Source organism: Roseibaca sp. Y0-43, from assembly GCF_020667835.1.
Taxonomy (GTDB): Bacteria; Pseudomonadota; Alphaproteobacteria; order Rhodobacterales; family Rhodobacteraceae; genus Roseinatronobacter.
Genome location: NZ_JAFMPR010000006.1, coordinates 56,425 through 110,248, shown reverse-complemented (window position 1 = coordinate 110,248; position 53,824 = coordinate 56,425). Strand labels below are relative to the sequence as shown.

61 protein-coding genes and 2 tRNA genes (2 of these 63 running past the window's edge) are annotated in these 53,824 nt (G+C 64.6%); 34 read left to right on the top strand and 29 right to left on the bottom strand.

The window, feature by feature from the left end; genetic code table 11:
- Positions 1-1,669, top strand: partial view of an efflux RND transporter permease subunit gene (locus J1C52_RS09440; protein ID WP_227427688.1) — the end only. It extends 1,769 nt beyond the left edge of the window; 1,669 of the gene's 3,438 nt are visible here — the last part of the coding sequence; the start codon falls outside the window, past its left edge; the stop codon is at positions 1,667-1,669.
- Here J1C52_RS09440 and J1C52_RS09435 read toward each other — a convergent pair.
- The gene (locus J1C52_RS09435; protein ID WP_227427687.1) at positions 1,645-2,466 is read right to left on the bottom strand and encodes a protein-disulfide reductase DsbD domain-containing protein; all 822 of its coding nucleotides are present in this window, start codon (positions 2,464-2,466) and stop codon (positions 1,645-1,647) included. The genes J1C52_RS09440 and J1C52_RS09435 overlap by 25 nt on opposite strands.
- A 136-nt stretch (positions 2,467-2,602) precedes the next feature.
- Here J1C52_RS09435 and J1C52_RS09430 point away from each other — a divergent pair, with 136 nt between their 5' ends.
- From J1C52_RS09430 to J1C52_RS09420, 3 genes are all read left to right on the top strand, one after another.
- Positions 2,603-3,196: a YqgE/AlgH family protein gene (locus J1C52_RS09430; protein WP_227427686.1), complete on the top strand. Its 594-nt coding sequence runs from the start codon at positions 2,603-2,605 to the stop codon at positions 3,194-3,196.
- Between the two features lie 60 nt (positions 3,197-3,256).
- The gene (locus tag J1C52_RS09425; RefSeq protein ID WP_227427685.1) at positions 3,257-3,796 is read left to right on the top strand and encodes an NYN domain-containing protein; all 540 of its coding nucleotides are present in this window, start codon (positions 3,257-3,259) and stop codon (positions 3,794-3,796) included.
- 180 nt (positions 3,797-3,976) lie between these two features.
- On the top strand, positions 3,977-4,129 hold the full coding sequence (locus J1C52_RS09420; protein WP_227427684.1) for a hypothetical protein: 153 nt from the start codon (positions 3,977-3,979) through the stop codon (positions 4,127-4,129).
- Here J1C52_RS09420 and J1C52_RS09415 read toward each other — a convergent pair.
- From J1C52_RS09415 to J1C52_RS09355, 13 genes are all read right to left on the bottom strand, one after another.
- Positions 4,119-4,928 (bottom strand): division plane positioning ATPase MipZ, encoded by an 810-nt coding sequence (locus tag J1C52_RS09415; RefSeq protein WP_227427683.1) that lies wholly within the window; start codon positions 4,926-4,928, stop codon positions 4,119-4,121. The genes J1C52_RS09420 and J1C52_RS09415 overlap by 11 nt on opposite strands.
- A gap of 136 nt (positions 4,929-5,064) precedes the next feature.
- Entirely contained in the window at positions 5,065-5,286 is a 222-nt protein-coding gene (gene rpmE, locus J1C52_RS09410; protein ID WP_227427682.1) for a 50S ribosomal protein L31, read from the bottom strand.
- An 11-nt stretch (positions 5,287-5,297) separates the two neighbouring features.
- The gene (gene rplS / locus J1C52_RS09405) at positions 5,298-5,678 is read right to left on the bottom strand and encodes a 50S ribosomal protein L19 (RefSeq protein WP_227427681.1); all 381 of its coding nucleotides are present in this window, start codon (positions 5,676-5,678) and stop codon (positions 5,298-5,300) included.
- Positions 5,679-5,919: 241 nt separating this feature from the next.
- Positions 5,920-6,351 (bottom strand): cupin domain-containing protein, encoded by a 432-nt coding sequence (locus J1C52_RS09400; protein ID WP_227427680.1) that lies wholly within the window; start codon positions 6,349-6,351, stop codon positions 5,920-5,922.
- A gap of 12 nt (positions 6,352-6,363) precedes the next feature.
- Positions 6,364-7,155, bottom strand: a complete 792-nt coding sequence (locus J1C52_RS09395; protein ID WP_227427679.1) for a sulfite exporter TauE/SafE family protein — start codon at positions 7,153-7,155, stop codon at positions 6,364-6,366.
- Positions 7,155-8,603, bottom strand: a complete 1,449-nt coding sequence (gene guaB / locus J1C52_RS09390; protein WP_227427678.1) for an IMP dehydrogenase — start codon at positions 8,601-8,603, stop codon at positions 7,155-7,157. Before guaB ends, J1C52_RS09395 begins: the two co-directional genes overlap by 1 nt.
- A gap of 70 nt (positions 8,604-8,673) precedes the next feature.
- Entirely contained in the window at positions 8,674-9,663 is a 990-nt protein-coding gene (locus J1C52_RS09385) for a tellurium resistance protein (protein WP_227427677.1), read from the bottom strand.
- The gene (gene gph / locus J1C52_RS09380; protein ID WP_227427676.1) at positions 9,660-10,322 is read right to left on the bottom strand and encodes a phosphoglycolate phosphatase; all 663 of its coding nucleotides are present in this window, start codon (positions 10,320-10,322) and stop codon (positions 9,660-9,662) included. The genes J1C52_RS09385 and gph overlap by 4 nt, the downstream gene beginning before the upstream one ends.
- Positions 10,319-10,876, bottom strand: a complete 558-nt coding sequence (locus J1C52_RS09375; RefSeq protein WP_227427675.1) for a thioredoxin family protein — start codon at positions 10,874-10,876, stop codon at positions 10,319-10,321. Before J1C52_RS09375 ends, gph begins: the two co-directional genes overlap by 4 nt.
- A gap of 10 nt (positions 10,877-10,886) precedes the next feature.
- Complete coding sequence (gene rpe / locus J1C52_RS09370; RefSeq protein WP_227427674.1) at positions 10,887-11,585, bottom strand: ribulose-phosphate 3-epimerase; 699 nt, start codon at positions 11,583-11,585, stop codon at positions 10,887-10,889.
- Between the two features lie 146 nt (positions 11,586-11,731).
- Entirely contained in the window at positions 11,732-12,679 is a 948-nt protein-coding gene (gene lipA, locus J1C52_RS09365) for a lipoyl synthase (protein ID WP_227427673.1), read from the bottom strand.
- Positions 12,680-12,780: 101 nt separating this feature from the next.
- The gene (locus J1C52_RS09360; protein WP_227427672.1) at positions 12,781-13,728 is read right to left on the bottom strand and encodes a hydrogen peroxide-inducible genes activator; all 948 of its coding nucleotides are present in this window, start codon (positions 13,726-13,728) and stop codon (positions 12,781-12,783) included.
- A gap of 46 nt (positions 13,729-13,774) precedes the next feature.
- Entirely contained in the window at positions 13,775-14,032 is a 258-nt protein-coding gene (locus J1C52_RS09355; protein ID WP_227427671.1) for a BolA family protein, read from the bottom strand.
- Between the two features lie 136 nt (positions 14,033-14,168).
- On the opposite strand from J1C52_RS09355, the gene J1C52_RS09350 reads away from it, so the two are divergent.
- A complete protein-coding gene (locus tag J1C52_RS09350) occupies positions 14,169-14,804 on the top strand; it encodes a J domain-containing protein (protein WP_227427670.1) in 636 nt (211 codons plus the stop codon).
- On the opposite strand, the gene J1C52_RS09345 is transcribed toward J1C52_RS09350, so the two are convergent.
- Positions 14,776-15,003 (bottom strand): hypothetical protein, encoded by a 228-nt coding sequence (locus tag J1C52_RS09345; protein WP_227427669.1) that lies wholly within the window; start codon positions 15,001-15,003, stop codon positions 14,776-14,778. The genes J1C52_RS09350 and J1C52_RS09345 overlap by 29 nt on opposite strands.
- Before the next feature lie 154 nt (positions 15,004-15,157).
- Here J1C52_RS09345 and J1C52_RS09340 point away from each other — a divergent pair.
- A tRNA-Gly gene (locus tag J1C52_RS09340) sits at positions 15,158-15,232 on the top strand.
- Positions 15,233-15,379: 147 nt separating this feature from the next.
- On the opposite strand, the gene J1C52_RS09335 is transcribed toward J1C52_RS09340, so the two are convergent.
- On the bottom strand, positions 15,380-17,548 hold the full coding sequence (locus J1C52_RS09335; RefSeq protein WP_227427668.1) for a DEAD/DEAH box helicase: 2,169 nt from the start codon (positions 17,546-17,548) through the stop codon (positions 15,380-15,382).
- A gap of 240 nt (positions 17,549-17,788) precedes the next feature.
- On the opposite strand from J1C52_RS09335, the gene J1C52_RS09330 reads away from it, so the two are divergent.
- Positions 17,789-18,793, top strand: coding sequence for an NADPH:quinone reductase (locus tag J1C52_RS09330; protein ID WP_227427667.1), 1,005 nt, complete (start codon positions 17,789-17,791; stop codon positions 18,791-18,793).
- Between the two features lie 4 nt (positions 18,794-18,797).
- Here J1C52_RS09330 and J1C52_RS09325 read toward each other — a convergent pair.
- Positions 18,798-18,882, bottom strand: a tRNA-Leu gene (locus J1C52_RS09325).
- A 113-nt stretch (positions 18,883-18,995) separates the two neighbouring features.
- On the opposite strand from J1C52_RS09325, the gene J1C52_RS09320 reads away from it, so the two are divergent.
- Positions 18,996-19,364 carry a VOC family protein gene (locus J1C52_RS09320; RefSeq protein ID WP_227427666.1) on the top strand — a complete coding sequence of 123 codons (369 nt, stop codon included), beginning with the start codon at positions 18,996-18,998 and terminating at the stop codon, positions 19,362-19,364.
- Positions 19,365-19,377: 13 nt separating this feature from the next.
- Here J1C52_RS09320 and J1C52_RS09315 read toward each other — a convergent pair whose 3' ends face one another.
- The gene (locus tag J1C52_RS09315; protein ID WP_227427665.1) at positions 19,378-20,781 is read right to left on the bottom strand and encodes a divergent polysaccharide deacetylase family protein; all 1,404 of its coding nucleotides are present in this window, start codon (positions 20,779-20,781) and stop codon (positions 19,378-19,380) included.
- 150 nt (positions 20,782-20,931) lie between these two features.
- Here J1C52_RS09315 and J1C52_RS09310 point away from each other — a divergent pair, with 150 nt between their 5' ends.
- The 6 genes from J1C52_RS09310 to lexA are packed head-to-tail and all read left to right on the top strand — an operon-like array spanning position 20,932 to position 25,753.
- Complete coding sequence (locus J1C52_RS09310) at positions 20,932-21,513, top strand: anthranilate synthase component II (RefSeq protein WP_227427664.1); 582 nt, start codon at positions 20,932-20,934, stop codon at positions 21,511-21,513.
- Complete coding sequence (gene trpD, locus J1C52_RS09305; protein ID WP_227427663.1) at positions 21,513-22,532, top strand: anthranilate phosphoribosyltransferase; 1,020 nt, start codon at positions 21,513-21,515, stop codon at positions 22,530-22,532. The genes J1C52_RS09310 and trpD overlap by 1 nt, the downstream gene beginning before the upstream one ends.
- 12 nt (positions 22,533-22,544) lie before the next feature.
- Entirely contained in the window at positions 22,545-23,351 is an 807-nt protein-coding gene (gene trpC / locus J1C52_RS09300; protein WP_227427662.1) for an indole-3-glycerol phosphate synthase TrpC, read from the top strand.
- 1 nt (position 23,352) lies between these two features.
- A complete protein-coding gene (moaC, locus tag J1C52_RS09295; protein ID WP_227427661.1) occupies positions 23,353-23,832 on the top strand; it encodes a cyclic pyranopterin monophosphate synthase MoaC in 480 nt (159 codons plus the stop codon).
- Positions 23,829-25,007 (top strand): gephyrin-like molybdotransferase Glp, encoded by a 1,179-nt coding sequence (glp, locus tag J1C52_RS09290; RefSeq protein ID WP_227427660.1) that lies wholly within the window; start codon positions 23,829-23,831, stop codon positions 25,005-25,007. The genes moaC and glp overlap by 4 nt, the downstream gene beginning before the upstream one ends.
- A 53-nt stretch (positions 25,008-25,060) precedes the next feature.
- Complete coding sequence (gene lexA, locus J1C52_RS09285) at positions 25,061-25,753, top strand: transcriptional repressor LexA (protein WP_227427659.1); 693 nt, start codon at positions 25,061-25,063, stop codon at positions 25,751-25,753.
- Positions 25,754-25,933: 180 nt separating this feature from the next.
- Here lexA and J1C52_RS09280 read toward each other — a convergent pair whose 3' ends face one another.
- Both J1C52_RS09280 and J1C52_RS09275 read right to left on the bottom strand, forming a co-directional pair.
- A complete protein-coding gene (locus tag J1C52_RS09280; RefSeq protein WP_227427658.1) occupies positions 25,934-27,541 on the bottom strand; it encodes a peptide chain release factor 3 in 1,608 nt (535 codons plus the stop codon).
- A gap of 36 nt (positions 27,542-27,577) precedes the next feature.
- Positions 27,578-27,895 carry a TraR/DksA family transcriptional regulator gene (locus tag J1C52_RS09275; protein ID WP_227427657.1) on the bottom strand — a complete coding sequence of 106 codons (318 nt, stop codon included), beginning with the start codon at positions 27,893-27,895 and terminating at the stop codon, positions 27,578-27,580.
- Between the two features lie 108 nt (positions 27,896-28,003).
- Between J1C52_RS09275 and hisF the strand changes: the two genes are divergently transcribed.
- The 3 genes from hisF (at position 28,004) to J1C52_RS09260 (ending at position 30,051) form a co-directional block, all read left to right on the top strand.
- Positions 28,004-28,765, top strand: coding sequence for an imidazole glycerol phosphate synthase subunit HisF (gene hisF / locus J1C52_RS09270; RefSeq protein ID WP_227427826.1), 762 nt, complete (start codon positions 28,004-28,006; stop codon positions 28,763-28,765).
- Positions 28,762-29,076, top strand: a complete 315-nt coding sequence (locus tag J1C52_RS09265; protein WP_227427656.1) for a phosphoribosyl-ATP diphosphatase — start codon at positions 28,762-28,764, stop codon at positions 29,074-29,076. The genes hisF and J1C52_RS09265 overlap by 4 nt, the downstream gene beginning before the upstream one ends.
- 66 nt (positions 29,077-29,142) lie before the next feature.
- A complete protein-coding gene (locus J1C52_RS09260) occupies positions 29,143-30,051 on the top strand; it encodes a DMT family transporter (protein WP_227427655.1) in 909 nt (302 codons plus the stop codon).
- On the opposite strand, the gene tldD is transcribed toward J1C52_RS09260, so the two are convergent.
- Positions 30,048-31,469, bottom strand: coding sequence for a metalloprotease TldD (gene tldD / locus J1C52_RS09255; protein WP_227427654.1), 1,422 nt, complete (start codon positions 31,467-31,469; stop codon positions 30,048-30,050). The two genes, J1C52_RS09260 and tldD, sit on opposite strands and share 4 nt — an antisense overlap.
- A gap of 234 nt (positions 31,470-31,703) precedes the next feature.
- On the opposite strand from tldD, the gene coxB reads away from it, so the two are divergent.
- From coxB to J1C52_RS09205, 10 genes are all read left to right on the top strand, one after another.
- Positions 31,704-32,585 carry a cytochrome c oxidase subunit II gene (gene coxB, locus J1C52_RS09250; RefSeq protein ID WP_227427653.1) on the top strand — a complete coding sequence of 294 codons (882 nt, stop codon included), beginning with the start codon at positions 31,704-31,706 and terminating at the stop codon, positions 32,583-32,585.
- 33 nt (positions 32,586-32,618) lie between these two features.
- On the top strand, positions 32,619-33,593 hold the full coding sequence (gene cyoE / locus J1C52_RS09245) for a heme o synthase (protein WP_227427652.1): 975 nt from the start codon (positions 32,619-32,621) through the stop codon (positions 33,591-33,593).
- Positions 33,593-33,793 carry a hypothetical protein gene (locus J1C52_RS09240; protein WP_227427651.1) on the top strand — a complete coding sequence of 67 codons (201 nt, stop codon included), beginning with the start codon at positions 33,593-33,595 and terminating at the stop codon, positions 33,791-33,793. Before cyoE ends, J1C52_RS09240 begins: the two co-directional genes overlap by 1 nt.
- 5 nt (positions 33,794-33,798) lie before the next feature.
- Positions 33,799-34,371 carry a cytochrome c oxidase assembly protein gene (locus tag J1C52_RS09235; RefSeq protein ID WP_227427650.1) on the top strand — a complete coding sequence of 191 codons (573 nt, stop codon included), beginning with the start codon at positions 33,799-33,801 and terminating at the stop codon, positions 34,369-34,371.
- Between the two features lie 45 nt (positions 34,372-34,416).
- Entirely contained in the window at positions 34,417-35,220 is an 804-nt protein-coding gene (locus J1C52_RS09230; RefSeq protein ID WP_227427649.1) for a cytochrome c oxidase subunit 3, read from the top strand.
- A 76-nt stretch (positions 35,221-35,296) separates the two neighbouring features.
- Positions 35,297-35,980 carry an SURF1 family protein gene (locus J1C52_RS09225; protein ID WP_227427648.1) on the top strand — a complete coding sequence of 228 codons (684 nt, stop codon included), beginning with the start codon at positions 35,297-35,299 and terminating at the stop codon, positions 35,978-35,980.
- Between the two features lie 14 nt (positions 35,981-35,994).
- The gene (thrC, locus tag J1C52_RS09220) at positions 35,995-37,383 is read left to right on the top strand and encodes a threonine synthase (RefSeq protein ID WP_227427647.1); all 1,389 of its coding nucleotides are present in this window, start codon (positions 35,995-35,997) and stop codon (positions 37,381-37,383) included.
- On the top strand, positions 37,380-38,642 hold the full coding sequence (locus tag J1C52_RS09215) for a M16 family metallopeptidase (RefSeq protein WP_227427646.1): 1,263 nt from the start codon (positions 37,380-37,382) through the stop codon (positions 38,640-38,642). Before thrC ends, J1C52_RS09215 begins: the two co-directional genes overlap by 4 nt.
- Entirely contained in the window at positions 38,642-39,226 is a 585-nt protein-coding gene (locus tag J1C52_RS09210) for a GNAT family N-acetyltransferase (RefSeq protein ID WP_227427645.1), read from the top strand. Before J1C52_RS09215 ends, J1C52_RS09210 begins: the two co-directional genes overlap by 1 nt.
- A gap of 101 nt (positions 39,227-39,327) precedes the next feature.
- Positions 39,328-40,764 (top strand): FAD-binding oxidoreductase, encoded by a 1,437-nt coding sequence (locus J1C52_RS09205; protein ID WP_227427825.1) that lies wholly within the window; start codon positions 39,328-39,330, stop codon positions 40,762-40,764.
- On the opposite strand, the gene J1C52_RS09200 is transcribed toward J1C52_RS09205, so the two are convergent.
- From J1C52_RS09200 to greA, 4 genes are all read right to left on the bottom strand, one after another.
- Positions 40,732-41,064 carry an AzlD domain-containing protein gene (locus J1C52_RS09200; RefSeq protein ID WP_227427644.1) on the bottom strand — a complete coding sequence of 111 codons (333 nt, stop codon included), beginning with the start codon at positions 41,062-41,064 and terminating at the stop codon, positions 40,732-40,734. The genes J1C52_RS09205 and J1C52_RS09200 overlap by 33 nt on opposite strands.
- A complete protein-coding gene (locus J1C52_RS09195) occupies positions 41,061-41,765 on the bottom strand; it encodes an AzlC family ABC transporter permease (RefSeq protein ID WP_227427643.1) in 705 nt (234 codons plus the stop codon). Before J1C52_RS09195 ends, J1C52_RS09200 begins: the two co-directional genes overlap by 4 nt.
- A 65-nt stretch (positions 41,766-41,830) precedes the next feature.
- Positions 41,831-42,805, bottom strand: a complete 975-nt coding sequence (locus J1C52_RS09190; protein WP_227427642.1) for a hypothetical protein — start codon at positions 42,803-42,805, stop codon at positions 41,831-41,833.
- 3 nt (positions 42,806-42,808) lie between these two features.
- A complete protein-coding gene (gene greA, locus J1C52_RS09185) occupies positions 42,809-43,279 on the bottom strand; it encodes a transcription elongation factor GreA (protein WP_227427641.1) in 471 nt (156 codons plus the stop codon).
- A 260-nt stretch (positions 43,280-43,539) separates the two neighbouring features.
- On the opposite strand from greA, the gene J1C52_RS09180 reads away from it, so the two are divergent.
- The 3 genes from J1C52_RS09180 to J1C52_RS09170 all read left to right on the top strand — a co-directional run bounded on the left by J1C52_RS09180 (position 43,540) and on the right by J1C52_RS09170 (position 47,810).
- Positions 43,540-45,189: an electron transfer flavoprotein-ubiquinone oxidoreductase gene (locus J1C52_RS09180; RefSeq protein WP_227427640.1), complete on the top strand. Its 1,650-nt coding sequence runs from the start codon at positions 43,540-43,542 to the stop codon at positions 45,187-45,189.
- 105 nt (positions 45,190-45,294) lie between these two features.
- Positions 45,295-46,989: a tetratricopeptide repeat protein gene (locus tag J1C52_RS09175; RefSeq protein ID WP_227427639.1), complete on the top strand. Its 1,695-nt coding sequence runs from the start codon at positions 45,295-45,297 to the stop codon at positions 46,987-46,989.
- A complete protein-coding gene (locus J1C52_RS09170) occupies positions 46,986-47,810 on the top strand; it encodes a 4-(cytidine 5'-diphospho)-2-C-methyl-D-erythritol kinase (protein ID WP_227427638.1) in 825 nt (274 codons plus the stop codon). Before J1C52_RS09175 ends, J1C52_RS09170 begins: the two co-directional genes overlap by 4 nt.
- Here the strand turns inward: J1C52_RS09170 and ruvB are convergent.
- From ruvB to ruvC, 3 genes are read right to left on the bottom strand one after another with little or no spacing between them, the layout of a single operon-like run.
- Positions 47,807-48,844: a Holliday junction branch migration DNA helicase RuvB gene (ruvB, locus tag J1C52_RS09165; RefSeq protein ID WP_227427637.1), complete on the bottom strand. Its 1,038-nt coding sequence runs from the start codon at positions 48,842-48,844 to the stop codon at positions 47,807-47,809. The genes J1C52_RS09170 and ruvB overlap by 4 nt on opposite strands.
- A 4-nt stretch (positions 48,845-48,848) precedes the next feature.
- Positions 48,849-49,514, bottom strand: coding sequence for a Holliday junction branch migration protein RuvA (gene ruvA / locus J1C52_RS09160; protein ID WP_227427636.1), 666 nt, complete (start codon positions 49,512-49,514; stop codon positions 48,849-48,851).
- Positions 49,511-50,008, bottom strand: a complete 498-nt coding sequence (ruvC, locus tag J1C52_RS09155; RefSeq protein WP_227427824.1) for a crossover junction endodeoxyribonuclease RuvC — start codon at positions 50,006-50,008, stop codon at positions 49,511-49,513. Before ruvC ends, ruvA begins: the two co-directional genes overlap by 4 nt.
- A 216-nt stretch (positions 50,009-50,224) precedes the next feature.
- On the opposite strand from ruvC, the gene J1C52_RS09150 reads away from it, so the two are divergent.
- Complete coding sequence (locus tag J1C52_RS09150) at positions 50,225-50,443, top strand: DUF1127 domain-containing protein (protein WP_227427635.1); 219 nt, start codon at positions 50,225-50,227, stop codon at positions 50,441-50,443.
- Positions 50,444-50,494: 51 nt separating this feature from the next.
- Here the strand turns inward: J1C52_RS09150 and J1C52_RS09145 are convergent, their stop codons facing one another.
- Positions 50,495-50,887: a DUF1178 family protein gene (locus J1C52_RS09145; protein ID WP_227427634.1), complete on the bottom strand. Its 393-nt coding sequence runs from the start codon at positions 50,885-50,887 to the stop codon at positions 50,495-50,497.
- A 111-nt stretch (positions 50,888-50,998) separates the two neighbouring features.
- Between J1C52_RS09145 and J1C52_RS09140 the strand changes: the two genes are divergently transcribed.
- The 3 genes in view from J1C52_RS09140 to J1C52_RS09130 are tightly spaced (at most 36 nt apart) and all read left to right on the top strand, a layout consistent with a single transcriptional unit that may run on beyond the window.
- On the top strand, positions 50,999-51,508 hold the full coding sequence (locus tag J1C52_RS09140; protein ID WP_227427633.1) for a glutathione peroxidase: 510 nt from the start codon (positions 50,999-51,001) through the stop codon (positions 51,506-51,508).
- Complete coding sequence (locus J1C52_RS09135) at positions 51,505-52,656, top strand: acetoin utilization protein AcuC (RefSeq protein WP_227427632.1); 1,152 nt, start codon at positions 51,505-51,507, stop codon at positions 52,654-52,656. Before J1C52_RS09140 ends, J1C52_RS09135 begins: the two co-directional genes overlap by 4 nt.
- Positions 52,657-52,692: 36 nt before the next feature.
- A protein-coding gene (locus tag J1C52_RS09130; protein WP_227427631.1) for an aspartate kinase crosses the window boundary here: on the top strand, positions 52,693-53,824 show its 5' portion. Its footprint extends 125 nt past the window's final position; 1,132 of the gene's 1,257 nt are visible here — the first part of the coding sequence; it begins with the start codon at positions 52,693-52,695; its stop codon lies beyond the right edge, outside the window.

The following is a 53,824-nucleotide window of genomic DNA, read 5'->3' as shown; positions in this document are numbered from 1 at the left end:
CGAGATGCTGCGCGAATTGCAGCGCGCGGCGGATGAGCTGTCATCGCAGATCGAGGCGGAAAGCGGGGTGAACCCGATCACCTTCGCCATGGTCGAAGTGGGCGGCAACGCGGGCCGCCCGCTGGCCAGTGCCGAGAACAAGGATCCCGACCTGTTGGGCGGTATCTCTATTGATCTGGTCGATGCCGATCTGCGCCCGATTTCCAGCTTTGCCTTTGCCTCGCAGCTGCAAGACATGGTCACGCGCCATCCGCAACTGGAAGAGTTCAGCTTCCGCTCTTGGGGGTCCGGCCCCGGCGGCGACGGAGTGTCGGTGGACCTGACCGGTGGGGATGCGGCCACGCTGAAAGCGGCGTCAGAAGCCCTGCGCGCGGCCCTTGCCCCCTATCCGGAAATTACCGGGCTGGACGACAACCTGCCCTATGACAAGCCCGAGCTGGTGCTGGAGCTGACGCCGCAGGGCCAGGCGTTGGGCTTTACCATCGACAGCCTTGCGCGCGATCTGCGCAATCGCCTGACAGGGATAGAGGCCGCGACCTTCCCCGATGGGCTGCGCACGGGCCGCGTGCGGGTGGAACTGCCGGAAAGCGAACGCGCCGCAGATTTTCTGGACAGTATGCAAATGCGCTCGCCCACCGGTGCCTATGTGCTGCTGGGTGACATCGTATCGGTCACAGAGCGTCAGGGTTTCAGCCGCGTGCTGCGCGAGAATGGCGCGCGCGTCGTCACCGTATCGGGCGATCTGTCCGAAGACGATCCCGCCCGCGCGCGCGAGGTGACGCTGGCGCTGCAAAACCAGATCCTGCCCGCGTTGGAGGCCGATTTCGGGATCACCACGCGCCTGTCGGGCCAAGCCGAACAGGAACGCGAATTCCTGACCGATGCGGGTATCGGGCTGGGGCTGTGCCTGATCCTGATCTACCTGACGCTGGCTTGGGTCTTTTCCAGCTGGATGCGGCCCTTGGTGGTGATGGCGGTCATCCCCTTCGGCCTGATCGGCGTGATCTATGGGCACATGTCATGGGACATGGCGATGTCGATGTTCTCTATCGTGGGGATCATGGGGATGGCCGGGATCATCATCAACGATTCCATCGTGCTGGTGACGACCGTGGACCAATACGCCCGCGATCGCGGGCTTATCCCGTCGATTGTCGATGCCGCCTGTGACCGTTTGCGCCCGGTGGTGCTTACCACGCTGACCACGGTTCTGGGTCTGATGCCCTTGTTGTTCGAGAAATCGACCCAAGCCGCCTTTCTGAAACCCACCGTCATCACGCTGGTCTATGGTCTGGGCTTCGGCATGGTGATCGTGCTGCTGCTGGTACCCGCGCTCTTGGGTATCGGGCATGACCTGCGGCGGTTGTTCACCTCGTTGTCCCGCGCCGTTGTGCAGCCGCAAAGCGGCATCGGCCAATTGCCGCGCGCGGCGCTTGTTCTGGTGGCGGGCTGGCTGGCCCTGACCTTGGGCTGGACGGTTTGGCAGGGCACGCTGCCCGCAGCCCTTGCCGGCATGGCCGCCGGGTTTGGGGCCGACCCGCTGCGCGCGGGGCTGATCCTGGCAGTTGGGGGCACGGCCGTGTTGCTGGCGCTGTTGTGGCTGGCAGGGGCGGTCACGGTCTGGCTGGGCCAGCGCCGCGCCGCTCAGCGGGTCAGCGAACAGCCCTGATGCTCATAGGTGCCGTTGGCGGTAATCAGCGTCATGCGGATCGCGCTGCGGTCGATGGCGGCGGTCTGCCCTTTGCGGGCGCGCAAAAGCGCTTGGCCCGTGACTTGCCCGCCCGCGCGCGTTGACGGCAGCGTTTGCACCCGCCAGACATTGCCCGGCATTTCCAGCAGCATGAATTCCTGACCAGAGCGTTGCGGCATGGTCCAATGCGCCGAGAGCTGCATTCCCTTGCGGGCGGGGGCCACATCGCAAGACACATCCGACAGCCCAGCCGCGCGCGCGGTTTGCGGGCGACTGTCCAGCGCGCGGGCAATGGTGCGGTCGAAACCGCCGCGCCCGTCCAGCGCCATGTCGAAAGTCATGTCCACCGGGATGCACACGTCGTCGCATACGCCAATGCTCAGCGCCGCGCGCAGGTCAATCGGCTGGCCTGCCCGCGCTGGTGTCAACTCCAGCGGCAGGACCAGCTCATCTGCATAGCCGATGCTCAGAAAGCCCGCCTTGGTAAACAGGCGCGGCGCGGGCCAATGCAGTCGCGCGCCTGCCAGATTGCCGGACCCTGACAGGTCCAGCCGGGGCGCGATGCCGCTCTCGCCCGGATGGCGCCAATAGGTGATCCAATCGCGCGCCAAGCGCAGATGGACGGCGGCCATGATGGTGCCCTGATCCGTGCGCCAGCCGGGGCGGATTTCGGCGGCGACAATATCGGCGGGGCGCGGGGCTTGCGCGTGGGCGGGCGAGGTCGCCCAGAGGGCCGCCCCCAATATCGCGCTGACTATGGATTTCCTGACTGACATGACATCTGTCATCCCCATTCTGATTGCAGAATGAAAGTCACATTCCGGCGAGAGACCCGTGTCGTGGCGCAAAGGCAGCACCAGACGCCGCGACAGGGGCTAGGCAAGCCCCCCGGCGCTGGGGCATTCTGATGCCATGACCGACGCCACCAGCCTGAGCGGAACCTTCCTGATCGCCATGCCCGGAATGCCGGACCCCCGGTTTTCGCATTCCGTGGTGTTCCTATGTGCGCATTCCGATGAAGGGGCGATGGGCTTGATCGTGAACAAACCCTTGCCCGATCTGGCCTTCGGGGCGCTGCTGCAATCGCTGGACGTGCCGCTGCACGGGGCGCATAGCGGCTTGGGCGATGCGCCGGTGCAGGCGGATGACCCGGTGTTTTTCGGCGGTCCGGTCGAGACCTCGCGCGGGTTCGTCTTGCACACGCCCGATGTGTTCGTCACCGATACCATCCTGAGCGTCACGGACTTCGCCGCGCTGAGCACGTCGATGGATATTCTGGCGCAGATCGCGCGCGGCCAAGGTCCGGCAGAGGTGCGGTTGGCACTGGGCTATTCCGGCTGGGGACCGGGGCAGTTGGAAGACGAGTTGCGCGCGGGCGGTTGGCTGACCTGCCCGGCCTGCCCGACCCTGCTTTACCACACCCCGCCCGACCGTATCTGGGCCGCGGCGCTGGACCGTATCGGGGTCGATCCGCGTTTGTTGTCCTCCACGCCCGGCCGGGCCTAATTCCGCCGCATTTCCGTCTTAGCAAAGGCGCAACTCAGGATTGCGACGGACCGATTTCCAATGACCATTACCCAGCTTGTTTCGAATCTGACCCCCTATTGGCCAGAGCTGGCATTCCTAGGGCTTCTTTGCCTTGTCGGCCTATGGCTTGTGCGGCGAAAGCGCCCGCGCGGCAGAGTGGGAGAGCGGTTCATCCTGGTCGATGGCTCTAACGTCATGCACTGGCGCGACAATACGCCCAGCATAGACCCCGTGCGCGCCGTGATCACTCGTTTGCAGGCACAGGGCTACACGCCCGGTGTCATCTTCGACGCCAATGCCGGCTACAAGCTGGAAGGGCGCTACCGCAACCATTACAAGCTGGCCAAACGCCTTGGCTTGCCGCATGAGCAGGTGATGGTCGTGCCCAAGGGCGAACCCGCCGACCCGATGATCCTGCGCGCCGCGCGCGAATTCGGGGGGCGGGTCGTGTCGCAGGACCGGTTTCGCGACTGGGAAGCCGAGTTTCCCGAGTTGCAACAGCCCGATTTCCGGGTGCGGGGCGGCTATGACGGCGGCAAACTGTGGCTGGATCTGCCCAAGGACAAGCGCGCGGCCTGACCGGCACCGCGCCCGGCCCCGCCGCTTGCGCGGTTTGGGCGCAACCGCGCCGCAAATCGGGCAGGTCTGTGATGCGGCCCTGAAAACACCCCGGACGCGACCGGAATTACCTTGCCCTCGCCCCATTCTGGCCCGCTGCGTTAGCGAAGGTTAACGCATAAACGCAACGAGGCAGAGACCATGAAATCGACCTTGCAGATCGCCCGGAATTCGCTGGCACTGGATACGTTCCTGTCCATTACCGGGCTGCCCCGCCGCCTGAGCGAGCGCTTTGACGCGCTCGAATCGGCCCGCGACGAGGCGCTCCCGCCGCGCGGGCATATCAGACACTGACCTCGACCTGTGGCAGGGCCAGCGCGCTTAGCAGATCGCGCAGCTCTTGGCGGGCGGCGATATGGGACATGTTCATCGTCTCGCCGCCGACATCCTTCAGGTCCAGCAGCGTCAGGCCTTTGGGAAACAGCTCTCGAAAGACGACCCGCTCGCTGAACCCCGGCGCTATGCGAAACCCGATGCGCTTGGACAACTGTTCCAAGGCGCGGCCCACGCGGCGCTTGTTGTGCATCGCGGTGGTGCCCAGACGGTTGCGCAGCACGATCCAGTCCATGGGCCGCAGCCCTGCCTCGGCGCGGGTCTGACGGGCTTTCCAGACCATCTCGGAATAGATCGAGGGCGACAGAACGCGGCCCGTGTCGGGGTCGGTGCGCGCCAAGAGGTCGAAGTCGATGAAGCTGTCGTTGATGGGCGTAATCAGCGTATCGGCCACCGAATGCGCGAACTGGCTGTAGCGGGTATGCGAGCCGGGGCAGTCGATCAGCAGGAAATCGGCCCAGCCCTGCACCTGCTCCAGCACCGCGCTCATCCGCAGATCGGCCAGTTGCGCGCCGTCTGGCACGCTGGCAGGGTCCAGATCGGGCAGGGCCATGAAATGCGGGCTGGGCAGGTCGGCCCCGGTCTTGGCGATGAAATTGCGCCGGTTCTCGATATAGCGGCCAAAGCTGAGCTGGCGCAGGTCCAGATCCATCGCCGCCACGCGCCACCCCATCCGGGCCAGCGCCACCGACACATGCATCGACATGGTCGATTTGCCAGAGCCGCCCTTTTCATTGCCGATGGTGATGATATGCGTCACGTTTGTTCCCCGCCTGTTCGCTGCACATCTATGACGGGGCGCGCGCGGGTGCAAGCGGGCACCAAGCCGTTGATGCCAAAGAAAAAGGGCGCAAAGGCAGATGCCCTTGCGCCCTTCGATACGGGATGGACAAGGCTTAGAAGCCCAGACCTGCGTATTTGTTCTTGAACTTCGACACGCGGCCGCCGGCATCCATCAGGCGGGTGCTGCCGCCGGTCCAGGCCGGGTGCACGGTCGGGTCGATGTCCAGCGCAAGGGTGTCACCCTCTGCGCCCCAGGTCGATTTCATCTGGACGACCGTGCCATCGGTCATCTTGACGTTGATCAGGTGGTAATCGGGATGCGTATCAGCTTTCATGGTCGCGCTCCTCAGGCTTTGTCGGTCAACGGACGATAGTTGGTCTTCTCGACGATACGCGCCGACTTGCCGCGACGATCGCGCAGGAAGTACAGTTTCGCGCGGCGCACGCGGCCACGGCGGACCACTTCGATGCTGTCGATATTGGTGGAATAGAGCGGGAAGATACGTTCCACGCCTTCACCGAAAGAGATTTTGCGCACGGTGAACGAGGCAGCAATGCCAGTGCCATGACGGCGGCTGATGCAGACGCCTTCAAAGGCCTGCACGCGCGAGCGGGTGCCTTCGGTCACTTTGTAGCCAACGCGGATGGTGTCGCCGGCCTTGAAATCGGGGATGGTCTTGCCCAGAGCAGCGATCTGCTCGGCTTCCAGCTGTGCGATCAGGTTCATCGCATGTCCTTTCATGTCTCGTGGTTTGCCCACGTCTTGATGAGGCTGGCCAGAGCTCTGGTCTTCGACCGGGTCCGCATGTCGCGCCCGCCAGAGAATGCCCAAACGTATTGGTCCGTGCCGCTGGCCCGCCTGTCCCCAACCGAAGCTGTGGGGTGTCACGCGCCAACAGGCCATGACCCGAATCCGGGTATGACAGCGCGGCGTATAGGCGCTGTCTTGCGCGCCGTCAAGCGCGGCGTCACATGCTGCGCGGGATGTCGAACCCCTTGGGCGCAAGGGTGAAGCCGTCGAAGCGGAACGCGGGCGAGACGGTGCACCCCACCAGCGACCAATCCCCCAGGCTACGCGCCGCTTGCCAGTGATCGGGCGGCACGATGGCCTGGGGCGCATGGCCCTCGGCCGCATTGCCCAAGACCGTGCGGGTGGCCGGCCCCGCATCGGTCGCGGCCATGTCCAGCGCCAAGGGCGCGCCTGCGTGGAAATGCCAGATCTCGGCCGCGTCGACCTTGTGCCAATGGCTGCTTTCGCCTGCTTGCAGCAAGAACAGGATGGCCGTGCCCGCCGGGCGCGCGCCCGGTGCGGCCTCTGCGATCCATGTCTGGCGATACCAGCCGCCTTCGGGGTGCGGCGTCAGCCCGAAGCGGGCAATCAGGTCGGTGGCGGTGGTCATGTCCCTGTCCTTTTATCCAGTCATCAGGGCGTTCAGCCCGTCATAGACCAGTTTGATGCCCACGATGGCCACCATGACATACATCACCGGATAGAACACCTCTGCCCGCATCCGCTTGACCACGGCGGCCCCCATCAGGGTCGAGATGACGGCCAGCGGCAGCATGACCAGCGCGCTGGTCAGCGTTGCGGCGGTGAATTGGCCAAGCGCCGCATAGGGCACCAGTTTGACCACATTCACGACGGCGAAAAAGACAACGCTGGTGCCGGTGTAAAGGCGCGGGTCCAGCTTTAGCGGCAGGGTGTAGACCTGAAAGGGCGGGCCACCCGCATGGGCCACGAAACTGGTGAAGCCCGCGATGCCGCCCCAGAAGGTGCCACGCGCCGGGCTTTGCCCCTTGGTGGCCGCCGGTCCCGCCCCGCGTGTCAGCACAAGGCGCGCGATAAAGCCAAGGGCCACCACGCCGACCAACAGGCGCACGACGGATTCGGGCGTATAAGCGGCGGTCAGCCAGCCGATGCCGATGCCCAAGGCCGCGCCCGGCAACAAATGCTGTAGCGTCGCCCGGTCGAACCAGCCACGCCATGTCCACAGGCCCACCGCATCCATCGTCAGCAGCACCGGCAGCAACAGCGCCGCAGCTTGCACCGGCGACATGGTCAGCGACAGGATGGGCACGCCCAGCAGGGCGAAGGCCCCGCCAAGCCCGCCTTTGGACAGGCCCACCAGAAACACCGCGACGCAGGCCGCGATCAGGCTGGCAGGGCCATCGAACAGCGTCAGCCCGGCCAAGGCTTGCATCATCAGCCGACCCGGTAATTCGGGCTTTCGCGGGTGATCTGCACGTCATGCACATGGCTTTCCTTCAGCCCGGCATTGGTGATGCGCACGAATTCGCAGCCGCCGCGCATCTGGGCCACGGTGGCGTTGCCGGTATAGCCCATGGTCGCGCGCAGCCCGCCGACCATCTGGTGCAGAACATTTCCGACCGCGCCCTTGTAGGGCACCTGCCCCTCGATCCCTTCGGGCACCAGCTTGTCGCTGGCGGCATCCTTCTGGAAATACCGGTCGGCAGAGCCGCGTGCCATGGCGCCAAGGCTGCCCATGCCGCGATAGGATTTGAAGCTGCGGCCTTGATACAAGATCACCTCGCCCGGCGCTTCATCCGTGCCCGCGATGGCGCTGCCGACCATAGCGCAGCTTGCGCCCGCCGCAATCGCCTTGGCGAAATCGCCCGACATCTTGATCCCGCCATCGGCGATGACGGGAACATCGCCCGCCGCGCCCGCGCAATCCATGATCGCGGTCAGCTGCGGCACGCCGACGCCTGCCACAACCCGCGTGGTGCAGATGGACCCCGGCCCGATGCCGACCTTGACCGCATCCGCGCCCGCGTCGATCAGCGCGCGTGTAGCGCTTGCGGTGGCCACGTTGCCGGCAACCACCTGCGCATTCGGGGCTTCGGACTTGATGCGCTCGACCGCCTTGGCGACGCCTTCAGAATGGCCATGCGCGGTGTCGATGACGACAAGGTCCACGCCCGCCTCGATCAGCGCCATGGAGCGTTCATACCCGGCATCCCCCACGGTAGAGGCTGCGGCAACCCGCAAGCGGCCCAGTTCATCCTTGCAGGCGGTTGGGTTCAGCACCGCGCGGTCAATGTCGCGCAGGGTCAGAAGGCCGGTCAGCCGTCCTTCGGCATCCGTCACCAGCAGTTTTTCGATCCGGCGCGCCTGCATCAGGCTGCGCGCTTCCTCGCGGTCGGCGGGTTCGCGCAGCACGGCCAGGTTATCGGCGCTCATCATGGCCTTCACAGGGGTCGAATCGTCGCTGGCAAAGCGCATGTCGCGGTTGGTCACGATGCCCAGCACGCGCCCTTGCTCATCGACTACTGGAAAACCGGTGACGTTGTAGCGCGCTTGCAGCGCCTTGGCGTCGCGCAAGGTCTGCTCGGGGCTAAGGGTGACGGGGTTATAGACGATGCCCGATTCAAACCGTTTCACGCGGCGCACGGCTTCGGCCTGTTCATCGACCGTCAGGTTGCGGTGGATCACCCCGATGCCGCCCGCCTGCGCCATGGCAATGGCCATGGGCGCTTCGGTGACGGTGTCCATGGCCGAGGACAGCAGCGGAATGTTCATGCGGATGGATTTGGTCACATAGGTCGAGGTGTCCGCCGTCGACGGCATGACCTTGGACGCGGCTGGAACCAGAAGCACGTCGTCGAATGTATATGCCTCACGAATTTGCATCACCGCTCTCCTGAAGTTGGTGTCCCGCTTGGCACGTCCCCATTTCATGCCTTGCGGGAAAATGAAAGCCCTAAGCCTCTGCCGCGTTGGTCTTTGCGGCCAGTTTGCCACCGGGCCACAGCTTGAAGATGCGGTAGGCGATCAGCGGCACCATCAGCGTGGCGACAACCAGCACGACGCCGCCGATCATGCCCATCGCACCTTGGCCTTGCGAGAGCGTGATGAGGGCCGAGGCGAAGGCCGCAAGCGGGAAGGTGAACGCGCCCCAGAGCGGCGAGAAACCGGCCTGTGTCAGCCATTTGGCCGATGCCAGAAGCGCGATCAGGATCGCAGCGGCCAGCGCGCTGAACGCGTAGGCGGCGGCTTGCAGCCCGGCCCCGGCGGCGACGATGGTGAAGAGGCTGGCCGGGGCCAGATGAATGGCCAGCAGCGGGCGCAGGGGCGCGGGCGGCACGCGGTTCAGCAATTGGCGCGCACTGAAGCCCCAGATCAGCCCGGCAGGCAGCAGCGTGGACCACAAAAGCCAGCGTGCCACGTCGGGATGGCCCAAGGCATTCGCGGCCACGCCACCGATGATGAAACCCACGAAGCTCAGGTGAAAGACCGGCGTGACCACGCGCCCCTCTTCCGGTCCGCGCAGGATGGTCAGCGCGATCGCCACCACCAGCCCCACATGCACCGCGAAGGCCAGAAGCGCCACGCCCGTGGCCAGCCCGCTGGCATAGGGGGCAAGCGTGGCGGCAAACAGCATCAGGCACAGGCTGGCCGCCGACAGGCCCGCGCGCCCCGGCAGCACGCGTAGATCTTCCATGAAGGTCGCGGGGCGGCGCAGGGGTTTGGCCAGATAGGCCGCCAAGGTGAACAGGAACAGAAGCGAGGTCGCGCCAAGGATCAGGTCGCCAATCGCGGGGTCGATCCCGAACGCACCACTGGCCGCGCGCCAGCCCAAGCCCACGCCGAACAGACCCATCAGCGGCGGAAACAGCGCCGGGGGTGTGCGCCGCCCGAAGCCGGGTTTCGGAATTTCCAAAGGCGGGGGCAGGGGGCGGCGCTGGGTCATGCGGCGTGGTCTTTCAGATGGTCGGGCAGGTGCCGGTAATCGCTGAAACGGAAATGATGGAACATGTCTTCGGGCGCGGCGTGGCGATAGCCTTCGGTATAAAGGCCAAAGCGCGCACCTGCGCGGCGGGCAGTTTCGGCATCGGTCTCGCTATCGCCGATATAGACGATCTGCGGCAATCTCAGCCCCAACCCCTCGACCACGGCCATCAGCGGCGCGGGGTCGGGCTTGGCCACGGGTAGGCTATCGCCGCCCACCACCACCGAAAACAGCTTGTCCCAGCCCAGATGGGCCAGCACCGCGCGTGTCGGGCCATTGGGCTTGTTGGTGCACAGGCCAAGCGCGTATCCGGCCCCGGCAAGGGCGGCCAGCGTGTCCTCGACATGCGGGTAAATGCGCGTGTTCTCATGCGCGCGCTCGTAGAAATGCAGGAACCGCTTGTGCAGATGATCGGTGCGTGCAGGGTCGTTCCCGCCCGTGACCGCGCGCTCCATCCGTTCGACAAAGACGCGCGCACCACGCCCGATGAAGCCGCGCGACTGCTCGAACGTGACCAGCGGCAGACCTTCGCCCGCCAGCACGTTATTGGCGGCGGCGTGAATGTCGGGTGCGCTGTCGATGAGCGTGCCGTCCAGATCGAAGATAACCGCGCGCGTCATGCCTCTCTCCACTTGATGGAACAGCCGATGGATGCCACCTGCTCGAGCGGGCCTGCGCCGGTTTCGGCAATCTGGCGCATGGCCTCGAACAGCTCTCGCGGCGCGTCGGTTATGTCGGGGTTGCGGCCCGCCGCATCCAGCCGGCCCCGGTATTGCAGGCGTCCTTCGGCATTCAGGCCAAAGAAATCCGGTGTGCAAACCGCCCCCCATGCGCGGGCCACGTCTTGGCTGGCGTCATGCAGGTAGGGAAAGGGAAAGCCACGCTCGCGCGCCATGCGGCCCATATTCTCGAAAGAATCGTCGGGATAGGCGGTCGCGTCATTGGAGCATATCGCAGCCACGCCAATGCCCAAGCCTTGCAACTCTCGGGCGTCGCGCAAAATGCGGTCCAGCGCCACCAGCACATAGGGGCAGTGGTTGCAGATGAACATCACCAAGGTGCCCTTGGGGCTGGCCACGTCCGACAGGCTGTAGGTGGCGCCGTCGGTTGCGGGCAGGCTGAAGCCGGGCGCTTTCCAGCCGAAATCGCAGACGGGCGGGTTCAGCGATGGCATGGCACCCTCCTCAGACGATGGTTCCGATGGCCGCTTCGGCGGCGTTGCGAATGGCGCGGATATTCGCGCCATACGGGGCTGGGTCGGTGACAGAGCCGCCCTTGAACACGGCAGAACCCGCCACCAGCACATCCGCGCCTGCGCGCGCCATGATGGGCGCGGTTGCGGGCGTGATGCCGCCGTCGATCTCTATATGGATGGGGCGCTCGCCGATCAGCGCGCGCAGGCGGCGCACCTTGTCGGACATGTCGATGAAGGCTTGCCCGCCAAAGCCGGGGTTCACCGTCATGACGCAGACCAGATCCAGCAGGTCCAACAGGTTTTCCACCCCGTCCAGCCCAGTGCCGGGGTTCAGCGCCAACCCGGCCTTGGCCCCGCTGGCACGGATGGCCTGAAGCGTGCGGTGGATATGCGGCCCCGCTTCCATATGCGCGGTAATGACATCGGCACCCGCCTTGGCAAACCCGTCGATATAAGGGTCCACCGGCGCGATCATCAGGTGCACATCCATCACGCCGCGAATATGCGGGCGAATGGCGGCGCAGGTGGCCGGGCCAAAGGTCAGGTTCGGGACGAAATGGCCATCCATCACGTCGACATGAACCCAATCCGCGCCTTGGTCCTCGACCGCGCGGCACTCGGCCCCGAAATTGGCGAAATCGGCGGCAAGGATGGACGGGGCGATCTTGATGGCGCGGGAAAAGCTCATGGGCTGGGCCTTTTTTGGCTGAGTCGGGGTGCTACGGACCTATTACGCCGCTCTCCGGGTAAATGCACCCCCAGAGCCCATGTCATCTTGCGACAAATACACCCGCCTTTGGCATAGGCCGCTTTGCCCCGCCTGACCGGGCAGCCCTAGACCGCGAACTTGGCCAGACGCGCGGCACGCAGGCGCGCGAAATCGTCGCCCGCGTGGTAGCTGGAGCGCGTCAGCGGCGTGGCCGACACCATCAGGAAGCCTTTGCCAAGTGCCGCTTTCTCGTAGCTCTTGAACTCATCCGGTGTGACGAAACGGTCAACGCGGTGATGGCGCGGCGTGGGTTGCAGGTATTGGCCGATGGTCATGAAATCCACATCGGCGCTGCGCATGTCATCCATGACCTGCAACACGCCTTGGCGCTCCTCGCCCAAACCCACCATGATGCCCGATTTGGTGAACATGGTCGGGTCCAGCTCTTTCACCCGCTGCAACAGGCGCAGGCTGTGGAAGTAGCGCGCGCCGGGGCGCACGGTCGGATAGAGGCCCGGCACGGTTTCAAGGTTGTGGTTGAACACGTCCGGTTTCGCCTCGACCACGATTTCCAGCGCTTCCGGCCCGCATTTCAGGAAATCGGGCGTCAGGATTTCGATCGTCGTGTCGGGGCTGCGGTGGCGCACGGCGCGAATGGTCTGGGCGAAATGCTCGGCCCCGCCATCGTCCAGATCATCGCGGTCGACAGAGGTGATGACCACATGTTTCAGCCCCAGCTTTTCGACCGCATGGGCCACGCGCCCCGGTTCGAACGCATCGAGCGTATCGGGGCGGCCGGTGGCCACGTTGCAGAAGGTGCAGCCGCGGGTGCAGATCTCGCCCATGATCATCATGGTGGCGTGACCTTGGGACCAGCATTCGCCGACATTCGGGCAGCCTGCTTCTTCGCAGACCGTTGTCAGCTTGTGCTCGCGCATGATCTTGTGGGTTTCGGCATAGCCTGCGCCCCCCGGTGCCTTGACCCGAATCCAGTCGGGTTTCTTGGGCTGCGCCTGCACCGGACGATGGGCTTTTTCCGGGTGGCGTTGGTCGGGCAGTTTCAGATCGCGCACGCAATGTCCTCCTCAGGATTGCCGTTTCATATAACGCGCCTGACGCCCGAAAACAACGCAAGCCCGGCATGACGGCCATGCAAGGCGCACATGCCGAAAGCTCAGGCAGGACGTGCTGCCGGCGGCGCGATGCGCCGCGCGTCGGCCAGCAGCGTCTGCGCAGCTTGCTGGATATGTTGCGCCAGTTCCGCGAACCAGTCGGCCTGCGTGCTGCCCGCGCGGCGCAGCAGGGTCACTTGGCGGGCAGGTTCGGGGGCGTCGAACCGGCGCAGGGCCAGCGACGGCGTGCCGCGTGTTTCAGTGCCCAGCGCGATTTCTGGCAGCAAGGTCAGCCCGAACCCTTGCGCCACAAGCCCGCAAAGCGTGGAAAGCGACGACGCGCCCAGATCCAGCCGGGTCTGGCGACGGTCGAGCGCGCAAACCTCCAGCGCCTTGTCGGCCAAGCAATGCCCTTCGTCCAACAACAAAAGCTGGTCGGCGGGTAGTCCCACCGGGCGCAAGGCTTCGGGGCTGTTGCCCAGGGCTTGCAAGCGCGCGGCGCTGCCTGCCAGCACGAAGCCGTCGGTGAACAGCGGGTGCGCGATCAAGTCGGGCGCGGGGGCCGGGTCGGCCAGCACGACCGCATCCAGCCGCCCGTCGCGCAGCCCGTCCAGCAAGTTGGCGGTCTGCGATTCGCGTAGGCGCAACTCGCGGGTGATGTCTGCGGCGCGCAAGGCGGCCAGCGTGCCGGGCAGCAGATAGGGGGCCACGGTCGGGATCATCCCGATATTCAGCTCGCCCAAGCCGCGCGCATGGCGGGCATCGGCCTCCAGCTCCATCGCTTCGGCCAGAATACGGTCGGCACGCTCCAGCACGCTGCGCCCGGCCCGCGTCAGGCGCAGATCGCGGGGGTTGCGCTCTATCAGCGGCGTGCCAAGGATCGCTTCCAGCTCCTTGATCTGCATCGACAGTGCGGGTTGGCTGACATTGACCAAGCCCGCCGCGCGCCCAAAACTGCGGGTCTGCGCCAGCGCGCGAAAGTAGTGAAGTTGACGAAGGGTGATTTTCATAAGCGTGGATTATGCTGCGGGCAGTCGCCCTTCAGGTTCGCTTATGTCAGCCGTCAATATCCATCGCAAGCGCATGAATGCGCCCCACCAGATCCGCGCCCAAGGCATCATGCACCGCGCGGTGGCGGGCCAGCCGCCCCATATCCGCAAATTGCGCCGCGCGAATGCGCAGGTTGAAATGGGTCTGCCCGCCTTCTTGCCAGCCGCCATGGCCGCGATGGCTTTCGCTGTCATCGACCACCTCCAGCTCGCGCGGGGCGAAGGCGTTTTGCAGCTTTTGTTCTATTTCATCACGAATCAGCATTGTCTGTCGGGTTCCTCTTCAATCCTTCGCGAAAGATAACTAGTATCGCGCCCTCTGGTCGAAAAGCCCCGAACGGGTGCTATCTTGAGCAGCCAGAAAACACCGACGCCAAAGCGCAGAGACAGCCGAGCAAGACATGGACCGCAAAGCCCCTTTCGATTTCGACATCAGCGCAGCCAGCGACAAGAAGAAGCGTGCCCGCGGGCGGCGCGGCATGTCGGGCGCGTGGGAAACCTCTGTCCGGCAATGCGAGCAGCCTGGTTGCAAGGAAGACGGCAAATACCGCTGTCCGAAATCGCCGGACCTGCTGAACGAGTATTTCTGGTTCTGCAAGGATCACGCCCGAGAATACAACCTGAAATGGAACTACTTCGAAGGCCAGACAGAGGCCGAGATGATGGACGCGATGGAGCGTGACCGCATCTGGGGCAAGGCAACCCAGCCCTTTGGGTCAAAAGACGAGCGGCTGGCGTGGCAACGCCTTGGCATCGAAGACCCGCACCAGGTGCTGGGCGACAATGCCACGCGCAACCCTGGCAAGGGCAGCCCAAGCGGCGGCACCCGCAAACTGCCCGCGCCCGAACGCAAGGCGCTGGAAATTCTGGACGCGCGCGACACCTGGACCCGCGCAGAGATTCGCAAGCAATACAAAAGCCTTGTCAAAGACCTGCACCCGGACCGCAACTCGGGCGCGCGCAATGACGAGGACCGCTTGCAAGAGGTTGTCTGGGCCTGGGACCAGATCAAGGACAGCCGTCATTTCCGCGACTGACCACGCCACCCGCCCGCACTAAGCCAGCAATCAGGGCGTGATCGACCGAAGGTCGTGACGGGTCGCGCGCCAAGGCATGGCGGTCCAGCGTGGACAAGATGTGTTCCGTGCGGTGTATCGCCCCCAGATCGCGCAGCAATGTCGCGCGGTCGCGGTCATTGGCCAGAATAATCCGGCGAATCGTGTCGAAATCGGTCATCTTTGGCCCCTTTCCGTCCGGCGAATTTCAGGCTGGCTTGGAAAGGTTTGCATCGGATGAACGGCGCGTGAAAAAATGTCATGAAAACTGCAAAGAGGGTGGTTTTTGCCCTTGCAGCCCCCGGCGCGATTGTCTAAATCGCACCACATAGAGAGCGGGCGTAGCTCAGGGGTAGAGCATAACCTTGCCAAGGTTAGGGTCGGGCGTTCGAATCGCCTCGCCCGCTCCAATTTTCCGAAAGATCGTGATCCAGCTATCCCCTCTGGGGTCACGAATATCGTGTCGGTATTTCCAAGAACCATCGTGTTGCGCGCCGTTTGGTCTGCGCTGGATTTGAAAAATGCCGCCCGTTCGGGGCGGCATTTTCATGTTTCGCTCAGGATTTCGGCTTGCTGCGCGGTTTGCGCGGTGCTGCGTTGCCACCTTTGCCGGGCGCGACGAACCGTTTCGAAGTGTCGCGCGGGTCGGCGGCGGGCTTGGGTTTGCCCGCTGGCTTGCCCATCGGTTTGCCGCCGGGTTTGCCAGTGGGGCGGTCCCCGATCTTGGCCCCCGGCTTGCCACCGGGTTTGCCAAAACCACCGTCCGGCTTGGGCTTGAACCCTTTCGATTTCGGCCCGTCCTCGCGCGTGGGGCGCGGGGCGCTGCGGTCGTAATTCGCAGGACCATCGGCGCGCTTCGGGCGATCCGATTGGGGCCGCTCGGCTTGGGGTCGGTCGTCGCGAGCAGGGCGCTTTTCATAGGGCTTGGGCGCGTCGCTGCGTGGCTTGGGCTTGTCGGCAAAGCTGCGCTCGGATTTCGGCTTGTCCCATTTCGGCTTTGGGCCGCTGGGCTTGTCAGAGGGCGCGGCACGGGGCCGTTCTGGCCGGTCCTCGCGCGGCGGCCGCGAGTCACGGTCCTTACGCTCTGGCCGGGCAGGTCGCTCGGCGCGGTCGCCGCGATCCGGCCGTGGCCCGCGCGAGGCGGGCGCCAGGTCGGGCGCGCTGTCCATCAGCCGCGCGCTGACACCGTCTTCCAGCGTGCCGCCATCGCCCAGACCGGCGATGAAACTGTCCACGCTGGCCGCCGCGATCTCGACATAGGTTTCGCTGTCCTGCACCCGAATCGCGCCGATGGCGGCCTTGTCCAGGCCGCCGGTGCGGCACAGCAGCGGCAACAGCCAGCGCGCCTCGGCGCGCTCGGCGCGGCCCACGGACAGGGCCACCCAACGGCTGGGGCCAAAGGGCGCTTTCTCGCGCCGGGTGGGTTTGGTGTCGGGCGGAAGCAGGTCTTCGGGGGCCGCGTGGCGCGACTGATACAGCCGCAGATAGGCCGCCGCGATCTGCGCGGGCGCGTGGCGGGCAAGCAGCTTCTCGGCGAAGGCCGCTTCGGTTTCGGTTGCTTCGTCAGACCAGACCGGGTCGGACAAAAGCCGCTCTTCGTCGCGGGCCAGAATATCCTCGACCGAAGGGGCTTCGACCCAGTCGGCGGTGATCTTGGCCCATTTCAGCAGGCGTTCGGCCCGCGCGCGCGCTTTCGGCGGCACGATAAGCGCAGAGATCCCTTTGCGCCCGGCGCGCCCCGTGCGGCCAGAGCGGTGCAGCAGCGTTTCGGTGTTGGTGGGCAATTCGGCATGAATGACAAGGTTCAACTTGGGCAGATCAATACCGCGCGCGGCCACATCTGTTGCCACGCAAACCCGCGCGCGCCCGTCGCGCATGGCTTGCAGCGCATGGGTGCGTTCGGTCTGGCTCAGCTCGCCCGACAGGCTGACAACCTGTAGCCCGCGATTGGCCAGCCGCGCGGTCAGATGGGCGACCATGGCGCGGGTATTGGCGAAGACCAGCGCGCTTTCATCATGGTGAAAGCGCAGCAGGTTGAAGATGGCATTGTCCACATCCGATTGCGCCACGCGGACCGCCTGATAGGCGATGTCCGCGTGTTGCTTGGCCCCGCCCAGCGTGCTGATGCGTTCGGCATCGCGCTGGTATTGCTGCGCAAGCGTTGCGATCATGGGCGGCACGGTGGCGGAAAACAGCAGCGTGCGGCGGTCATCCGGCGCTTCGGCCAGCATGAATTCCAGATCTTCGCGGAACCCCATGTCGAGCATCTCGTCCGCTTCGTCCAGCACCACGGCGCGAATGTCGCTCAGGTCCAGACCGCCGCGCTCGATATGGTCGCGCAGGCGGCCCGGTGTGCCGACCACGATATGCGCGCCCCGCTCCAGCGCGCGGCGTTCGGTGCGCATGTCCATGCCGCCCACGCAGGATGTGACCACGGCCCCGGTGCGGGCATAAAGCCAAGTCAGCTCGCGCATGACCTGGCTGGCCAGTTCGCGCGTGGGGGCGACGATCAGTGCCAAGGGCGCGCTGGCCGGGCCGAATTGGCCCGCATCGCCCAACAGCGTGGGCGCGATGGCCAGCCCGAAGCCCACGGTTTTGCCCGACCCGGTCTGGGCCGAAACCAGCAAATCGCGATCCGCCAGTTCCGGTGCATTGACCGCCTGTTGGACGGGGGTCAACGTGTCGTAGCCACGCTCGGCAAGCGCTTCGGAAATCGCGGGTATCATGGTCGGGGGTATTCCTTGGGGAGAGATCGCGCAGCGAATCGGCGCAAGTGCGGCGGCTGTCGCGGTAGGTTAAACGCTGCGCATAGTCAGGAACGCGGCTTCGGTCAAGGGAACATGGGGGTATTGGGCGGCATTTCGGGCCTTCGGGCGCGTCTGCTCTGGTTTGGCTGCGGGGTCGGATTAGCTTTTATTCAATGTGAAAACCGGCGCGCTCGAAGAACGAACAGGAAGGCACCAGACATGAAAGCGATCGTGAACACCGCACGCGGGGCAGCGGCACAGACCCTTGCACTGGCAGAGATCGCCCGGCCAGACCCTACTGAGGGCGAGGTGCGTGTGCGGGTCGTGGCCTCTGGCCTGAACCCGTCGGATGTGAAGGTGCGCGCGGGTGCGCAAGGGCCGATGGTGGCCGATCGTGTCATTATCCATAACGACGGTGCCGGCGTGATCGACGCCGTGGGCAAAGGCGTGGACCCTGCCCGCATCGGCGCGCGCGTCTGGTTATACGAGGTGAACCGCGCAGGCGGCGGGCTGAGCCAAGGCACGGTTGGCACGGCGGCGGAATATGTTTGTGTGCCCGATGGCCTTGCGGTGCCCTTGCCCGAGAACACCGGCTTTGACGAAGGGGCTTGCCTTGGCGTGCCGGCCATGACTGCGCATCGGGCCGTGACCTGCGGCGGTGATGTGGCGGGCAAGACGGTGCTGGTCACGGGCGGCGCGGGGGCCGTGGGGCATTCCGCGATCCAGATTGCCAAGGCCATGTGTGCGCGCGTCATCGCCACCGTCAGCAGCGACGTAAAGGCGCAGATCGCCATGCAGGCCGGGGCCGATGCCACCGTGAACTACCGTGACGAAGACCTTGTCGCGCGTCTGCAAACCCTTGCACCAGAAGGGGTTGACCATGTGGCCGATGTCGATTTCGCGGCCCATGTGGCGCTTTACCCTGCGTTTTTGAAGGTGGGCGCGACCGTCGGGGCCTATGCGACTGCCACGAACCTCGCGCCGGAAGTGCCCTTCTACCCGCTGGCCTTTCGCAACATCGCGGTGCAACCCTTCGTCGTCTATTCCATGAGCGCAAGCGCCAAGGCCGCCGCGATTGCCGATATTGGCCGGATGCTGGCGGCAGGCCAATTGACACCGCGCATCGGCGCGCGCTTCGCCATGGCAGACACGGCCCAGGCGCATGAGGCTTTGGAAGCCGGCGGCGTTGTCGGCAATATCGTAATTCAGATCTCGGCAGAGTAACGCGTGGTGCGGGCGGCGGGACTTGAACCCGCACGAGCAAGGCTCGAGCGATTTTAAGTCGCTTGCGTCTACCATTCCGCCACGCCCGCACGCGCCCTTTCCTATGGGATGGCGGCACAAACGCAAGGCGTTTTTCGGCGCAACGGTGCGGTTATCGCTGTGGTAGGATTGTGGTCGCACCAAGTTGCAAGGGTAAAGGCCAATGACAGCTACCTTGGGTCGCGTGATCCTATATTCGCCGAAAATGGATGACATGGTGGCGTTTTACACCCGTCATTTCGGTTTTTCGGTCAAACCGGGGCAGGGCGATGACCGCTTGGTCGAACTTGTTGCGCCCGAGGGCGGCGCGGTGATCCTTCTGCACCCGGCCAGTCAGGGACAAAAACAAGGGCAGGTGCAGGCCAAGCTGGTGTTCGATGTGCCGGACGTGCCCGCTTTTTGCGACAGGGCGGCGCAGGACGGCTTGCGTTTTGGCCCCCTGCACCGGGCTGATGGCTATTGCTTCGCCAATGCGAAAGATCCGTCTGGCAATGCGATACAGGTGTCCAGCCGGGCCTTTGCCAAAGGTTGACCGTGCCTTTGCCCTAGCGCGTCAGCAAAATGGCAGAGACCGGCACGACCGCGACCTGATCGGCGCGCCCGTCGCTGCGCCACAGCTCCAGCGCTTCCATAGTGGCGTCATTGGCGGCGTCGCCAAAGACCAGAACCTCGCCAATCTGGCTGGCCTGAAACACCGCGCGGTCAAGGTAGCGGCGGATGGTGAAGGGGCTTTGGTCCTCGTCATCCAGCACGCGGAACACCTCGGCATGGGGCACGCCTTCGGCTTCGGCGGCGGTGCCGATGCGCGACAGGCCACCCGCGAAACTGACCAGCCCATGGCCGTCGCGCGCGATCAGCGGCAGGACACCGCTTGTCAGCGCTGCATTGCGGGCGAAACCGCCGCGCGGCAGGTCCAGCACGCCCACCGCTTGCGGCAGGCTGTCGAACCATGCGCTGAAGGTGACGTCCAGATCACTGGCACGCGCGCCGTCGGGCAGGCCATTGGCAAGGATCAGCACCTCTTTGCCGGCCTCGCGATAGATCTCGGCCCCTTGGCTGGCACTGGGGTCCATCGGGTTCAGCGCGATGGTGACGGGCAGGTCCAGCGCGGCGAGCGCCCGGCGCAAGGGCGTGGGTAGGCCCGGATCGTTCAGGATGATCGCCATCAGCGGCCCGCCGCTGAGCGTGCCGTCAAAGCTGCTGTTGCGTTCCAGCGCGGTCGCGGTGGGGGTGTCTGCCTCTGGCGCATCGGCCGGGTCCGGCTGGGTGGCGGGTGTTCCGGGCAGGCCTGCAACGCGGGTGCCGGGCAGGCTGGGCGTATCCTCTGGGCTTGGGGCCGGGCTATCGGCGGGGTCGGGCAGGGTGGTGCCGTTTTCCGGCGCGCTTGCCGCATCCTCTTGGCCCTGCGGCGCGTCCGGGCTGGCTGGTAGCGGCGCGTCGCGCGGGGGCACAGGCGCACCCGGCAGGCCACCAGGGGCCGGGCGCAGCATTGGCTCTGGCAGCGCGGGGGGCGCGGCGTCGGCCATCGCCGCCGGGGTATCCGGGCGTTCGGGATCGGCCAGCTGCGGCCGGCTGGGGGGCATGTCGGCCAGAGGGGCCTCTGCGGCAGGGTCGGGCTTGTCTTCTGCCGCCATCGCGGGGGCCGGGTTTGGCGCTTCGTCCGTCGGTTGCTCTGGCGCGGCCATGTCCATTGGTTGCTCGGCCGAGGGCTCTGCTGCTGTGGGCTCGTCGTCTGCCAAGGGGGCCGCATCCTCTGCGGCATCTTCAACCGCGTCGCTCGGGGCGGGTGGCTCTGCGCTCGGTTCGGCAGGCATCTGCGCGGGCGCTACCGCAGGGGTCGCGATCTGCTGACGCGGGCTTGGCGGTGCGATGATTGTGCTGGCCACGAAGCCCGCCACCACGATCGCGACACCCGCAAGACCCCCTGTCAGACCGTTCAGCCTTAGCATACCGCTCCTGCCATTCCTGCTCTTTGCCCATGTGTTTCCCATAATCGCCCAGTCCATGCAAATGGAATGGCGCTCTCTGCCTTGACCTTGGCGGGTCGGGATGGGCATGTATGGCCAAGAATTGCCCATTCGCCCGGGAAAGGCGCGCCCATGCTGCTGCTGATAGATAATTACGACAGCTTCACCTATAACCTCGTCCATTATTTCGGAGAGTTGGGGGCCGATGTCGTCGTCCACCGCAACGATGCGCTGGATGTGCAGGCGGCGATGGCATTGAACCCGTCGGCGATCGTTCTGTCCCCCGGCCCATGCGACCCGGATCAGGCAGGCATCTGTCTGCCGCTGACGCTGGCCGCGGCGGACGCGCGCATTCCGCTGCTGGGCGTCTGCCTTGGGCACCAGACCATCGGGCAGGCTTTTGGCGGCAAGGTGGTGCGCGCGCCGGAAATCGTGCATGGCAAACTGGGCGCAATGCATCATGCGGGCCAAGGCGTGTTCGCGGGCCTGCCCTCGCCGCTGATGGCCACGCGCTACCATTCGCTTGTGGTCGAGCGCGCGACGCTGCCCGACTGCCTGGAGGTCACAAGCTGGCTGGAGGACGGGCTTATCATGGGCCTGCGCCACCGCGAGTTGCCGATCGAGGGGGTGCAATTCCACCCCGAAAGCATCCGCTCGCAACACGGCCATGCAATGCTGCGCAATTTTCTGGACCGCGCGCAGGTGGCGGCATGATGAGCGATCTGAAACCGCTGATCGCTCAGGCCGCCGAGGGGCCGCTGACCCGCGAGCAGGCGGAAAGCGCGTTCAATATCCTGTTCGAAGGTCAGGCCACGCCCGCGCAGATGGGCGGCTTCCTGATGGCGCTGCGCACGCGGGGCGAGGTGGTGGATGAATACGCCGCCGCCGCCAGCGTGATGCGTGCGAAATGCGTGCCCGTGCGTGCGCCCGAAGGCGCGATGGACATTGTCGGCACCGGGGGCGACGGCAAGGGCACGCTGAACATTTCAACCGCGACGGCCTTTGTGGTGGCAGGCGCAGGTGTGCCCGTGGCCAAGCACGGCAATCGCAACCTGTCGTCCAAATCGGGTGCCGCCGATGCGCTGGGTGCCTTGGGCATAGAGGTTATGGTCGGCGCGCCCGTGGTCGAGCAGGCGCTGACAGAGGCCGGGATCGGCTTTATGATGGCCCCGATGCACCACCCCGCCATGCGCCATGTCGGCCCCGTGCGGATGGAGCTTGGGACGCGCACCATCTTCAACATTCTCGGGCCGCTGACCAACCCGGCGGGTGTGAAGCGGCAATTGACGGGCGCGTTTTCGCCCGCACTCTTGCGCCCGATGGCCGAAACCCTGCGCGCGCTTGGGTCTGACCGAGCGTGGCTGGTGCATGGCGGCGATGGCACGGACGAGCTGTCGATTGCGGCGGCATCCGACGTGGTGGCGCTGGAAGATGGCAGCCTGCGCGCCTTTACCCTGCATCCCGAAGAAGCGGGGCTTCCCGTGCACCCGTTCGACGACCTGATCGGCGGCACGCCCACGCAAAATGCCCAAGAACTGTCGGCGCTGCTGGAGGGTGAAGGGCGGCCCGCCTATCGCGACGCGGTCCTGCTGAACGCCGCCGCGGCCCTTCTGGTCGCGGGCAAAGTCGACAACCTGCCCGATGGCGTGGCACTGGCGCGGACCAGCATCGACAGCGGCGCGGCCATGGGCGCGGTGCAGGCACTGGCGCGCGTCAGCCCGGTCAAAAGCTAGAAGGAGCGGAACGTGGCCGACATTCTGGAAAAGATCAAAACCTACAAGCTGGAAGAAGTGGCCCATCGCCGCGCGGTGCGCCCGACCTCTCAGGTCGAAGCTGCCGCGAAAGCCGCAAGCGCCCCGCGCGGGTTCGCCGATGCGTTGCGCCGCGCGCAAGCCACGGGCTACGGGCTGATTGCCGAGATCAAGAAAGCCAGCCCCTCGAAGGGTCTGATCCGCCCCGATTTCGACCCGCCCGCTCTGGCACAAGCCTATGCGCAGGGCGGCGCGACCTGTCTGAGCGTGTTGACGGACACGCCCAGTTTTCAGGGCGCGGACAGCTACCTTGTCGCGGCGCGCGACGCCTGCGATTTGCCCGCGCTGCGCAAGGATTTCATGTATGACACCTATCAGGTCGCAGAGGCCCGCGCGCTTGGCGCGGACTGCATCCTGATTATCATGGCCTCTGTCAGCGACGGGCAGGCGGCGGAACTGGAGGACGCGGCCTTTCATTGGGGCATGGATGTGCTGCTGGAAGTGCATGACGCCGACGAGTTGGAGCGCGCGCTGCGCCTGAAATCGCCGCTTGTCGGCATCAACAATCGCAATCTGAAAACCTTCGACGTCACGCTCGACACCACGCGCGCGTTGGCACCTTTGGTGCCTGATGACCGTCTGCTGGTGTGTGAAAGCGGTCTCTTCACCCCGGCTGATCTGGCCGCGATGGCGCATATCGGCGCGCGCAGCTTCCTGATCGGCGAAAGCCTGATGCGGCAAGACGATGTGACCGCTGCCACCAAGGCGCTTTTGGCCAACCCCGTCATGGCAGAGGTGTAAGATGGCGCAGCTCACCCATTTCGACGCCGAGGGCCATGCCCATATGGTCGATGTGTCCGACAAGGACGTGACCGCGCGCGTGGCCGTGGCCACCAGCGCTGTGCAGATGTTGCCCGAAACGCTGGCGCTTGTAACCGAGCAGCGCGCCAAGAAGGGCGATGTGCTGGGCGTGGCGCGGCTGGCGGGCATCATGGGCGCGAAACGCTGCGCCGACCTGATCCCGCTGTGCCACCCCTTGCCCATCACCAAGGTCGCGGTGGATCTGGAGGTGGACGAAACCCTGCCGGGTATCCGCATCCGCGCAGAGGTGCGCACCACCGGCAAAACCGGCGTCGAGATGGAGGCGCTGACAGCCGCCTCTGTCGCGGCGCTGACAGTCTATGACATGTTGAAAGCCGCCGAGAAATCCATGCGCATCCTCGATACGCAGGTCGTGCTGAAAGATGGCGGCAAATCCGGGCGCTACGAGGCGGGCGCATGATCTCTGTCGAAGAGGCGCTGGCGCAGGTTTTCGCGCTCACCCACCCGCTGCCCACGGAAACCGTGGCGCTGGCGCGGGCGGCGGGCCGCGTGCTGCGCGCGCCGATCCGGGCCGAGCGGGACCAGCCGCCCTTCGCCTCTTCTGCCATGGACGGCTATGCGGTCGCGGGTGAGGTGCTGCCGGGCAATCGCTACACGGTCATCGGTGAAGCGGCGGCGGGCCATATGTTCACCGGCGCGGTCGGGCCGGGGCAGGCCGTGCGCATCTTTACCGGCGCGCCCGTGCCCGATGGGGCCACGCAGGTGGTCATACAGGAAGACGTCGCGCGTGATGGTGATGCGATTACCCTGCAAGACAACCTGACAGAAGGGCCGCATATCCGCGCGCGGGGTCAAGACTTTCGCGCAGGTGACCAGATCAGCGCGCCGCGGCGGTTGCGCGGGGTGGACCTGAGCCTGATTGCCGCGATGAACCATGCCGAGGTGACGGTCTCGCGCCGTCCCGACGTGGCGATCATCGCCACGGGGGATGAGTTGGTCATGCCGGGCGAGCAGCCGCGCGCGGATCAGATCATCGCCTCGAACGCCTTTGCGCTGAAAGCGATGGCAGAGGCCGAGGGCGCATCCGCCCGCATCCTGCCCATTGCGCGCGACACCGAGGCCAGCCTGCGCACGGTGTTCGATCTGGCGCAAGGCGCGGATGTGATCGTCACCATCGGCGGCGCGTCAGTAGGCGATCATGACCTTGTCGGGCCGGTGGCCGACAGCCTTGGCGCGAAAAGGGCCTTCTACAAGGTCGCGTTGCGCCCCGGCAAACCGCTGATGGCGGGGCGTCTGGGGCAGGCAATGCTCTTGGGCCTGCCGGGCAACCCGGTGTCGTCCATCGTCTGCGGGCATCTGTTCATGCGGCCCGCGCTGCGCGCTTTGCAGGGCTTGGGGCGTTACCCTCTGCCTACGGCCAGCGCGGCACTTGCCTGCGAGTTGCCTGCCAATGGGCCGCGCGCGCATTACATGCGCGCCACGCTTGAGCCCGGCGGCACGATCGACCCGGTCGCAAGCCAGGACAGCGCGCTTCTGTCGCTTCTGGCACAGGCCAACGCGCTGCTGGTGCGCCCCCCGCATGATCCGGCCCGGAAGGCGGGTGAACAAATGCGGTATATCGCGCTTGACCTATAGGGTGAACAGAGTTAGAACATAGTGTCAGGTGGGCCCATTTGAAAGGCGGCACAATGCTGACACGCAAGCAGATCGAACTTCTGAAGCTGATCCATGACCGGATGGAAAAGGAAGGCGTTGCGCCCTCTTTTGACGAAATGAAGGATGCGCTTGATCTGCGTTCGAAATCGGGCATTCACCGGCTGATTACGGCATTGGAAGAACGCGGCTTCATCCGCCGCCTGCCGCATCGCGCCCGGGCAATCGAGGTGCTGAAACTGCCGGACGCGCTGGGCAAATCGGGGTTCGAGGCGAAGGTCATCGACGGCGGTGCGCCCGCCCGCTCCGCCCCGCCGCCGCAGGCCATGGCGGTAGAGGCAGCGGCGCTGACGCTGCCGGTGATGGGCCGGATCGCGGCGGGCACCCCGATCGAGGCGATCAGCGAACCCATGCGCGACATTGCCGTGCCCGGTGCCATGCTGAGCGGTCGGTCAGAGCATTACGCCCTGGAAGTGCAGGGTGATTCGATGATCGACCTGGGCATTAACGATGGCGACATCGTCGTGATCCGCGAACAGACGACTGCCGATAATGGCGATATTGTCGTGGCACTTGTGGACGATCACGAGGCAACCTTGAAACGGTTTCGCAAGGTCGAGGGGATGATCGCGCTGGAAGCGGCGAACCCGGCATATGAAACCCGGCTGCTGCCCGCCGCGCGGGTGAAGGTGCAGGGGCGACTGGTCGGGCTTATTCGCAGTTACTGACAGTCAGGGGCGCTCGCGCCCCCTCTTGGGCTACGCCCAATTCACCCCCTGAGGATATTTTCGCAAGGATGAAATCAGGCGTGGTCTCTTTTGACAGGGATGCGTGTCCGAATTGGAAGGCATCTGGAAACGACTGGTTCGTTTGGTGCGCGCGGTGAGCGCGGGCGATAGCCGCGCCCGCTATACGAGCATTTCCTTCGTTGCCGTCAGTTTGACATCGGGATAGTCGCGCGCCACGCGGTCGATATCCCATTGCAAGCGCGTCATGAAAACGGGATCGCCGTCGCTATCGGTGGCCATGTGCTGCTTGTTTGCCGCCGCAAAAGCATCGACCGCCGCCTGCGCACCTTGGACCCAGCGGGCAGAGGTGAATTGCGTCGGTTCAAAGCGCACGGGCAGGCCATATTCCAGCTCGATCCGGCTGGCGAGAACCTCGAATTGCAACTGCCCGACCACGCCCACGATAAAGCCAGAGCCGAAAGCGGGTTTGAACACCTTGGCGGCCCCTTCCTCGGCGAATTGCATGAGTGCCTTGTCCAGATGCTTGGCCTTCAGCGGATCGCCCGCACGACAGGCCTGCAAGAGTTCCGGCGCGAAAGACGGGATGCCCGTGAAGCGCAGTGCCTCGCCTTCGGTCAGCGCGTCACCAATGCGCAGCTGGCCATGGTTGGGGATACCGATAATGTCGCCCGCCCAAGCCTCTTCAGTGACTTCGCGGTCGGCGGCAAGGAACAGCACGGGGTTCGCCACGGCCATCTGCTTTTTCGAGCGCACGTGCAGCAATTTCATGCCCCTCTCGAAATGGCCCGAGGCCAGCCGCACGAAAGCCACGCGGTCGCGGTGTTTCGGGTCCATATTGGCCTGAACCTTGAACACGAAGCCGGTGACTTTCGGTTCTTCCGGGGCCACTTCACGCGTTTCTGTGCGCAAGATTTGCGGCGCGGGCGCATAGGCGGCGATTCCGTCCATCAATTCCTTGACCCCGAAAGAATTGATCGCCGACCCGAACCAGATGGGCGACAGATGCCCCTCGAGCACCGATTTCGGATCGAGCGGCGGCAGCAATTCGCGCGCCATGGACACTTCTTCGCGCAGCTTGTCCAGCAGGGCGGGGGGCACGTGGCTTTCCATGCGCGGATCGTCCAGCCCGTTCAGCACCACGCTTTCGCCGCGTTTGTTGCGGTCGGCGCGGTCCATCAGTTCCAGCCGGTCATTGAGCATGTCGTAACAGCCGATGAAGTCCGACCCCATGCCGATGGGCCAGCTTGCCGGTGTCACGTCGATCGCAAGGTTCTGCTGGATCTCGTCGATGATGTCGAACGTGTCGCGGCTTTCGCGGTCCATCTTGTTGCAGAAGGTCAGGATCGGCAGGTCGCGCAGGCGGCAGACCTCGAACAGTTTGCGGGTCTGGCTTTCAACCCCTTTCGCGCCGTCGATCACCATGATGGCGGCATCCACGGCGGTCAGGGTGCGGTAGGTATCTTCGGAGAAATCCGAGTGGCCGGGCGTGTCGACCAGATTGTAGCGGTATTTCGCGAAATCGAAGGACATGGCAGAGGCAGAGACCGAGATGCCCCGGTCCTTTTCCATCTGCATAAAGTCCGAGCGCGTGCGCCGCGCCTCGCCCTTGGCGCGCACTTGGCCCGCCATCTGGATCGCGCCACCGAACAGCAGGAACTTTTCGGTCAGCGTGGTCTTGCCCGCATCAGGGTGCGAGATGATCGCAAAGGTGCGGCGCCGCGCGATTTCGGGCGGCAATTCGGGGCGATTTGTGTTCTGGTCCAGCATGGCACGCGCATAGCGCGGCCTGCGCGCCAAGACAAGCTAGCGCGCGCAGTCGCGGCAGAAGGGCGTGGCGGGCAACAGGTCCAGACGTTCGTCGCTGATGTCGGCCCCGCAGCGCACGCAGATGCCGTATTCGCCCGCGCCCATGCGCGACAATGCGCCGTCGATCATGCGCAATTCGGCTTGCGCGGACAGGCCAAGGGCTTCCATCGCCTCGTCCTGTTCATGTTCAGTGGCGTTTTCTTCCCAATCCGGGTCGCCATGCGAGTCCAGCTCGGCATCCAGCGTTTGCATTCGCGCGATCAATTCGGCGCGGCGCTGCTCCAGTTGGGCGGTTCGGTTGGTGAAATCGCGCATGTCATGTCCTCCAAAGGTCAGGGAATGTTGCCTGACGGGCCGGGTCATGTCCTTGATCCGCATCAAATGCCTCTTTCCCGTGGCGCGGGCGCGGGCTATGACGGGCCCATGTTGAAAACCCGTGTCATACCCTGTCTGGACGTGGCCGATGGCCGTGTCGTCAAAGGCGTGAATTTCGTGGACCTGCGCGATGCGGGCGACCCGGTGGAAGCCGCACGCGCCTATGATGCGGCAGGCGCGGACGAGCTGTGCTTTCTGGACATTCACGCCACGCATGAGAACCGGGGCACCATGTTCGATCTGGTCACGCGCACCGCAGAGCAGTGCTTTATGCCGCTGACCGTGGGCGGCGGTGTGCGCACGTCTGAGGATGTGCGGGCCTTGCTGCTGGCGGGCGCGGACAAGGTCAGCTTCAATTCCGCCGCCGTGGCCGACCCCGATGTGGTGGCGCGCGCGGCTGATCGTTTTGGCAGCCAGTGCATTGTCGTGGCGATTGACGCGAAAACCGTCAGCCCCGGCAAGTGGGAGATTTTCACCCATGGCGGGCGCAAGCCGACCGGCATTGACGCGGTGGAGTTCGCGCGGACGGTGGCCGCGAAAGGAGCAGGGGAAATCCTGCTGACCAGCATGGACCGCGACGGCACGCGGGCAGGGTTCAACCTGCCCCTGACCCGCGCGATTGTCGACGCAGTGGGCATTCCCGTGATCGCATCGGGCGGCGTGGGCAATCTGGACCATCTGGTCGAGGGTGTGACGATCGGCGGTGCGAGCGCCGTTCTGGCCGCGAGCATTTTCCATTTCGGCGAATTCACCATCGGGCAGGCCAAGGAACACATGGCCGCCGCCGGCATTCCGATGAGGCTGACATGAGCGCGCTTGACCGCTTGGCCGCAACCATCGCCGCGCGCAAGGGGGCGGACCCCGACAGTTCCTGGACCGCGAAGCTGCTCGCCAAGGGGCCAGATAAATGCGCCGAGAAATTCGGCGAGGAAGCCATCGAGGCGGTGATCGAAGCGGTCAAGGGCGACCGTGCGCGGCTGACCTCTGAAGCCGCTGATGTGCTCTATCATCTGTTGGTCATGTGCGCGGCGCGCGACGTATCGCTGGCCGAGATAGAGGCGGAGCTTGCGCGCCGCGAAGGCACGTCCGGGCTGGAGGAAAAGGCCGCGCGCAAGGGCTGAGGCTTGCCAAGCCCCGCGCGCAGGATTAAACCGCTCACATGTTAACTAAACGGGGCGGGCCGCGGCATGACCGACTGGCTTCTATCGCTGGTCGGCACGCCACAGGGCGCGCAACTGGCGACGATCCTTGCACTGGTCTCTGCCGTGTCGCACGCCACGTTCGGCGCGTTGCAAAAGGGCGCACATGATCCGTGGCTGACGCGTGGCGCGATTGACGGGGCAACCGTCGCGCTGTCCTTGCCCTTCGCAATTTTCTGGGCCGGGATGCCCCCGCCAGACATGTGGCTGGTGCTGGCCGGCGTGGTCGCTGTGCACTTCTTCTACAAGCTGACCATGGCGCTGGCTTATGAGCGTGCGGCCTACACGGTCGTCTACCCCGTTGTGCGCGGCTCTGGCCTGTTGGTGACGGTGCTGGCCGCGATGGTGGTGTTCGGCGAAAGCTACGGGCCGGTGCAATGGCTGGGCGTGGGGCTGCTTTCGGGGGGCATATTACTGCTAGCTTTGCGCAACCTGTCCGAGGAAACGATAGACCTGCGTGCGCTCAAGCTGGGCATTCTCTGGGCCTTGGCGGGCGGCGCGCTGGTCGCGGCCTACACGACCTATGACGCATGGGCGATCCGGTTGTCAGGCGACCCGTTGCGTTTTCTGGTGTGGTTTTTCCTGTTCAGTTCGATCGACTTCGCGCTGATCGGCTGGTGGCGCTACAGCCGGATGCCCAATCCACCCGCGCCATGGCCGCTGGTGTTGCGCGGGGCCGCTGGTGGGGTGATTGCCTATGTCAGCTTCGGCGGCGTCATGCTGGCCACGCTTGTGGGCCGTGTGGGCGAATCGGCGGTGTTGCGAGAGACATCGACCGTGTTCGCCGCGCTGATCGGCTGGTTCATCCTGAAAGAACGGGTCGGCCCCCGCAAGCTGGCGCTGATGGTGATGATTGCGGCAGGCGCGGTGCTGGTGCAACTGGGCGGGCGCGGTTAGGCCGCGCTGCCGCCCACGGTCAGCCCGCCGATCATCAGCGTCGGCTGACCCACGCCCACGGGCACCCATTGCCCGGCCTTGCCGCAGGTGCCGATACCGGGGTCCAGTTGCAGATCGTTGCCCACGGCGCGGATCTTTGTCAGCGCGGTCGCGCCGTCGCCAATCAGCGTGGCGCCCTTGATGGGCGCGCTGACCTGACCGTTCTGAACGCGATACGCCTCGGTGCAGGAGAAGACGAATTTGCCATTGGTGATGTCCACCTGACCGCCGCCGAAGCCCACGGCATAGATGCCGTCTTTCAGGCTGGCCAGAATATCGGCCGGGTCGCTGTCGCCCGCCTGCATATAGGTGTTGGTCATGCGCGGCATGGGGGCGTGTTCATAGCTTTCGCGCCGCCCGTTGCCGGTAGGGGCCACGCCCATCAGCCGCGCATTCTGGCGGTCCTGCATGTAACCGACCAGCTTGCCGTCTTCGATCAGCACGTTGCGGGCGCTGGGAGTGCCTTCGTCGTCGATGGTCAGCGACCCGCGTCGGTCGGGCAGGGTGCCGTCATCCAAAACCGTCACGCCGGGGGCTGCGATCTGCTGGCCCATAAGCCCGGCAAAGGCGGAACTGCCCTTGCGGTTGAAGTCACCTTCCAGACCGTGGCCGATAGCTTCGTGCAGCAAGATGCCGGGCCAGCCGGGGCCGAGCACCACATCCATAACGCCCGCCGGTGCGGGATCGGCGCGCAGGTTTACAAGCGCCACGCGCAGCGCTTCATTCGCGACGGGTTTCCAGTGCTCGGGCGCGATCAAAGCGGACAGTTCGGACCGCCCGCCGCCGCCCATGCCGCCCGATTCGCGCCGTCCATCCTGTTCCACGATGACAGAGATATTCAGACGCGCCATGGGCCGCGCATCGCGCAGGCGCAAACCTTCGGGGCGCAGGATTTCGATGTCTTGACGCGTCGCGGCCAAGGCGACCGAGACCTGCACCACGCGCGGATCGGCAGCGCGCAGGTAATCGTCAATCTCGCGCAACAGGTCGATCTTGGCGGCGAAAGCCACTTCCGACACCGGGTCGATGTCGCGGTAAAGCCGCTGGTTGGTGGCCTGCGGCGCATCGGCCAGCGTGCCGCCGCCCGCACCCACGGCCAGACGCGCGGTCTGGGCCGCGCGGCGCAGCGCCTCGATGGTCATGTGGGTGCTGTGCGCGTAGCCTGTCACCTCGCCACGCACGGCGCGCAGGCCGAACCCCTCGGCGGCGTTGTAGCTGGCCGATTTCACCCGCCCATCATCGAAGCTGAGCGATTCGGATACGCGGCGCTCCAGAAACAGCTCGCCATCATCGGCCCCGTCGGTCGCGGCGCGCAGCTCGCCAAGCGCTTGCGCTTCGTCCAGGAATGTCTCGAAAGGGCGGAAGTCTGTCTGGGTCATCAAGGCCTCTGGAAAGGTTGGTTCGGGCTATCGCAACAGCCCCATGGGATTTTACGGCAGTGTCTTTGACATAGATCAACAAAATCTAATGTGTTTCCGCAGTTTTGCTTGTTCTGAAATGTGTAATATGGTTTTAGAAAGGAAAACCACAACGGAATTCCATGGCATACAGGATGAATGTGTGACCATGCCGGACAGAACGCGGCGATAAGCCGCATAAAATGGGAACCGACCATGCGCTTTCTTTCCGCCATGACATCCGCGGCGTTTTCGGCCGCTTGCGCCCTGACCGCAACCGCTGCCTGGGCTGACGACCAACTGCCGGACCTGCCGGTTCGCGGCGCGCCGGCACCGGGCGGGATGGCATTGCAAACGCCTGCCTCTTCGATTGCTTCGGAAGTCGTCTTTCTGGACAACCTGCTTTTGTGGATCATCGTGCCGATCTCGATCTTCGTGACCGCGCTTCTGGCTTGGGTGATCCTGTTCCACAACCGCAAGGCGAACCCGGTCCCGGCGAAGTTCACCCATAACTCGCCGCTGGAAGTGGCCTGGACGGCCATTCCGGCGCTGATCCTGCTGGTCATCGCCTTTTTCACCTTCCCGGCGCTGCGCTACGAGCAGATCATGCCCGAGGCGGATGTGACGATCAAAACCACCGGCTACCAGTGGTATTGGGGCTATGAATATGTCGACCATGGCGTCGAATTCTCCAGCTTCATGCTGCAACGCGAAGAGCTGGAAGAATACGGCTACACCCAAGACCTGTATCTGTTGGCGACCGATACTGCTGTTGTCGTGCCTGTTGGCAAGGACGTGGTGGTGCAAGTGACCGCCGCTGACGTGATCCATTCTTGGGCCATGCCCGCCTTTGGTGTGAAGCAGGACGGTGTGCCCGGTCGTCTTGCCCAGCTTTGGTTCAATGTCGAGGAAGAGGGCATCTATTTCGGCCAGTGCTCGGAGCTGTGCGGCATCAACCACGCCTACATGCCCATCACGGTCAAGGCCGTCAGCGAAGAAGAATATGTCGCTTGGCTGGAACGCCAGGGCGCGCAATTCGCCGAAGGGTCGTGGGAAGCCGACGTGCGCGACCGCCTCCAGCTTGCCGCCGCGCAATAATCCATCGCCTCAAGCCCGACCGGACACCGCAACATGACCGATATTCGCGCAGATTTCACGCAGGCTCGCCAGCCAGAGGCAGAGTTCGGCGACTATGTCGCGCTGCTCAAGCCGCGCGTGATGACGCTGGTCGTGTTCACCGCGCTCAGTGGCCTTCTGGTCGCGCCGGGTGGGCTGCACTGGGTCGAAGGGCTGGCTGCCATCATCTTCATCGCCTTGGGGGGCGGGGCGTCCGGCGCGCTGAACATGTGGTGGGACGCCGATATCGACGCGGTGATGAAACGCACTGTCAAGCGCCCCATCCCGGCAGGCAAAGTGACCGAGGGCGAAGCGTTTGCCATCGGCATGACGCTGTCGGCGATCTCTGTCATCATGCTGTGGCTTGCCACGAATGCCTTGGCCGGGGCGCTTCTGGCCTTCACGATCTTCTTCTATGTCGTGATCTATTCCATGTGGCTGAAGCGCGCGACGCCGCAGAACATCGTGATCGGCGGTGCCGCGGGTGCGTTCCCGCCCATGATCGGATGGGCGGCGGTGACGGGCAATGTCAGCATGGAAGCGTGCCTGATGTTCCTGCTGATCTTCATGTGGACCCCGCCGCATTTCTGGGCGCTGGCCTTGTTCATGAAGTCGGATTACCACGAAGCGAAAGTGCCCATGCTGACGGTCACGCATGGCCGCCGTGCCACGCGCACCCACATTCTGGCCTACACCGTCGCGCTTTTGCCCGTGGCTGTGGCAACCGGGCTGACCAGCATCGGCGGGCCTGTCTATATGGCTGCCGCGCTGTGGATGAGCCTTGGGTTCCTGATGGGCGCGTGGGACATCTGGAAGCGCGACGAGGCGCAGGCAGAAGCCGACAATTACGCGACCGAAAAGCGCGTGTTCCGCTTCTCGCTGTACTACCTGTTCATCTTGTTCGGCGCATTGATCGCGGAAAAGGCGTTGCGCATCCTGCCCGCCTATGCCGACTTCGCCGACCGCTTCAACCTTTTGGGGGTGTTCTGATGGCCTTGGCCCGTGAACATGAAATGCACAAACGCCGCTCTGGCCGCAATATCGGGCTGGCGATGGTGCTTCTTGCCTTTATCGCGCTGGTGTTCGGGCTGACGATCGCCAAGGTCTCTGGCGGCGGCACGATAGAGGCGTTCGATCACAGCTATCGCCCCGCGCTCGACCCGGCAACCGCGATCCCGATGCAGGAGTAAGACCCGTGTTCGCACAGCTGACCGGAAAGCAGAAAACGCTGGTGCAGACCTTGGCTGTCGTGATCTTCATGGCAAGCCTTGGCTGGGCCTCGGTGCCGCTTTACGATCTGTTTTGTCGCGTGACCGGCTATGGCGGCACGACCAACACCGCGTCTGCGGCTGGCGATGTGATCTTGGACCAAACGATCCGCGTGCGCTTCGACGCGTCGGTCGAGCGGGATTTCCCGTGGAGCTTCAAGCCAGTTGAGCGCACGATGGAGTTGCGCATTGGCGAAACCGGGCTGGCCTTTTACGAGGCGCACAACCCGACCGACCAGCCCATCGCGGGGACCGCCAGCTATAACGTGACCCCGTATGAAGCCGGCAGCTTCTTTACCAAGATCGACTGCTTCTGCTTCGAGTTGCAGGTGCTGCAACCGGGCGAAACCGTGCTGATGCCCGTGACATATTTCGTTGACCCCGAGATCGTGGACGACCGCGATGCCAAATCGGTTCACACGATCACGCTGTCCTATACTTTCCACGCGACCGACATACCGGAGGATTACACACCCCCGGCAGAGGTTGTGACAAACTGAGCAAACTGACGAAAGATCAGACCAACCCCGAGGGAACTGCTGACAATGGCCCACGCGAAAAACCACGATTACCACGTTTTGCCCCCGTCGATCTGGCCCTTTGTGGGGGCGTTGTCGGGGTTCATCATGCTGTTCGGCGCAGTCATGTGGATGCATGACAACGGCCCGTGGCTGTTCCTGATGGGGCTGGCGGGTGTTCTGTATGTCATGTTCGAATGGTGGAAGGACGTGATCGTCGAAAGCCATGCGGGCGATCATACGCCGGTAGTGACCATCGGCCTGCGCTACGGCTTCATCCTGTTCATCATGTCCGAAGTCATGTTCTTCGCGGCCTGGTTCTGGAGCTTCTTCAAGCACGCCATGTACCCGATGTATGAATATGTCGGCACGGAATACATCCAGCCCGAGATTTACTCGGTCAACGCGTTCGAGCTGCCGCTCATCAACACGCTGGTTCTGCTGCTGTCGGGCTGCGCCGTGACTTGGGCGCACCATGAACTGGTGCATGGCGGAAGCCGCAAGAACGTGGAACTGGGCCTTCTGATCGGGGTTCTGTTGGGCATCGCCTTTACCGGCTTGCAGGCCTATGAATACGCCTACCTTGTGAACCACCGCGATTACAGCTTCGCGGGTGACGTGTTCTTCGCCAATTTCTTCATGGCGACGGGCTTCCACGGCTTCCATGTTATCATCGGCACCATCTTCCTGGCGATCTGCTGGCTGCGTGTGCGCGCCGGCCACTTCACCGCAGAGCGCCATGTGGGCTTCGAGGCCGCGGCCTGGTATTGGCACTTCGTTGATGTGGTCTGGTTGTTCCTGTTCTTCGCGGTGTATATCTGGGGCATGTAAGCCCGACCCATCGTCAGCTACGGACAAGCGCGGGCCTTCGGGCGCGCGCTTTTCCTTTGCCAGACAGGAGCATCTGTTGACCCGTCGCATGATTGTGCCCGCCTTGTTCGGCCTGATCGGGGCCGCGATCCTGCTGTCGCTGGGGCTGTGGCAATTGGACCGCGCGGGCCAGAAAGACGTGCTGATCGCGGATATGGAAGCGCGGCTTGTCGGCGCGCCGGGGCCGCTGCCGCCGGCACCTGTTCCCGACGCAGACAATTATCGCCCCGTTCAGGTGCAGGGCAGCTTCGCTCCCGAGCAGACCTTCGTTCTGTCCGCATTGAAAGGGCAGGGGCCGGGCTTTCGGGTGATCGGCGCGTTCCAGACAGAGGATGGCCGCCGCATCTTGGTGGATCGCGGCTTCCTGCCAGAGGCACAGCGCCCGGACCTGCCCGCGCCAGAGGTCGCGCCGCATATCCTGACCGGCAATCTGCAATGGCCCAATGATGCCGACAGCTTCACCCCCGAATATGACCCGACGCGCGATCTGTTCTTCGGTCGCGACGTGCCGCCCTTGGCCGCGCATCTGGGGGCAGAGCCGGTCATGCTGGTGCTGCGCGACAGCCAGCCCGCGCATCCGCTGATCCGCCCCATGCCGGTCGATGGCGTGTCGATCCCCGACAACCATATGGGCTATGCGATCCAGTGGTTTCTGATGGCGCTTGCTTGGGTGGGGATGACAGTCTTCTTTCTGTGGCGTATCAGGGCGCAACGCGACTGAGGATCAAGACCGACATGCAGTATATCTCGACCCGTGGTGCCGCTCCGGTGCTGGATTTTGAAGCGACCATGCTGACGGGTCTGGCCCGTGACGGTGGCCTGTATCTGCCCGACCATGTGCCGCCCATGAAGCAGTCGGAAATCGCAAGCCTTGCGGGCCTGAGCTATGAAGAGCAGGCTTTTGTCATCATGCGCCCCTTCATCGGCACCGCGTTCGAGGATGACGAATTCCGCGAGATCATCGCCCGCGCCTATGCAGGCTTTGGCCACCCCGCCCGCGCGCCGCTGAAGCAACTGGCCCCGAACCATTTCCTGCTGGAACTGTTCCACGGCCCGACGCTGGCGTTCAAGGATTTCGCGATGCAGCTGATCGGTCAGTTGTTCCAAGCCGCGCTGAAGCGGTCGGGGCAGCGTGTGACCATCGTGGGCGCCACATCGGGCGACACTGGGTCGGCTGCGATAGAAGCGTTTCGGGGCCTCGATAATGTCGATGTGTTCATCCTCTACCCGCATGGCCGGGTGTCCGATGTGCAGCGCCGCCAGATGACAACCCCCTCCGAGGCGAATGTCCACGCGCTGGCCGTCGATGGCGATTTCGACACCTGCCAGGCGTTGGTCAAGGACATGTTCAACGATTTCGCCTTCCGCGACGAGGTCGGGCTGGCGGGTGTCAACAGCATCAACTGGGCGCGGGTTCTGGCTCAGGTGGTTTACTATTTCTCTGCCGCCGTCAGCCTTGGCGCGCCGCACCGCCCGGTCAGCTTTACCGTGCCCACGGGCAATTTCGGCGACATCTTCGCGGGCTACATCGCCCGCGCCATGGGCCTGCCGATTGAAAAGCTGGTGATCGCCACGAACCAGAACGACATCCTGCATCGCGCGCTGGAAAGCGGCGGCTATGTGACCGATGGGGTCAAACCCTCGATCAGCCCGTCGATGGATATTCAGGTCAGTTCCAATTTCGAGCGCGCGCTGTTCGACGCTTACGGGCGTGATGGCACCGCCGTGGCGCAGCTGATGGACGAGCTGAAATCGGGCGGCGGGTTCCAGATCAGCCAAGGCGCGCTGGAATTCCTGCGCGAGACCTTCGCCTCTGGCCGCGCGTCGGAAGATGAAACCATGGCGACCATCACCCGCACCGCCAAGGCAACCGCCGAGTTGCTGTGCCCGCATTCCGCCGTGGGCGTGCATGTGGCAGAGGCGCATCTGTCGGCCACGCCCATGGTCACGCTGGCGACCGCGCATCCGGCCAAGTTCCCCGACGCGGTGGAACAAGCCACGGGCACGCGGCCCGCGCTGCCAGAGCGTATGGCCGACCTGTTCGACCGTCCCGAACGCGTCACGCGGCTGCCCAATGATCTGGCCGCTGTCGAGGCCCATATCCGCGAGAACCGCACTGCATGACCATCCAGACCACGACCCTGCCCAACGGGTTCCGTATTGTTTCCGAACACATGCCGACGCTGGAATCCGCCGCCGTTGGCCTGTGGGTGGAAGCCGGCGCGCGCCATGAACGCGCAGAGCAAAACGGCATAGCGCATTTCCTAGAACATATGGCCTTCAAGGGCACCGCGCGGCGCAGCGCCTTGCAGATTGCCGAGGAAATCGAGGATGTTGGCGGCTACATCAACGCCTATACCTCGCGCGAGATGACGGCGTTTTATGCCCGCGTGCTGCGTGCCGACGTGGCGCTGGCGCTGGACGTTTTGGCCGATATTGTCCTGAATCCGGCATTCGATGCGCGCGAGATAGAGGTCGAGCGCGGCGTCATCCTGCAAGAGATCGGGCAGGCGCTGGACACGCCCGACGACATCGTTTTCGACTGGCTGCAAGAGGTCGCCTATCCCGGCCAACCCATCGGGCGCCCCATTCTGGGGCCAAGCGCGGCGGTGCAGGGCTTTGGTGCCGATGATCTGCGCGGGTTCGTGGCCAGCCATTACGGGCCGGGGCAGATGATCCTGTCGGCGGCGGGTGCGGTCGATCATGACATGCTGGTGCGTCTGGCCGAACCCTTGTTCGGGCATCTGGCCCCGAAACCGGTCGCGGCGATGGACCCGGCCCGCTTTGCCGCGGGCGAGCGGCGGGAAACCCGCGCGCTGGAACAAGCGCATTTCACCTTCGCGCTGGAAGCCCCGGCCTATCGGCACGCCGATTTCTACACATCGCAGGTGTTTTCCGGCGCGCTGGGTGGGTCCATGTCGTCGCGTCTGTTCCAGCGGCTGCGCGAAGAGCGGGGGCTGTGCTACACGGTTTTTGCGCAATCGGGTGCCTATGCCGATACCGGCATGATCACGATCTATGCGGGCACCGGGGGCGATCAGGTCGCGGATCTGGCGCTGCTGACCATGGATGAGCTGAAACGCGCCGCCGAAGACATGACAGAGGCAGAGGTCGCCCGCGCGCGCGCGCAGATGAAGGCAGGGCTGCTGATGGGGCTGGAAAGCCCCTCGGCTCGGGCGGAACGGTTGGCGAAACTCTTGTCCATCTGGGGCCGTGTGCCTGACCTGTCGGAAGCGATTGCCAAGATCGACGCGGTCGATGTGGCAGGCGTGCGCGCTCATGCCGAAAGCCTTGTCATGGGCGGCAAAGGGGCGATGGCGCTATACGGACCGGTCGCAAACGCGCCCGATCTGAGCGTGCTGCAAGACCGATTGGCGGCCTGATGCTGGGACGGCGGGCGAAGCTGCAACTGGACAGCGACCGTCTGGTGCTGCGCTTGCCGCAACATGTCGATTACCGCCCATGGTCCGACCTGCGCCGGGTCTCTGCCGGGTTCCTGACCCCGTGGGAGCCGACATGGTCCGATGACCACCTGTCGCGTCGCGCCTTCCTGAACCGAGTGAACTGGGCCGCGCGCTGCCACCGGCTGGATACCGCGCTGCCCCTGTTCATCTTCCGGCGCGAGGACGGGCAACTGGTCGGCGCGATCACGCTGGACAATATCCGGCGTGGCCCCGCGCAGGCGGGCACGCTGGGCTATTGGGTGGGTGCGCCCTATGCCCGCCAAGGCTATATGCGCGAAGCGATCGGCGCGGTGGTGCACCATGCGTTCACGGCGATGGACCTGTCGCGGATCGAAGCGGCTTGCCTGCCGGAAAACGTGGCCTCGCGCGGGGTGCTGGAGCGCGCGGGCTTCAAATATGAGGGCGTGGCGCAAAGCTATTTGCAGATCAACGGGCGGTGGCGCACGCATGTGCTATACGCCAATTTGCGCCACGACCGGCGTGGCCGGACGGATGCCGGGTAACGCGCGCGGGCCGCGCCCACCCACCCACCCACGGGGACGCGCCGGTGGCGCGCCCCCTTGCGCGACCCGCGCCCGGGGCTAGTGTCGACCTTATGAACATGATCCCCCTCAATGCAGCCGATGCGGACTTTCTGGCCGGGCTGGCCGCCCAGCTTCCGCCCGACAGCCTGCGGCCTGCCGAGCCGCGTTACCTGGAAGAGCCGCGCGGGCGGTGGCACGGGCAGGCGGGGGCTGTTGCCCTGCCGCGCAACGTGGAGGACGTAGCGCGCATTGTCCGAGCCTGCCACGATGCGCGCGTGGGAATCGTGCCCTATGGCGGGGGCACCGGGCTTGTGGGCGGCCAGATCGCGCCGGATGGCCCAGCGCCGCTTCTGCTGTCGCTGGAGCGTATGAATACCATTCGCGCGGTCTACCCGTCCGAGAATGTGCTGGTGGCAGAAGCGGGCGTCATCTTGGCCGATGTGCAGGCGGCGGCCTTGGCCGAGGATCGGCTGTTTCCGTTGTCACTGGCCTCTGAAGGGTCGGCGCGGATCGGCGGTTTGCTTGCCACCAATGCTGGCGGGGTGAATGTGCTGCGCTACGGCAACGCGCGCGACCTGGTGCTGGGGCTGGAAGCGGTGCTGCCCGATGGCCAGATCTGGCACGGGCTGAAGCGGCTGCGCAAGGACAACACGGGCTATGACCTGCGCCACCTGCTGTTGGGGTCAGAGGGCAGTCTGGGCGTGATAACCGCCGCCAGCCTGCGCCTGTTCCCGCGCAACCGGGCCGAGGGCGCGGCGCTGTTGGTCGTGGACAGCCCCGCTGCGGCGCTGGAGCTGTTCGCCTTGGCGCAGGCGAAGCTGTCGGGCATGATTTCGGCGTTCGAGTTGATAAGCGGCGTGGGGCTGGCATTCTTGGCCGAGGCCCGTCCCACCTTGCGCCAGCCTTTCGTACAAGCGCCCGACTGGATGGTGCTGCTGGACATCGGCGCGCCCGAAGGCGTGGACCAGCCTGCCTTGGTCGATGACTTGCTGGGCACGGCGATGGAGCGCGGATTGGTCAGTGACGGTCTGATCGCGCAGAACCAGACGCAGCGGGCCGAGTTCTGGCAGATTCGCGAGTCCATCCCGGAGGCGAACCGCCATATCGGCGCGATTTCCAGCCACGACATTTCGCTGCCACTGTCGGAACTGCCCCGGTTCATAGACAGAGCAGGGCCGGAACTGGCCAAGCTGGGCGCGTTTCGCATCAACTGCTTCGGCCATCTGGGCGACGGGAACCTGCATTACAATGTGTTTCCCGCCGAAGGGCGTAGCCGCGAGGCCTATGAAAACCAGCGTGATGCGATCAAGACCTGTGTGCATGACCTGGTGCACGAAATGGGTGGCTCGGTCAGCGCCGAACATGGCATCGGACGGCTGAAAACGGGCGACCTGCTGCGCTATGGCGATCCGGCCAAACTGGCCGCGATGCGCGCGATCAAACACGCGCTGGACCCTTTGGGCATCATGAACCCCGGCGCGGTGCTAGGCCGCGATCAGGAAATGCAGGGCGAGTAGCACACCCGCGCCGCCGAAAATGGTCAGCGTGGCGTTGCGCGTCCACAGGCTGATGGCGATGGTCGCGATTGCCGCCCCCATGCGCACAAGGTCGAACTGCCCGCCCGTGGCGGCGGGAAACAGGATCATGGGGGTAATCATGCCGGGCATGACGGCCACGGCGGTGTAGCGCAGGTGGCGCAGCAGCCACTCGGGCAGGTCGCGATTGCCGATAATTCCCAGAAAGGAAAAGCGCAGCAGGAACGACCCCAGTCCAAGGCCCACGATCACTAGCCAGATCTCGGCGCTGGACAGGGTCATCGCGCGGCCCTCTTGGTCATCTGCCGCTCTGTTTCGGCGCCCGCGACCATGGCCAGAAGCGCGGCCAGCAGCAGGCCAAGGTTGAAGGGCACGAAGGCAAAGACCAAGACCCCGACAATGGAAACAAGCGCCGCCACCACATGCGCAAGCGAGCGGAGCATCGGCACGATCAGCGCCAGAAAGGTGATCGGCACGGCGAAATCAATCGGCAGGCCCGCCGGGATCATGTCGCCCAGCGACGCGCCGCCATAGGTGGCCCCATACCACATGGGGCAGACCGGGGTGACGACGCCCATGTAATAGGCCAGCTTCTGGCGCGGGGTCAGTTCCGGGCTGGTTTCATATTTCAGGATGGCGGCGGCATAGGCCTGATCCACCATGAAATAGGACACAACGGCGCGTTCCCACCAAGCGATCTGGCCCAGATGCGGGGCAAGGCTGGCGGAATACATCGCCATGCGCAGATTGACCGCCAGCGATGTGGCCAGAATAATCAGCACCGGCGCATTTTCGACCAGAAGCTGCACCGCCACGAATTGCGCGGCTCCGGCGATTACAAGGATCGAGAAGCCCATGGTCTGCGTCACGTTCAACCCGGCTTCGGTCGCGACCACGCCGAACACGATGCCGAAAGGGATGATAACCAGCAAGAAGGGCAGGCCGGCGCGGAAACCCAGCCAGAAATCGCGCGGAAATGTCATGGGGCCGCCCCTGCGGTTCGTGAACATGTGAACCGTGTCTAGCGCCGGCAGGGCGACAGTTCAAGTCAGCGCGAAAAGACGCCGCTGACGCGGCCCAACAGCATGAAGGCGCGGGCTGAACGGGTGTCGGACAGGGCGGCGATCTGCGCATCGTCGGCGGCAGGTTCAAAGGCGGACAGCACCTTGTCGAACTCGCGCAGGAACAAGTGCACGGCGGCGCGGAATTCGGGGTCGGACCGCATCCGCCCGGAACTGAGCGCAAGGCAGGACCGGTCCCGGATGCCGCCCAAGGGCGCGACCAGCGCGCCGCGTGTTCCTTGGGCGAAGGCACGCCAGAATTCGGGCCGCGCACGGTCTGGGCGCAGGTCATCCATGTAGATGCCTTCCTGCGCCAGCCGGGTCAGCACGTCTTGCGCGGCCTTTATCAGTGGGGCAACGCGCGCATCGGCCAAGGCGCGGCGCAGCGCGGCAAAGCCTTCGGTGTCGTTCTCGTCCTCTGGGAAATGCAGGGCGCGGATCAGCGTGGCGGGGTCCAGCGCGTCGGATGGCGCGGGATCCATTCCGCCCAAGGCCAGCAGCGCTTGCGGGTCTTGCTGGCCGGGTTGCGCGGCCCGCCCTTCGCGCGCGCGCTGCGAGAAGAACATGGTCAACCGGGTTTCGGTCTGCTCGGCCTGCGCGCTCAGCTTCTCGATCTTCTGTTTCGCTTCGGGTGGAAGGTCAGAGGCTGGCGCGTTTTGTTGCAACATGGCGCGGCGCAACTCGTCTATGCTGCCTTGCAACTGGCCCGCTTCCGACCGCATCTCTGCCAGGGTATTGGCCAGCAGCAACACCATAGAGAGCAGCACGGCAGGCAAAAACAGCCCGACCGCCAGCATGGCCAGCGTTATCGTATCCATGCTGTCGAAATCGGTCAGCAGGAAAAACAGCAACCCCGCGACCAGCCAGATGGAAATCGCCAGAACCCGCACCGCCCCCCGGTCCATCAGCCGAGAGGGGGCACGGGCCTGACGTCTGCCGGTGGGGGGCGGTGTCTGTGTCATGCCCTAGATATACTGGATTTCCAGTATCTCGTAATTGCGCTCGCCGCCGGGGGTGCGCACGGTGACGGTATCGCCCTCGTCCTTGCCGATCAGCGCGCGGGCCAAGGGCGATTTCAGGTTCAGCAGCCCTTTTTCAAGGTCCGCTTCGGCCTCGCCCACGATCTGGTAGGTTCTCTCTTCGTCGGTGTCTTCATCGACCAGCTTGACGGTCGCGCCGAACTTTATGCTGCCCGACATCTTGCTGGTGTCGATCACATCGGCGCGCGACAGGATCGATTCCAGCTCTTTTATCCGGCCCTCGATGAAGCTCTGCTTCTCGCGCGCGGCATGGTATTCGGCATTCTCGGACAGGTCGCCATGCTCTCGCGCTTCGGAAATTGCGCGGATGACGGCGGGGCGTTCGACCGATTTCAGCCGTTTCAGCTCTGCATCCAGCATTTGCTGGCCCGCGCGGGTCAAAGGCAGTTTTTCCATGTGTCGTCCCTACTCGATATAGAAAGACAGCCCGCGGCAAGGGCCGGGGCTATCTGGTCTTTCCCTTGCATCTGAGCGCAGAGCCAAGCGGATTGCAAGCGCAATGCGAATTTCGGCTTTCAGATACATATTGTCGCGATCAGACGGTTGTTCGTGCTGCAACGCCGCGTAACCATTGACCACGCCGCCCGTTCTGGGCTAGGGCTGTGCGACAGAATATGTCGCGAAGACGCCGCCACGCGCAATTATTAGGAGCGAGCATGACCGCCACTGACCGCGAAGCCATGGAATATGATGTCGTCATCGTGGGTGCCGGCCCTGCTGGCCTGTCTGCCGCGATCCGGCTGAAACAGCTAGACCCCGATCTGGGCGTCGTCGTGCTGGAAAAGGGCTCGGAAGTGGGGGCGCATATCCTGTCGGGCGCGGTGCTGGACCCGTGCGGGCTGGACGCGCTGATGCCCGACTGGAAAGAGCGCGGCGCGCCGATCACCGTGCCCGTTCGCGAGGACAATTTCTACATGCTGGGCGAGGCTGGCAGCATCCGCGTGCCGAACTGGCCCATGCCGCCACTGATGAACAATCACGGCAATTACATCGTCTCAATGGCCAATGTCTGCCGCTGGATGGCCGAACAAGCCGAGGGTTTGGGTGTCGAGATCTTCCCCGGCATGGCCTGCTCGGAGCTGGTCTATGGCGAGAATGGCGAGGTGAAGGGCGTGGTCGCGGGCGAGTTCGGCAAGAACCCCGATGGCACACCCGGCGACGGCTACGAGCCGGGGATGGAACTGCACGGCAAGTATGTCTTCCTGTCCGAAGGCGTGCGCGGGTCGCTGTCGAAAGAGGTGATCGCGCGCTACGATCTGGCCAAGGGCAAAGAGCCGCAGAAATACGGCATCGGGATGAAGGAAATCTGGGAAATCGACCCGGATAAACATCGCGAAGGCACGGTCACGCATACGATGGGCTGGCCCTTGGGCAGCAATGCGGGCGGTGGTAGCTTCATCTACCACATTGACAATAATCAGGTTTACGTGGGCTTCGTGGTGCATCTGAACTACGAAAACCCGTATCTGTCGCCCTATATGGAATTCCAGCGCTTTAAGCATCACCCGATGGTGGCCGAGCTGCTGAAAGGCGGCAAGCGCGTGGCCTATGGGGCGCGGGCCATTTCCGAAGGGGGCTTCCAGTCCATTCCGAAAACCGCGTTTCCGGGCGGGGCGCTTCTGGGCTGCTCGGCGGGGTTGGTGAACGTGCCGCGCATCAAGGGCAACCACAATGCCATGCTGTCGGGCAAAGCCGCTGCCGAAGCCGCTTTCGAGGCCATCAAGGCAGGCCGCGCGGGCGACGAGCTGACCGATTATGACAAGGAATTGCGCAACGGCCCCGTGGGCAAGGATTTGAAGAAGGTGCGCAATGTCAAACCCATGTGGTCGAAATGGGGGCTGGTGCCGTCGCTGACCTTGGGTGGCTTGGATATGTGGACCAACACGCTGGGCTTCTCGCTGTTCGGCACCATAGGCCATGGCAAGACCGACGCCGAAGCCACCGGCGAAGCGGCCAAGTTCAAGCCTATCGACTATCCCAAGCCCGATGGCAAACTGTCCTTCGACCGGCTGACCAACGTGGCCTATTCCTTTACCAACCACGAAGAAAGCCAGCCCGCGCATCTGACGCTGGTGGACCCGAGCGTGCCGATCAAGGTGAACCTGCCGAAATATGCCGAGCCCGCGCAACGCTACTGCCCGGCAGGCGTCTACGAGGTGGTCGAGGAAGAGGGCAGCGATCCGCGCTTCGTCATCAATTTCCAGAACTGCGTGCATTGCAAGACCTGCGACATCAAGGATCCCAGTCAGAACATCAACTGGGTGACGCCGCAGGGGGGCGACGGGCCGAACTACCCGAATATGTAAAGCGCAGCGCCCAACCGATTTTTGATCGCTGGGCGATTGCCTGTGCCCCCTCATGGCACTAGGCTTGGGGTAATCGAGCGGAGTAATCAACGCGTGCAACACCCCATGTCGATCCTTGGTCGGGTTTCGCTTTGCCTTTTGCTGGCGGCCACGCCGGGGCAGGCGCAAGAAATGCCGTCGCCCGGTGTGATGTCCGGTGCAGCGGGCGCTTTCCTGTCGGCGCGGGTTGCGGTTTCGGACAATGATTTTGCCCAGATCGCAGCCAGCCATGACCGCCTGCTAGAAGCCGACCCGGACAACCCCGGTTTTCTGGAATTGTCGATGCAGGGGCATTTGCTGTCCGGCAATTTCGACCGCGCCGCCGAGCGTGCGGCGCAGATCGTGGCGCAAGAGGGGCGCAGCTCTACCGCCTCGTTGGTGCTTCAGGCCGATGCGTTCAAGCGTGGCGCCTATGACGTGGCCCTTGGCGCCTTGGAAGATGGGCAGCTGACCGGGCCGCTCACCGATCCGATGGCCCAAGCCTGGGCCGAGCTGGGGCGCGGCAGCATGTCCGATGCGCTGGCCGCCTTCGACGAGGTGATCGCGGAGCGCGAGGAATTGGCCCCGTTCGCATTGTATTTCAAGGCGCTTGCCTTCGCCTATGTGGGCGATCTGGAACGCGCCGAGGCTCTCTTGACCGGAGAAGCCGAAGGCCCGATTGGCCTGACCCGCCGCGGCGTGATTGCCCATATCAGCATCCTGTCGCAGCTTGGCCGCATGGAAGATGCGCTGGCGCTGACCGACGCGATGTTCGGCGCGAACCCTGACGAAGACGTGGCTTATCTGCGCGCGGCGCTCGAAGAGGGGCGCGCGATCCCGTTCGACACCATCACCTCTGCCCGCGATGGCATGGCAGAGACCTATTTCATGCTCGCCTCTGCGCTGCCGGCAGAGGCGAATGATTGGCTGCCCTTGGTCTATGCGCAGCTTGCGCTGGCGCTGCGCCCCGATCATGGCGATGCGATCCTGCTGACGGGGCAGATTCTGGAACGTGCCGGCCAATATGCGCTGGCTGATGCCGTTTACGATTCCATGTCGCCTGACAGCCCGCAATACTTGGGCGCGCAGCTTGGCAAGGCCAATGCCTTGGCCCGTAGCGGCGAAGTATCGGCCGCCATCGACAGCCTGCGCGAGCTTGTTCAGGAAAAGCCCGACTCTGTTCTGGTCTACAGCGCGCTGGGCGACCTGCTGCGCCGCGAAGAGCAATTCGCCGAGGCCGAAGCAGCCTATTCCAACGCGCTGGGCCTGCTTGACACCGTCGAAGACCGCCATTGGGTGCTGATCTATACCCGCGCCATCGCCTTGGAACGCATGGGCGAATGGGAGCGGGCAGAGCCTGAATTTCGCCGCGCGCTGGAATTCGTGCCGGATGAGCCGCAGGTGCTGAACTACCTTGGCTATTCGCTGATCGACAAGGGGCTGAAGCTGGACGAAGCGCTTGGCATGATCGAGCGCGCGGTCGAGGCCGAGCCCGATAGCGGCTATATCGTCGATAGCCTTGGCTGGGCGTTCTACCGCCTTGGCCGCTATGACGAGGCCGTTCCGGTCATGGAGCGCGCGGTCGAGCTGATGCCGACGGACCCCATCCTGAACGACCATCTGGGCGATGTATATTGGGCTGTGGGCCGCGAGCGCGAGGCGCGCTTTCAATGGCAGCGGGCGCTGTCCTTTGCCCCGCATCCGGATCTGGATGTGGACCTTGTTCGCCGCAAGATCGAAGAGGGCAAGATCCCGCCCGAAGCGATGACCGACAGCCAATGATCGCGCCGGAACGCGCGCCTGCAAAGGTCAATCTGGCGCTGCATGTGATCGGGCAGCGCGCGGATGGCTATCACCAGCTGGATTCGCTGGTTGTGTTTACTGACGTAGGTGACGTGTTGCGCGCGACGCCCGCGCCGGGCCTGTCGCTGGACGTGACCGGGCCAGAAGCGGCAGGCCTGTCTGGCGAGGGCGACAATTTGGTTTTGCGCGCGGCCCGGCTGATGCAGGCGGATGGCTTGGCGCTGACGCTGGAAAAGCACCTGCCCGTGGCCTCTGGCATCGGGGGCGGGTCATCCGACGCGGCGGCGGCCTTGCGGCTGGTGGCGCGCGCCACGGGCCGCGCCTTGCCCCCCGATGTGCTGCCCTTGGGGGCGGATGTGCCCGTCTGCATGTCGGCGCAACCGTGCCGGATGCGGGGTATCGGCGAAGATGTCACGCCCATCCCGCCCTTGCCGCAAATGGCGATGGTCTTGGTCAACCCGCGCGTGGGCGTGTCCACCCCGGAGGTGTTCCGAGCACTGGCCCGCAAAGACAACGCCCCAATGCCCGACACTTTGCCCGCTTGGCCCGATTTCGCCCGTTTCGTCGAATGGTTGTCCGCGCAGCGCAACGACCTGCAAGCGCCCGCCTGTGCAGCGGTCCCCGAGATCGCGCAGGTCTTGGGCGCGCTGGAAGGGTCGGGCGCGGCGCTCGCGCGTATGTCCGGGTCGGGGGCGACCTGTTTCGGGCTGTTTCCGGATTTGGGCCAGGCCCAAGTGGCCGCTGATACGATTTCAGGCGTGCGTCCTGGCTGGTGGGTGCGGGCAACGGCGCTGCTTTAGCCGTCGAACAGCTTGCCTTGCTGGTCCGGTGCAGGCGCGGGCAGGCCCAGATGCGCCCATGCCTTCGCTGCCAGCATCCGCCCGCGCGGGGTGCGCGCGATCAGGCCTTGTTGCAGCAGGTAGGGTTCAATCACTTCCTCGATCGCGTCGCGGCTTTCCGACAGGGCGGCGGCGATGGTTTCCACGCCCACCGGCCCGCCGCCATAGTTTTCCGCCAGCAACGACAGGTAGCGCCGGTCCGCCCCGTCCAGCCCAATCTTGTCCACGCCCAGCCGTGTCAGCGCATTGTCGGCCAGCGCGCGGGTCAGCCGACCGTCGCCCTCGACCAGCACGAAATCGACCACGCGGCGCAGCAAGCGGCCCGCGATGCGCGGCGTGCCGCGCGCGCGTTTGGCGACCTCGCGCACGCCATCTTCATCGGCGGCCACGCCCAGCAGCCGAGCCCCGCGCGACACGATCTGGCACAATTCATCCTCTGTGTAGAATTGCAGGCGGGTCGGGATGCCGAAACGGTCGCGCAGGGGCGTGGTCAGCAGGCCCAGCCGGGTCGTCGCGCCCACAAGCGTGAAGGGCTGCAATTCGATCCGCACGGTGCGCGCCGCCGGCCCTTCGCCGATGACGAGATCCAGCTGGAAATCCTCCATCGCCGGGTAAAGAACCTCTTCCACCACGGGGTTCAGGCGATGAATCTCGTCGATGAACAGCACATCGCGCGCTTCCAGATTGGTCAGGATCGCCGCCAGATCGCCCGCCTTGGCCAGAACCGGGCCGCTGGTCATACGAAAGCCCACGCCAAGCTCGCGCGCCATGATCTGCGCCAGCGTCGTCTTGCCCAGACCGGGCGGGCCGTAGAACAGGGTGTGATCCATCGCCTCGGCCCGCATCTTGGCGGATTGGATGAACACACGCAGGTTCGCGCGGGCCTCGTGCTGGCCCACGAATTCGTCCAGCCCTTGCGGGCGCAGCGCGCGGTCCAGATCGGGGCTGTCGCCGGGCATATCCTGCCCGCGCAGGGTGGGGTCGGGACTGGTCATGCCGCTAGCCTTTCGGTGCCAGCAGGCGCAGCGCCGCGCGGATCAGCGCGGGCGTGTCGGCGTCGGGCTGGTCGGTCTGCGCTTCGGCCACGGCGCGCGCGGCGTCAGACGGACTATAGCCAAGGTTGCCAAGCGCTGACATGGCCTCTGCCACAGCATTGGACGGGGCGGGGGCAGGCGTGGCGGGGCGCGGGGCCATGGACGGCTCTGTCAGGGGCGCGTCGCTTGGCGGTGTCCGGGGCAGGGCCGGGCTGTCGGCCGCCATCAGCGCGGGGGCCTTGTCCTTCAACTCATTCGCGATCCGCTGCGCCAGTTTCGGCCCGACGCCCGGTGCCTTGCGCAACGCGCCGCTGTCACCCAAGGCAATCGCGCGCGACACGCCCTCTGGCCCGAGCGCGCCAAGGATCGCCAGCGACGCTTTCGCCCCAACCCCTTGAACAGAGGTCAGCACCCGATGCCATTCCTTTTCCAGAAGGGTGGGAAAGCCGTATAGCTGCATCAGGTCTTCGCGCACGACCATGTCGGTATAAAGCGCGCACACCTCGCCCGGGCCCGGCAGCGCCATGAGCGTGCGGTCAGAGACATGGACGATATAGCCCACGCCGCGCACATCCAGCAGCACGTGGTCTGGGCCGCGCATGTCGACCACGCCTGTCAGCTTGCCGATCATCCGACCACCTTTGCCGCGCGCTGCGCGGTCTGGCTGTGAAAGGCGTGGCAAATCGCGATGGCCAGCGCATCGGCGGCGTCCGGCCCTTCGATTTTTACGCCGGGAAGCTGCATCCGCACCATGTGGTCCACCTGTTCCTTGGCGGCCTTGCCGACACCGACCACGGCCTTCTTGACCGCGTTCGGGGCGTATTCGCCGACCGCTAGCCCCGCTTGCGCAGGCACCAGAAGCGCGATGCCCCGCGCGCTGCCCAGCTTGAGCGTGGCGACCGCGTCCTTGTTGACGAAGGTCTGTTCCACCGCCGCCGTATGCGGGGCGAAGCGCGCCAGAACGTCGGTCAGTTGGCGGTGCAGTTCCAACAGGCGCGTGGCGAGATCGGCGGTTGCGGTGGAATGGCAGATGCCATTGCCGACATGGCGCATCCGCACCCCGTCCACGTCGATCACGCCCCAGCCAAGGTTGCGCAAGCCAGGGTCTATGCCGATCACGCGCATCATGTCTTGGGCCTGCCTGTTTTCGTGTTTTGGCATGGTTAGCACGAAAAGCGAACATCTGCCAAGTAGGAAGCGGCGTAAGGGCGCGCGAAGCCATGCAAAAAAGGCATAAGGGACATGCAAACTCTCTGAGTTGTGCCGATCCCGATGTCAGACTATCTGCCGCCCATGCACAAAGATGCAGCAGTTTGAAAACTTTTCTCTCGGAGACCTGACATGACCTTCTACGCAGAAAGCCGCAACACCGCGGCAGAGGTTCTTGCCGGTTTCCATGGCCTCTCGCTTGGCGCAATGGTCGCCACCTTGAAGACTTGGAACGAGCAACGAACCACCCGTGCCCAGCTGAGTGCGCTCAGCGATCGGGAATTGGCCGATATCGGGCTGGATCGCGCCGATATCGACGCCGTCGCAAAAGGCCGGTTCCGCCGCCGCTGATGCGGTTCGCGTCGAACCCCTGCGCCCGTGGCCTGCCAGCCGCGGGCGTTTTTAATTGGTCTTGGCCTTCGGGATGAAAGGCAAAGGCATGACGGGCACGCCTTCGTCCAGAAGCGCCTTGGCTTCGTCCAGCCGTGCTTCGCCATGGATGGCGCGTTCGGGCGCTTCACCCAGATGCATGGCACGGGCCTCGCGCACGAAATCGCGGCCGACATAGTCAGAGTTCGCTTCCACCTCGGCGCGCAGGGCTTGCAGTTTTTCAGCCAGTTCGGCGCGTTTCGCGGTTTTCACCGATGGGGCCATGATCGCCTTGGCCACTTGCGCGCTGCCGCAATCGGGGCAGGTGACAAGCCCACGCGCGTGCAGGTCGTCATAGGCCGGGCCGGATTGGAACCAGCTTTCGAACCTGTGACCCTGATCGCAATCCAGCGTGTATTTGATCATGCCAAAGCCCTGTAACAACAGTTGACCAGATAACGATCTGCCGCTTCAATTCAAGCTGAAAGCCGATTTGCGCCACTTGCCGAAACAGCGCGCGGCGCTAAGCTCTAGCGCATGAAAAACCTTGTCCTTGCCGCCCTGTCCCTGCTTGTTGCGCCTATGGCGCAGGCCTTCACATTCACCGCGCTGAATGGCGACACGCTGGATATGGACGCATGGCGCGGCCAGCCCGTTCTGGTCGTGAACACCGCGTCCTTTTGTGGCTTCACGCACCAGTATCGCGACATGCAGGCGCTGTATGATGAATTCGGCGATGACGGTTTGGTCGTGCTGGCCGTGCCGTCGGAGGATTTCAACCAAGAATACAGCAGCAATGACGACGTGGCGCAGTTTTGCCGGGTCGAAACCGGACTGACCTTCCCGATTGCCGAGATCACGCCGGTGCGTGGCGAAGCAGCGCATCCGTTCTATCGCTGGTTAGCGGATGAGCATGGCAAAGTGCCGAGCTGGAATTTCAACAAGGCGCTGATCGGGCCCGAGGGCGAGCTGATCGGCTTCTGGGGATCGACCATGCGCCCCACCGCACGCGCGATCACAAGCGAAATTCGCCGCGCGCTTCCGTGAAGCCGATTTTCATCGGGTCAGAGATTTATCGCGGCTCCAGCTACGGGGCGGCGCACCCGCTGCATATTCCGCGCGTCTCGACTGTCATGGACCTTGTGCGCGCCTTGCGTTGGCTGGCACCGGGGCAATACCGCACCAGCCCGCGCGCCAAGCCCGCGGCGCTGACAGTGTTTCACTCGCCCGACTATATCGCGGCGCTACAGCGGGCAGAGGCCGCGCAAGCGGTCGATGAGGTGGCATTTAAGCGCCATACTTTGGGCACAACCGCAAACCCGGTATTCCCGGAGATGTTCCGCCGCCCCGCCACGGGCGCGGGCGGCGTCATGCTGGCGGCCGAATTGGTGGCCGAGGGTGGGGTCGTGCATGTGCCGGGCGGGGGCACGCATCACGCCATGGCCGACCGCGCGAACGGGTTTTGCTACCTGAACGATCCGGTCCTGTGCCTGATGGCGCTGCGGCGGCTGAGGCTGACGCGCATCGCCTATGTGGACATAGACGCGCACCATGCCGACGGGGTCGAGGCGGCCTTGGGCGGTGATGACGACATGCTGCTTGTGTCTGTCCACGAGGAAAACCGCTGGCCCTATACCGGCAAGCTGGAGGATACCGGCGGCGGGCGCAGCTATAACCTGCCGGTGCCGCGTGGCTTCAACGATACAGAGATGACCTATGTTCTGCGGCACCTGATCCTGCCGCTTCTGGAGCGGTTTCAGCCGCAAGCGGTCGTTCTTCAATGCGGCTCTGACGCGATCCTTGAGGATCCGCTGTCGCGGCTTGCGCTGTCGAATAACGCTCACGCAGAGGCCGCGCTGGCGCTGCGCGACTTCTCGCCCCGGTTCATCGTCTTGGGCGGGGGCGGGTATAACCCTTGGTCGGTAGGGCGGTGCTGGACGCGGGTTTGGGGGGCGCTGAACGGGCTGGACGCCGGGCCGGACCTGCCGGACGCCGCCCAAGAAATTCTGCGCGGCCTGTCCTGGAACCGGCGCGGCCCGGCATGGCAGGTGCAACCGCACTGGACAACCACGCTGAACGACCCACCCCGGCCCGGCCCGGTGCGGGCAGAGATTGCCGAGCGGGTCGATTTTTTGCGCCAACGGGCCGGATCGGGACGCGCAGTGCATCTTGCGCCAGCCCCTGCGCGCGCGTAGAAGGGCCGCGAAATTCTGGGGCGAAGAGGTCGGGCAATGCCGCTTCTGGTGATGAAATTCGGGGGCACCTCGGTTGCCGATCTGGACCGCATCCGAAATGCGGCGGCCAAGGTCAAGGCAGAGGTCGAGCGCGGCTATGACGTGATCGTCATCGTCTCTGCCATGTCGGGCAAGACCAACGAACTGGTGGGCTGGGTGAACGAGACCTCGCCGCTTTACGACGCTCGTGAATACGATGCCGTTGTCAGCTCGGGCGAGAACGTGACGGCGGGCCTGATGGCGCTGACGCTTCAGGAAATGGATATCCCCGCGCGGTCATGGCAGGGGTGGCAGGTGCCCATCCAGACCACCAGCCAGCACGGCGCCGCGCGTTTCGTCGATATTCCGCGCACCAATCTGGATGCGAAATTCGCCGAAGGGTTCAAGGTTGCCGTGATCGCGGGCTTTCAGGGTGTCAGCCCCGAGGGGCGCATCACCACGCTGGGGCGTGGCGGGTCCGACACCACCGCCGTGGCCTTTGCCGCCGCCTTCGGGGCCGAGCGCTGCGACATCTATACCGATGTCGATGGTATCTATACGACCGACCCGCGTATCACCTCGAAAGCGCGCAAGCTGGACAAGATCAGCTTCGAAGAGATGCTGGAACTGGCCTCGCTTGGTGCCAAGGTGCTGCAAACCCGGTCGGTCGAATTGGCCATGCGCTACAAGGTGCGGCTGCGCGTGCTCTCGTCATTCGACGAGACCGACGAAACTTCAGGAACTCTGGTCTGTGATGAGGATGAGATCATGGAATCGAAAGTCGTCTCTGGCGTGGCCTATAGCCGCGAAGAAGCCAAGCTGACCCTTGTCACGGTCGAGGACAAACCCGGTATTGCCGCCGCCATCTTCGGCCCCTTGGCCGATGCGGGTGTGAATGTGGACATGATTGTTCAGAACATTTCCGAAAAGGCGCAAGACAGCGACAAGCCCGTGACCGACATGACGTTTTCCTGCCCGGTCGACCAGGTGGCCCGCGCCCGCAAAGCGCTGGAAGCCGCGCGCGACGCGGGCCAGATCCGGTACGAGGCGCTGGAGATCGACGAGGATGCCGCCAAGGTTTCCGTCGTCGGCATCGGGATGCGCAGCCATGCGGGCGTGGCCGCGCGCATGTTCCGCGCCTTGGCGGCTG

What these genes read in the sequence shown, in the direction of transcription:
- J1C52_RS09435 (WP_227427687.1), bottom strand. Translation starts at nt 2,466, where the DNA reads ATGTCAGTCAGGAAATCCATAGTCAGCGCGATATTGGGGGCGGCCCTC.
- J1C52_RS09430 (WP_227427686.1), top strand. Translation starts at nt 2,603, where the DNA reads ATGACCGACGCCACCAGCCTGAGCGGAACCTTCCTGATCGCCATGCCC.
- J1C52_RS09425 (WP_227427685.1), top strand. Translation starts at nt 3,257, where the DNA reads ATGACCATTACCCAGCTTGTTTCGAATCTGACCCCCTATTGGCCAGAG.
- J1C52_RS09420 (WP_227427684.1), top strand. Translation starts at nt 3,977, where the DNA reads ATGAAATCGACCTTGCAGATCGCCCGGAATTCGCTGGCACTGGATACG.
- rpmE (WP_227427682.1), bottom strand. Translation starts at nt 5,286, where the DNA reads ATGAAAGCTGATACGCATCCCGATTACCACCTGATCAACGTCAAGATG.
- rplS (WP_227427681.1), bottom strand. Translation starts at nt 5,678, where the DNA reads ATGAACCTGATCGCACAGCTGGAAGCCGAGCAGATCGCTGCTCTGGGC.
- J1C52_RS09400 (WP_227427680.1), bottom strand. Translation starts at nt 6,351, where the DNA reads ATGACCACCGCCACCGACCTGATTGCCCGCTTCGGGCTGACGCCGCAC.
- J1C52_RS09395 (WP_227427679.1), bottom strand. Translation starts at nt 7,155, where the DNA reads ATGATGCAAGCCTTGGCCGGGCTGACGCTGTTCGATGGCCCTGCCAGC.
- guaB (WP_227427678.1), bottom strand. Translation starts at nt 8,603, where the DNA reads ATGCAAATTCGTGAGGCATATACATTCGACGACGTGCTTCTGGTTCCA.
- J1C52_RS09385 (WP_227427677.1), bottom strand. Translation starts at nt 9,663, where the DNA reads ATGACCCAGCGCCGCCCCCTGCCCCCGCCTTTGGAAATTCCGAAACCC.
- gph (WP_227427676.1), bottom strand. Translation starts at nt 10,322, where the DNA reads ATGACGCGCGCGGTTATCTTCGATCTGGACGGCACGCTCATCGACAGC.
- J1C52_RS09375 (WP_227427675.1), bottom strand. Translation starts at nt 10,876, where the DNA reads ATGCCATCGCTGAACCCGCCCGTCTGCGATTTCGGCTGGAAAGCGCCC.
- rpe (WP_227427674.1), bottom strand. Translation starts at nt 11,585, where the DNA reads ATGAGCTTTTCCCGCGCCATCAAGATCGCCCCGTCCATCCTTGCCGCC.
- J1C52_RS09360 (WP_227427672.1), bottom strand. Translation starts at nt 13,728, where the DNA reads ATGAAAATCACCCTTCGTCAACTTCACTACTTTCGCGCGCTGGCGCAG.
- J1C52_RS09355 (WP_227427671.1), bottom strand. Translation starts at nt 14,032, where the DNA reads ATGCTGATTCGTGATGAAATAGAACAAAAGCTGCAAAACGCCTTCGCC.
- J1C52_RS09350 (WP_227427670.1), top strand. Translation starts at nt 14,169, where the DNA reads ATGGACCGCAAAGCCCCTTTCGATTTCGACATCAGCGCAGCCAGCGAC.
- J1C52_RS09345 (WP_227427669.1), bottom strand. Translation starts at nt 15,003, where the DNA reads ATGACCGATTTCGACACGATTCGCCGGATTATTCTGGCCAATGACCGC.
- J1C52_RS09335 (WP_227427668.1), bottom strand. Translation starts at nt 17,548, where the DNA reads ATGATACCCGCGATTTCCGAAGCGCTTGCCGAGCGTGGCTACGACACG.
- J1C52_RS09330 (WP_227427667.1), top strand. Translation starts at nt 17,789, where the DNA reads ATGAAAGCGATCGTGAACACCGCACGCGGGGCAGCGGCACAGACCCTT.
- J1C52_RS09320 (WP_227427666.1), top strand. Translation starts at nt 18,996, where the DNA reads ATGACAGCTACCTTGGGTCGCGTGATCCTATATTCGCCGAAAATGGAT.
- J1C52_RS09315 (WP_227427665.1), bottom strand. Translation starts at nt 20,781, where the DNA reads ATGCTAAGGCTGAACGGTCTGACAGGGGGTCTTGCGGGTGTCGCGATC.
- J1C52_RS09310 (WP_227427664.1), top strand. Translation starts at nt 20,932, where the DNA reads ATGCTGCTGCTGATAGATAATTACGACAGCTTCACCTATAACCTCGTC.
- trpD (WP_227427663.1), top strand. Translation starts at nt 21,513, where the DNA reads ATGAGCGATCTGAAACCGCTGATCGCTCAGGCCGCCGAGGGGCCGCTG.
- moaC (WP_227427661.1), top strand. Translation starts at nt 23,353, where the DNA reads ATGGCGCAGCTCACCCATTTCGACGCCGAGGGCCATGCCCATATGGTC.
- glp (WP_227427660.1), top strand. Translation starts at nt 23,829, where the DNA reads ATGATCTCTGTCGAAGAGGCGCTGGCGCAGGTTTTCGCGCTCACCCAC.
- lexA (WP_227427659.1), top strand. Translation starts at nt 25,061, where the DNA reads ATGCTGACACGCAAGCAGATCGAACTTCTGAAGCTGATCCATGACCGG.
- J1C52_RS09280 (WP_227427658.1), bottom strand. Translation starts at nt 27,541, where the DNA reads ATGCTGGACCAGAACACAAATCGCCCCGAATTGCCGCCCGAAATCGCG.
- J1C52_RS09275 (WP_227427657.1), bottom strand. Translation starts at nt 27,895, where the DNA reads ATGCGCGATTTCACCAACCGAACCGCCCAACTGGAGCAGCGCCGCGCC.
- hisF (WP_227427826.1), top strand. Translation starts at nt 28,004, where the DNA reads ATGTTGAAAACCCGTGTCATACCCTGTCTGGACGTGGCCGATGGCCGT.
- J1C52_RS09265 (WP_227427656.1), top strand. Translation starts at nt 28,762, where the DNA reads ATGAGCGCGCTTGACCGCTTGGCCGCAACCATCGCCGCGCGCAAGGGG.
- J1C52_RS09260 (WP_227427655.1), top strand. Translation starts at nt 29,143, where the DNA reads ATGACCGACTGGCTTCTATCGCTGGTCGGCACGCCACAGGGCGCGCAA.
- tldD (WP_227427654.1), bottom strand. Translation starts at nt 31,469, where the DNA reads ATGACCCAGACAGACTTCCGCCCTTTCGAGACATTCCTGGACGAAGCG.
- coxB (WP_227427653.1), top strand. Translation starts at nt 31,704, where the DNA reads ATGCGCTTTCTTTCCGCCATGACATCCGCGGCGTTTTCGGCCGCTTGC.
- cyoE (WP_227427652.1), top strand. Translation starts at nt 32,619, where the DNA reads ATGACCGATATTCGCGCAGATTTCACGCAGGCTCGCCAGCCAGAGGCA.
- J1C52_RS09240 (WP_227427651.1), top strand. Translation starts at nt 33,593, where the DNA reads ATGGCCTTGGCCCGTGAACATGAAATGCACAAACGCCGCTCTGGCCGC.
- J1C52_RS09230 (WP_227427649.1), top strand. Translation starts at nt 34,417, where the DNA reads ATGGCCCACGCGAAAAACCACGATTACCACGTTTTGCCCCCGTCGATC.
- thrC (WP_227427647.1), top strand. Translation starts at nt 35,995, where the DNA reads ATGCAGTATATCTCGACCCGTGGTGCCGCTCCGGTGCTGGATTTTGAA.
- J1C52_RS09215 (WP_227427646.1), top strand. Translation starts at nt 37,380, where the DNA reads ATGACCATCCAGACCACGACCCTGCCCAACGGGTTCCGTATTGTTTCC.
- J1C52_RS09210 (WP_227427645.1), top strand. Translation starts at nt 38,642, where the DNA reads ATGCTGGGACGGCGGGCGAAGCTGCAACTGGACAGCGACCGTCTGGTG.
- J1C52_RS09200 (WP_227427644.1), bottom strand. Translation starts at nt 41,064, where the DNA reads ATGACCCTGTCCAGCGCCGAGATCTGGCTAGTGATCGTGGGCCTTGGA.
- J1C52_RS09195 (WP_227427643.1), bottom strand. Translation starts at nt 41,765, where the DNA reads ATGACATTTCCGCGCGATTTCTGGCTGGGTTTCCGCGCCGGCCTGCCC.
- J1C52_RS09190 (WP_227427642.1), bottom strand. Translation starts at nt 42,805, where the DNA reads ATGACACAGACACCGCCCCCCACCGGCAGACGTCAGGCCCGTGCCCCC.
- greA (WP_227427641.1), bottom strand. Translation starts at nt 43,279, where the DNA reads ATGGAAAAACTGCCTTTGACCCGCGCGGGCCAGCAAATGCTGGATGCA.
- J1C52_RS09180 (WP_227427640.1), top strand. Translation starts at nt 43,540, where the DNA reads ATGACCGCCACTGACCGCGAAGCCATGGAATATGATGTCGTCATCGTG.
- J1C52_RS09175 (WP_227427639.1), top strand. Translation starts at nt 45,295, where the DNA reads ATGTCGATCCTTGGTCGGGTTTCGCTTTGCCTTTTGCTGGCGGCCACG.
- J1C52_RS09170 (WP_227427638.1), top strand. Translation starts at nt 46,986, where the DNA reads ATGATCGCGCCGGAACGCGCGCCTGCAAAGGTCAATCTGGCGCTGCAT.
- ruvB (WP_227427637.1), bottom strand. Translation starts at nt 48,844, where the DNA reads ATGACCAGTCCCGACCCCACCCTGCGCGGGCAGGATATGCCCGGCGAC.
- ruvA (WP_227427636.1), bottom strand. Translation starts at nt 49,514, where the DNA reads ATGATCGGCAAGCTGACAGGCGTGGTCGACATGCGCGGCCCAGACCAC.
- ruvC (WP_227427824.1), bottom strand. Translation starts at nt 50,008, where the DNA reads ATGCGCGTGATCGGCATAGACCCTGGCTTGCGCAACCTTGGCTGGGGC.
- J1C52_RS09150 (WP_227427635.1), top strand. Translation starts at nt 50,225, where the DNA reads ATGACCTTCTACGCAGAAAGCCGCAACACCGCGGCAGAGGTTCTTGCC.
- J1C52_RS09145 (WP_227427634.1), bottom strand. Translation starts at nt 50,887, where the DNA reads ATGATCAAATACACGCTGGATTGCGATCAGGGTCACAGGTTCGAAAGC.
- J1C52_RS09140 (WP_227427633.1), top strand. Translation starts at nt 50,999, where the DNA reads ATGAAAAACCTTGTCCTTGCCGCCCTGTCCCTGCTTGTTGCGCCTATG.